We start from the raw sequence: 53,965 nt of genomic DNA, 5'->3' as shown, positions 1-53,965 counted from the left end.
GTCGATGCGCGCCGGTCTCAACAGCGCGCTCGTCAAATATTATTTCGGGAACAAGAACGGCTTGATGCTGGCCCTGCTCGACCGGGATATGGGCAATATCGTCCATGGCCTCGGGGCTTTGGTGGCCAAGGACATGCCGCCGGAAGAAAAGCTGCGGTTGCATATTGGCGCCGTGATCGATACCTATTACGCCTTTCCCTATCTCAACCGCCTGCTGATGCGCATGGTACGCGACAGCGCGCCGACCGAAGCCGCCCGGATCGCCGACCTCTACCTCCGCCCGATTTCCAAGGCCTATGACACGCTGATCAGCGAAGGCGTGAAAGCAGGCAAGTTCCGCAACATTGACCCGCAGTTTTTCTACTTCACGGTCACCGGTGCTGCGGATCGCTTCTATTCCTCCCGCCTAGTTTTGCGGCACTGTTATAATCAGGACGATTTCAACGAAAATATGCGCGACCGCTATCGCGACCATACAATCGATTTGATCATGCGGGGGCTATTGGCCTGACGCCCGGAGGCGCGCTCTAAAATCCGAGCGCGCTCCTGATTTCATCGCCGTCGGCATCAAGCATTGGCGGATGGGCGTAATTGGTCACCGGCGTTCCGGCATAATGCACCGGATGCTTCATGGTCCGATATTTCCCCAGCACAGGGCTTTCCACTTCTTCGAAAAACGCGACATCGGCCAGATGGGGATCCGTCAGCACGTCCGCCATCCGGTTATATTTCATCGCCGGTATGTCGTTTTCCGCCAACAGGTCGAGCCATTCGTCCGTGGTCCGTTCGGCCGTGACCTCTTCGATGAGCGCATAGAGTTCTCCGGTATGCTTGGTCCGTTCCTGATAGGTGGCAAATCGCGGGTCATCAAAGACGCCGGGCCGTCCACCCAGTTCGAAGAACTTCGCCCATTGCCGGTCGTTATAGGGAACGATGGCGATGAAACTGTCCTTCGTCGGATAGGGCCGCCGCCGCGGATTGACCGACCGTGTATAGCCCATCCGCCCGGTGCCCGGAATGAAGGTTTCGCCCCACAGATTTTCGACCATATGGAACCAGGTGAAGCATTCGAACATTGGAACCTGCACAAATTGGCCACCTTGTCCTCCCGCCCGGGCCAGCAACGCGGCCATGGTGGCATTGGCGGCGAACAGGCCGCTGACCTTGTCGGCAACCAAAGAAGGTGCATAGGTCGGCCGTCCGCCGTCCCGCTGTTCACTTAAGGCCGCAAAGCCGGACGCTGCCTGGATGAGATCATCATAGGCTTGCCGCTCCCCATAGGCTCCCCCTGCGCCAAAACCGGCGCAGTGCACATAAACGATATTGGGATTGATCGCTTTGACCGCATCATAGCCAAATCCAAGGCGCTCCATGCCGGCCATGCGGACATTGTGGATGAAGACGTCGGCTTCCTCCAGCAAGGCTTCGAGCACGGCCTTGTCTTCGGGCTTTTTAATGTTGAGGTTGATGGCCTTTTTGTTGCGGTTCAACGCGGCAAATATCGGCCCATGCTGCTTGGTAGGCGAATCGCCGGCGTGCCGCATCAGATCGCCCGGGGTGTTCCCTTCGCTATTTTCGATCTTGATGACCTCGGCCCCCAAGTCGGCAAGCTGCACGGTCGCGTAGGGGCCGAGCACGACGGTCGCCATATCCACGACTTTAATGCCTTTCAGGGGTCCTGTGGGCTCTTTGTCCCATTTTAGTTTCGGCCAGGCTGCCATCACGCTCTCCTTTATTCTTGCATCACCTGCTAGCATATTTAAGCGTACAGTTAAGAACTTTGTGAGAGGAATATCGGGTGGGTTTTGATGCACAAGCTCCCGTCATAATCGGGGTAGGTGAAGCAAGCCGCAGGACGGTTGCGGGCGAATGGCCGCGTCCGGTTGAACTGGCAGGCCAAGCCATAAAGGTTGCGCTCGCCGACACGGGTCAGGCAGATGCCGTCGCCGCGGCCATAGACGTGATCGCTGCTATCCGGACATTCGAAGACAGCGGTGTTTCGATGGGCACAGGTTCGCCCGATAATGTCCCCGAAGCCTTTGGCGCGGCAGGTGGCATTTCCGCCGCGCGGCTGATTTATGCCGATGTCGGCGGACAAAGTCCGCAGGCGATGGTCCACGAATTGGCGGGCGAGATCCGGCGTGGGGAGACCGGGTTGGCGGTCATTGTCGCGGCAGAGGCAATGGGCACCGCCAAGCGGGCGCGCAAGGCGGGCGTCGAACTGGATTGGCGTCTGGCGTCAGACACCCCTTTTGATAACAGGCTTTCAACTTTTCCGATATTGAGCCGGGCCGAAATCCGCCACGGCATCATATCAATGCCCCTGGCCTATTCGCTTCTCGAAAATGCGCGACGCTTGGGTCTCGGGCTGTCTCGTGAGGATTATCTGGTCCATATGGCCGAACTGGGCGCTGCCATGTCGGTCGCGTCTTTAGCGCGTGAGCATGCGCAATTCGCGAAGCATTTTACCGTCAGCGATCTGGTCCGGGATAATGAAAGCGACTATCCGCTGACCGATATATACCGACGCTGGCGGGTTGCGCAGGATGCAGTCGATCTGGGCGGCGCAGTCATTCTGACAAGCGCGGGCAAGGCGCGTGAACTGGGTGTGGCGGACGACAAGATGATCTGGCTCGCCGGTTCCAGCGAAACCAAAGAGCCCCCTTATAGTGAACGCAAGGACCTCACCCATCCAAAGGCGCTCGATTATGCGTTGCACGCGGCCCTGGACCAGGCGGGCTTTGAGGCAGCGCAGCTTGGGCCAGTCGATATCTATAGCTGCTTTCCCGTCGCGGTGTTCGCCGCCGTCGATACCTTGGGCGATCCTGCGCGCGCTCTCGGCGATTACACCATTACCGGCGGGCTTAATTTCTTCGGGGGTCCGGGCAATGGCTATGCAATGTACAGCATCGCTGCCGTCGTCCAACGGCTGCGTCAGGATCGAACCAAGCCGGCCCTGCTGACCGCCAATGGTGGCGTGATGTCCAAGCAGGCTGTCGGCATTTACACGGCGAGCCCCCCGCCGCGTCCGTGGACTGGCGAAATCCCGTCGGCATATCAGCCGGAATCGGTTGCTCTTGATGAAGCACCCCAAGGCACAGGCCGCGTGCTGACCTATGCGCGTCCCGTCGCCAAGGGCGTGACGGGCGCAGCAACGCTCTTGCTGGAAATGGAGAGTGGTGCCCGCGCGCTTGCTGTCATGGACGATGCGCCCCTCATGGATCTGGGCGGCGCGAAGGTTACCGTCACTCCAAGCGAAAAAAGACATAGCGCTACTATATATTGCTAATGTTCGGTTCAGGTTGCTACAGTTACCACTCCTCCAAGGAGAAAGATCATGCACAGCAAGTTGATTCTCGCGCTCGCCTTGCCCATTGCGGCGCTCACCTCATGCGGGGATGTCGATAGCACCCCAAAGCCTCTCACGGAAAAACAGTCTGAATTGCTGACTAAGGAACTGGCTGGCCGAGTAGCGGGCACTGCGGTCAACTGCATCAGCGATTTCAACAGCACCAATGTCGTGCGGGTCAGTGATGACATCCTGCTCTATCGTGTGTCCGGCAACCTGGTGTACAAAAACACATTGCGCAGCAGCTGCCCTGGTCTTGCGCGGGATAGCGATATCATGGTGACCGAGCAATTTGGCGGCCAGAAATGCCGGGGCGACCTTGTGAAGCTCGTCGACCGTACAAGCGGTATTCCAGGACCGGTGTGCAGCCTTGGTGAATTTGTGCCCTATCGGAAAGACAAGAGCGGCAACTGAACCTGCTGGTTAGGGCGCTCCCGCGATGAAATCGGCCAGTGCCTTGGCGAATTTTTCCGGTTGGTCCAGCATGATGAAATGATAGCTGCCCCTTATCTGGGTAGCCTTGAAATTGGGCGTTCCGGAATATTGCGGCAGGAAAGCGGCGGTGGATTGTTCGACGGTCATCGCGCTATCATCCTGCGCATAGAGCAAGGTGACCGGTGCGCTAATCTTGGACAGTTCAGGCCGCATATCGGTCGTCATGACATCCAGCAAAGCTTGCGCGATGACGCGGGGGTCCGAATTTCGGCTCCACCGGTCTACCGTCATGCGGCCACGCGGATTGTTGGTGAGTCCGCCTGCCTGGCTTTGCGGCCCCGGATCGCGGCCGGTATCGACCGGCTTGGGTTGGCCATAGGCTGACCGGATAGAGGCGGCCAGCCGTTCGGCCTGGGGACGGACGAGATCGACCGTGGCGGCGGGATGGAACAGGGTGCCGATGAACGGCAAGGCATCGACCACCATGACTTTCCGGACCAGATCGGGATAGCGGGCCGCAATCATCAATCCGGATAGGCCACCCAAAGAATGGCCCACGATCAGGGGCTTCTTCCCGCCCCCGGCCATAATCCTGTCCGCAATATAATCGCCTAGCTCGCGCACAAAGGGTTCCAGAACGGGGCCTTCACCATTGGCTTCGGCCGCATCGCCAAATCCGCGGATCTGAATCACATGCAGCCGAACGCACGACCGTTGGGCCGCACGCGTTGCGTCCCACACTTCGCGTGATGTTGCGAGGCCGGGGATCAGGATGACGTCATCAACATCACCTTGCGCTGGTCCCTCGATCTCGACGCTGAAATGGCGTCCGTCATAGGTTGACCGTTCGACTGCTGTGCTCGCGCTTGCGGCGCACTGCGGGGTCTGGGCCTTTGCTACGTTGGGCAGCAGCAGCGTCGCTGCGGCGATTATCAGGGGTAAGGTCAGCTTCAAGGTCAGTCTCCGGCGGTAATTTCAGTCGCGCACAAAAATGGCTTCGATGGTCAGATCGAACAGATCGGCTATGCGAAAGGCCAGGGGCAGGGACGGGTCATATTTTCCTGTTTCGATCGCATTGACCGACTGGCGCGACACGCCCAGCGCATCGGCCAGATCCTGCTGGCTCCAGTCGCGCTCGGCACGCAAGACTTTCAAACGGTTTTTCATGCTTTCCAACGCGCGATCGGGCCGGCCAGCCCCAGCATGGCAAACCAGATGACGCCCATCCATTGGGGTCCTGTTGCCACGACGTCATAGACCTGCAGAAATTGCCAAACGGTCACGATGACCAGGGTGAAGGCGGTTGCGAACAGGGTCTGCTTGGCAAACAGGAAACGTTGATATTCATCGTCCGTTTCCACCAACAACCGGAATATCGCCCAGAAGACGCCGATCACCGGAAAGGCGGTGATCAACGCAAGCCCGATACGCGTGGCCTGTCCATGGGCAGCGCCGCTGCGCGCAAAGGTCAGGCTGGCGGTCAGGATGACCACATAGGATGTCATGAAAAGAAGGATGCGGATGCTATACCGACGCATATAGGGCGCCATGCTGTTCCAATTTGCCATGTCAATGAACCTTTAATTTAAGACAAGGTCACTTTACATTCACTGAGAGGAATGTCAAGTTTCCTTTGCATATTGAATGAAGACGCACGTTAACCGGGGCATTCTGCGCCATTTCTGCGGGGTTGCGGCATTGGCCGCGGGCTGGCAAAGGGACACTTCTTAAACACACCAGAAAGTTAGTTTTTCCCATGTCCGAGATGATCCGCGTCACCCTTCCCGATGGCTCCGCCCGAGAAGTGCCCAGCGGAACTACCCCTGCGGAGATTGCCGCCGCAATTGGTCCGGGCCTTGCCAAGGCTGCTCTCGCCGCCCGTGTGGATGGCGAGGTGCGCGACATCATGCGGCCATTGGACAGCGATACGAATCTGGCGCTGATTACCGCGAAGGATGAGGCGGATGCCCTTGAACTGGCGCGGCATGACTTTGCGCATATCCTGGCCGAAGCGGTGCAGGCGCTGTTTCCCGGTACCCAGATTACGTTCGGGCCGGCGACCGATGACGGTTTCTATTATGATGTGATGGCACCCGCCAGCCGCGGGCCGTTCACGCTGGATGATCTGCCGGTTATTGAGGAAAAGATGCGCGAGATTATCCGCGCCGACAAGCCATTGCGCCGCGAGGTTATGTCGCGCGACGCGCTGATCGCGACATGGGCGGCAGCGGGCGAAAGCTTCAAGGCCGAATGGGCGCGTGAATTGCCCGATGGCGAAGAGCTGACGGTTTACTGGTCGGGCGATGACTGGATGGACATGTGCCGCGGGCCGCATCTGGCGTCGACCGGAAAGCTTGATCCGCAAGCATTCAAGCTGACGCGCGTAGCCGGTGCCTATTGGCGTGGCGACCAGAATAATGCCCAGCTGAGCCGCATCTACGGCACAGGCTGGCTGAACAAGAAGCAGCTTGATGCGCATCTGGTGCGCCTCGAAGAAGCGGCGAAGCGCGATCATCGCCGTTTGGGTCAGGATATGGACCTGTTCCATCTGCAGCAAGAGGCACATGGTTCGGTCTTCTGGCACCCGCATGGCTTTACCATCTGGCGGCAGCTTGAATCCTATATGCGCCGCGCCATTGATGCGACCGGCTATCAGGAAGTCAAAACGCCGCAGGTGATGGATGCGCGGCAGTGGGAACAGTCGGGCCATTGGGGCAAATATCGCGAAAATATGTTCGTGATCCCCGATGAAGTTCCGAATGTGGATGATGAAGGTCCGGTGATTTCGGGCGACGCCGACTGGATGGCGCTGAAGCCGATGAACTGTCCGGCGCATGTGCTGATCTTCCGGCAGGGTATCAAATCCTATCGCGACCTTCCGCTGCGGCTTTATGAGCATGGCTGCTGCCACCGCAACGAACCGCATGGCGCGTTGCACGGCCTGATGCGGGTGCGGCAGTTTACGCAGGACGATGCGCATATCTTCTGCCGCGAAGACCAGATTGTAGCCGAGGTGCAGGATTTCTGCGCATTGGCGGACCGGATCTATAAGGATTTCGGCTTTACCTATTCGATCAAGCTCGCGCTTCGCCCTGAAAAGCGGTTCGGGTCCGATGCCGATTGGGACAAGGCGGAAAATGAACTGCGCGACGCCGTTGTGCGCGCAGGGCTGGCGACCGAAGAATATGGTTGGGAAGAACTGCCCGGCGAAGGCGCCTTTTATGCGCCCAAGCTGGAATGGCATCTGACCGACGCCATCGGACGCACATGGCAGGTGGGGACAATCCAGTCGGACCGCGTTCTGCCCGAACGTCTGGATGCGAGCTATGTCGGTGAAGATGGCGCCCGCCACCGGCCCGTCATGCTGCACCGTGCGATCTTCGGCTCTTACGAACGGTTTATCGGCATCTTGATCGAACATTATGCCGGCCGCTTCCCGGTCTGGTTGGCACCCGTGCAGGCGGTGGTCGCGACCATCGTTTCGGACGCCGACGGCTATGCCGAACAGGTCGAGGCCAAGTTGAAGGTGGCTGGAATCCGGGTTGAGTCTGATCTTCGCAACGAAAAGATCAACTACAAGGTGCGTGAGCATAGCCTTGCGAAAGTCCCGCATCTGCTGGTTGTCGGCATGCGCGAGGCAGAGGAAGGCAAGGTTGCCATCCGTTCGCTTGGTTCGGAAGGGCAGCGGATCATGACGCTCGACGAAGCCATTGCGCTGCTGGTTGCCGAAGCAACACCGCCGGATTTGCGCGCTTGATCAGTTGGCGGCTCAGGACAATTTCCGATTAACAGTCTGCGCCTTTTAGGATGCTGAACCCTGCGAGCGCCTTGGCCGGGGTCGAACCTTTGATGCTGGCGTCCGCCGCGGTTATGACATTTGGCGCCGCCTATGTCCGGGGGCTCACCGGTTTTGGCATGGCGATCATTCTTGTCCCGATGCTGGGTCTGATCGTAACGCCCGGCGAGGCCGTGGTGCTGGGCATATTGCTGCAGGTGCTGATCGGACCCGTCGGAATCCGGATCATATATGCCGATGCGCACCGCCAAAGCGCGCTGACAATCGCGGCCTTTGCCGTGCTGGCTACACCAGTGGGGATATGGCTTCTGCAACAGGCCACGCCCGATGTGGCGCGGCTGCTGATCGTGTTGATCGCGATTGCCGCCTTTGTTCTTGTGCTTCTGCCCCCGCGCGGAGAGGTCCGGCCCGGTTTCAAGGAAACCGCGCTGACCGGTGTTGCTTCCGGCATATTGACCGGCTTTGCCGCCATGCCGGGGCCACCCGTTGTGCCCTATTATCTGCGCCAGCCCATCCCGCCTGCCGAAGCCCGCGCGTCGATGATGCTCGTCTTTTTCGCAACGGCGATTGCCGGCACGCTGTCTGCCTTTGCACTGGGGTTGGCAAGCTGGCGGCTTTTCTGGCTGTCGCTCGTTCTGTTCCTGCCCATGCTTGCAGGTAACTGGTTGGGGGCGAAATCTTTCGGCAGGGTCCCTGCGCACCTCTGGCGCATGTTCGTCGCGCTGATTTTGGGTTTGGCGGCGATTTCGGCGGTATTAAGGCTGTTCTGACGGCTTCGGTCCCGTTTTTTAACGGGTCGTTAAACTCCGTTGCCGCGCTGTTAACCATAAGCATTATGCTGGCATTTGTGTTCTTAATTTATCACATTTTACATGAGAGCGCTTTTCCTATCCCTGTTGCTGGTCGCAACGCCCGCCGCGGCGTTGAACGAAGGGTTGCAATGCGTGCCCTATGCGCGGGCATTGTCGGGTGTGACCATCTACGGCGATGCCCACACCTGGTGGGGTCAGGCCGAGGGTAAATATGATCGGGGAAATGACCCCGAAGTAGGCGCCGTGCTGGCGTTTCCGCCCCATGGCAATATGCGCTTGGGCCATGTCGCCGCAGTCCGGCGCATCGTGGATGACCGCACGATCATTATCAGCCATGCCAACTGGTCAACCATAGGCGGCGTACGCGGTCATATCGAAGAAGACGTCCGCGCCGTAGACGTGTCCGAAGCCAACGACTGGAGCCGCGTCCGCGTCTGGTACACCCCAAATGAAGCGCTCGGCAGTACGGAGTGGCCAGTGCACGGCTTCATCTATCCCAAACAGCGCCGCAGCGAAGCCGAAGCACGCAAGGCCGTTGCGATACTGTTGAAAGACCGCGTCATTCCCGCCTTGCCTGCCGCGACACCCGTGCGCATGGCCGAGGCCGAAAAGCCGGCATTCAAATCGGCTGCGGTCAAAACGGGCTTTGGGCTTTCGGGCGATCTGCTGAAAGACATTGATCGCAAGGCAGCCAAAGAAACGAAGGCGACATCTGCCCCGGCAAAGTCGGTACGCCTTGCGTCGGTTGAAAAGCTGATCGCAAAATTGCCGAAAAGCTAAAGACTAACGCCCGAACTTCTTCTGTACTTTACCATAGCGCATCTTGCGTGTGCCCGGCCTTCCTTCGGTCGCTCGTCCCTTGGGGGCTGCCACTTGCATATCGGTGGGTAGGCCCAATTCGGTCGCCTCCAGCGAACGAATCTCGTCGCGCAGCCGTCCGGCTTCCTCGAATTCCAGATCTGCGGCCGCCGCGCGCATCTTCTTTTCCAGTTCCTCGATATAGGCGCGCAGATTGTGGCCGACCAGATTGTTGGCCCCTTCGGCATCGATCTCCACCAACACCGAATCGCGGCTGGCGGTGTCGGCGACGATGTCGTGGATATTCCGCTTGATGGTGGCAGGGGTAATCCCGTGCAGCACATTATACTCGCGCTGCTTTTCCCGGCGCCGGTCGGTTTCCCGAATGGCGCGTTCCATGCTGCCTGTCATGCGGTCCGCATAGAGAATGACCCGCCCGTCGACGTTACGCGCCGCGCGGCCGATGGTCTGGATCAGGCTGGTCTCGCTGCGTAAGAAGCCTTCCTTATCGGCATCCAATATCGCGACCAATCCGCATTCGGGAATGTCGAGGCCCTCGCGCAACAGGTTGATGCCGACAAGCACGTCATAGACACCGCGCCGCAAATCGCGGATCAGTTCGATACGTTCCAATGTTTCCACATCGGAGTGCATGTAGCGCACCTTCAACCCTGCTTCGTGCATGAACTCGGTCAGGTCTTCCGACATCCGCTTGGTCAGGGTGGTGACCAGCGTCCGGTATCCGGCCTCTGCCGTCTTGCGGCATTCGTTGATGCAATCCTGCACCTGGTCTTCGACCGGCTTGATCTCGACCGGCGGGTCAATGAGGCCGGTGGGCCGGATCACCTGCTCGGCAAAGACGCCGCCCGATTGCTCCATCTCCCAACCGCCGGGGGTTGCCGATACGCAGACGGTTTGCGGGCGCATTACGTCCCATTCGTTGAAACGTAGCGGGCGGTTGTCGATGCAACTGGGCAGTCGGAATCCATATTCGGCCAAAGTCAGTTTGCGCCGGTGGTCACCCTTCGCCATCGCGCCGATTTGCGGTACAGTCTGGTGGCTTTCATCGACAAATAACAGGGCATTGTCGGGAAGATATTCGAACAGCGTCGGCGGGGGTTCGCCGGGTAGGCGGCCAGTCAAAAAGCGCGAATAATTTTCGATGCCAGCACAGGACCCGGTGGCGGCAATCATTTCCAGATCAAATTGTGTCCGCTGCTCCAACCGTTGTGCCTCCAGCAATTTGCCTTCGGACACCAGTTCTTTCAGCCGTTCGGACAGTTCGAATTTGATCGCCTCGCTCGCCTGTTTCATCGTCGGGCCGGGGGTGACATAATGGCTGTTGGCATAGACGCGCACGCTGTTCAGTTTGACGCCGGTCGTGCCTGTCAGGGGATCGAATTCGGCAATTTCCTCGATCTCGTCGCCGAAGAAACTGATGCGCCAGGCCATATCTTCATAATGGCTGGGGAAGATTTCCAGATTGTCGCCCCGCACCCGAAAATTGCCACGGGTAAAGGCGGTGTCGTTCCGTTTATACTGCAGCGCGACCAGTTTGCGGATCAACTCACGTTGATCGACATTCTCGCCCTTTTTCAGGTCGAAGATCATCGCCGAATAGGTCTCGACCGAACCGATGCCGTAAATGCAGGACACCGATGCCACGATCAGCACGTCATCGCGTTCAAGGAGTGACCGTGTTGCCGAGTGCCGCATCCGGTCAATGGCCTCGTTTACCGAAGACTCCTTCTCGATATAAGTATCGCTGCGCGGGACATAGGCCTCGGGCTGGTAATAGTCATAATAGCTGACAAAATATTCGACGGCATTATCGGGGAAAAAGCTTTTGAATTCGCCATAAAGCTGCGCCGCCAAAATCTTGTTGGGCGCGAGGATCAGCGCCGGACGCTGCAATTCTTCAATAACCTTGGCCATCGTGAAGGTTTTGCCGGAGCCTGTAACGCCCAGCAGAACCTGATTTTTCTCACCCGCCTTGGCCGTATCCACCAATTCGCGGATGGCCGTTGGCTGGTCGCCAGCAGGTTCATATTCCGATACGATGCGGAAGGGTTTGCCGCCTTCCATCTTGGGCGGGCGTTCGGGCTTGTGCGGTGTGAAGTTGCCGACGGTATCCGGTTCTTCAAGCCCGCGGCGGATAATGAGTTCGGCCATGTTCGCTATATGTGCTTTTTGAAGGGGAGGGGCAAGGGGGCGATATGTCTTCTCGTCCGATAATCGGCCTTATCCTTGTTGCCTTTTCGCGCGTGTAGGGACAGAAGAAGGCTTCAAACAAAAACGGGAGGTCAAACCCATGCTAAAGGTTCTCATATTGGGCGTTGCCGCGCTTGCTATTTCGGCATGCTCGGACAAGGGCGCCGATGCCGACGGTGACGGCAAAATTTCCGATACCGAAGCAAAGGCGGAAATGTCCGATGGCGGCGCGATGGCGATGAAGCCCGGCCAGTGGGAAGTGAAAATCAGCTTCAACAAGATTGATGCACCCGGCCTTCCGGCAGAGGTGCAGGGCAAGATGAAGGAGCAGATGGCAAAGGGCATGACCCAGAATAGCTGCCTGACACAAGAACAGGTGGACAAGCCCGGCGGTGATTTCTTCGGCGCACCTGCCGAAGCCAATTGCACGTTCCAGGAACTGAAGCGTTCCGGCGATACGATGAAGGTCGCGATGACCTGCAAACCGGCCGGAAACATGACCATCAAGAGCACGATGGACGGCAAATTCGCGGCCGAAACCTATGTCATGAATATCGATCAAAGCACCGAAGGCACGCCGATGGGCACGGTCAAGATGACCGGCAAGATCGAAGGCAAACGGATAGGGGATTGCCCGGTATGACAAAGCTCAGGGTCGCAGCTGGAGTTTTGGTAGCGTGCATGACACTCATATCCTGCTCGGACAACGGAGCCGACAAGGACGGCAATGGTGTCGTGGATAGTGAGGAGCGCGCAGCCGAAATGGATTATGATGCCTTTGTCCCGATGAAGGCCGGACTTTGGGAAACAAAATTCGTGTTTTCCGATATCAACGTGCCGTCCTTGGGCAAGGCGCAGAAACAACAGATTATGGATGAAATCGCGAAAGGCGCATCGAACCGCAGCTGTCTTTCCGAGGCCGAGGCCAAGAAGCCGGGTGCGGATTTCTTCGGCGGTGATGGCGCGGAAAAATGCCTGTATAAGGCTTTCGATGTGTCGGGGCAGAATGTGCGCATGAAGCTCAGTTGCGGCATGGACGGCATGGGCAGCATCGATATGCAGCTTGCAGGCGTGATGGGCGATACCGCCTTCAACTATGAAAGCGAAGTCGATGTCCGCCTTCCGATGATCGGCAAGGTCAAGATGAAGGGCAATGCGATCGGCAAGCATATCGGGGATTGTCCGGCGCCATGATGGGGCTGGGCCGGATCCTGATGGGGCTTTTGCTTCTGGGATTTGCCCAAATCGGTCCTGTCTATGCGAAAAAGGCGTCGGACCGGCCGATACAAGCTGCCGAGGTTAAGGTCGTTTTCACCGCCTCGACGATAGCGACCGAATATGCCCGTGGAAATGCGGGGGTGGCAGGCCGCAAGGTCACCATTGACGACCCGGTGCGCGTCGCCTCCATTTCGAAGCTGGTTGTGGCTTTGGGGGCCATGCGGCTTGTCGAACAGGGCAAGCTGGACCTCGACCGCGACATCAATGCCTATCTGGGCTGGAGTGTCCGGAACCCCGCCTTTCCAGATGCACCGATTACCATGCGGCACCTTTTGTCGCATCGGTCGGGGTTGCGGGATAATGTTGACTATATCGTCCCGCTGGACGGCGATCTGTCGCAAGTGCTGACGGCGAACAAAGCCTGGGAGCTGCGCTACCCGCCCGGCGATTATTTCGCCTATGCCAATATCAATTCGCCGTTGATCGCCGCGGTGCTGGAAGGCGCAACGGGCGAACGGTTTGACCGTCTGATGGCCCGGCTGGTGCTGGAACCGCTGAAACTCGACGCCTGCTATAATTGGGGTGCTGGATGCAGTGTAGGCCGCCGCGCGAAGGCGGTGACTCTGCTCAGGCCCAATGGCGATCTGGCGCGTGACGCACCGATGAAGGGCAAGGATCCCTGTGCTGTTTATCCGGCGACCAATGGCAGTTGCGATGTCGATGCTTTGTATAAGCTAGGCCGCAACGGATCGGCGTTTAGTCCGCAGGGGGGTTTGCGCATTTCGGCCCGCGATCTGGCAAAGATCGGCCAGCTTCTGTTGAAAGACGGCGCGCCGCTGCTTTCGCCAAAATCTTTTTCGGATATGTTGGGCCCTGTCTGGACCTTTGACGGCAGCAATGGCGATGACGATAAGGGTTATTTCAAGGCCTATGGTCTGGGCATACATTGGCTGGACGACGGTAAAGGCGGGAATTGGATCGGCCATGTGGGTGAGGCCTATAGCCTGCGTGCCGGTTTCTGGGTGAACCGGGCGACCGGCAAGGGCTTTGTGCGGTATGTTACGATGGTGGATGAATTCGCACCGGTTGGCCATTGCTTCGACCAATGCCCGTGATAGAGTTGCCGAAAGCGGAGGGGAAGAGAGATGCTGGGATATATTACATTAGGGTCGAATGATCTGGCGGCGGCGCAGGCTTTTTATAGCAATCTGGTGCCCGTAATCGGCGGGAAAGAGCTGATGCGCTTTAGCGACAGCTTCATCGTTTACGGGGTCAGCCTCGACAAAGCAGGCATCGCCATCACCAACGCCTATAATGGCGAACCGGCGACCCCGGGCAACGGGAATATGGCGGCGATTGTCGTGCGCGATCGGGCGCAGGTGGATGCGCTCTACAACAAGGCAATAGAATTGGGCGGCACATGCGAAGGACCCCCGGGACTGCGCGGGGATGAAGGACCGATGGCGTTCTACGCCGCTTACTTCCGCGATCCTGACGGTAACAAATTATGTGCATATAGAATGGGGCCAGCATGATGAAAAACACGATGATATTGGCGTTGCTTGGCGGCGCGCTTTTGACCGCGCCGGTAACCGCGCGTCCGGACTATTCGGCTTCGGTGAAGGCCGATTACGACAAGTCGCTCGCCGCGCTGTGGGACCATTTTCACCGCAACCCCGAATTGTCGTTCCGTGAATATAAAACCGGCGCGCGCATGGCGCAGGAATTGCGCGCGGTACCCGGTATGGTGGTGACCGAGAAGGTCGGCGAGACTGGCGTCGTGGGTGTGCTGAAAAACGGCGAAGGCCCCGTGGTGCTGGTGCGTGCCGATATGGACGGTCTGCCCGTTCAGGAACGCTCCGGCCTCGCCAATGCATCGACTGTCCGGCAAGTTGGCGTTGATGGTCTGGAAATGCCCGTCATGCACGCATGTGGCCATGATGTGCACATAACCTCGCTCGTCGGTACAGCGCGGCAATTGGCGTCGCTGAGGAATCGCTGGAAAGGGACGGTGGTGTTCATCGTGCAACCGGCGGAAGAACGTGTCGGCGGCGCGGCGGCGATGATCAAGGATGGTCTCTACACCCGATTCCCGAAACCGGACTATGCACTGGCTTTCCATGTCGCTGCCGAACTGGAAACCGGAAAGATCGCCGCGTCGGAAGGCATCCAATATTCCTCCGCCGACAGCGTGGACATTCGTGTGCCCGGTATCGCGACCCACGGCGCGGCGCCGCATCTCGGAAGGGATCCGGTCTATATCGCGTCGCAGATCGTGGTCGGTCTGCAATCTATCATCAGCCGGGAAAAAGGTCCGCTTGATGCAGGCGTCATCACGGTCGGTGCCTTCCATTCGGGAACGAAGCATAACATCATTTCGGAGTTCGCCGATCTACAGGTCACCGTCCGCGCGAACAGCCGGGATGTCCGTGACAAGTTGATCGCGTCGATCGAGCGCGTGGCTGTGGGTATCGGCCGTGCCCATGGGTTGCCCGAAGACAAGCTACCGATCGTCAAGGTAACGGAATCGACGCCAGTCACCGTGAACGACGCCGCACTCGCCCGCCGGCTGAATGGCGCGATTGCCAATGCGCTGGGCGCAGAGGTCGTCGTTCCCTTCCGCCAGACCAATATGGGCGCTGAAGATTTTGCCTTCTTTGTCGATCCGCAGTTCAACATCCCCGGCTATTATTTCGCCGTGGGCGGGACTGCGCCGGAATGGATCGAGGCTGCGAAAAATGGCGGCAAGCCGGTTGCGGGACATCATTCGCCGCTGTTCAAAATCGATCCGGAGCCGTCTGTGCGTCTCGGTATCGAGGCGATGACGGCGGCGGTGCTGGATTTGCTTGGCCCGACAAAGAGCTGATGCCCCACGCGGTGGCGGTAGCTTAGATGGCCCGCAAATCACGCGACTGGCAAGATGAAGAGGAGGAGTCCGCTCCGCCTGTTGTTCACTGCTGGCTGTGCGGGCGGGAGATGGGTAGCGTCACCGAATGGCACCACCCGATACCCAAAAGCAGGGGTGGGAAAGCGCGCGAGGCGGTTCATCCGATCTGCCACCGGACGATCCATGCCAATTTCACGAACAGCGATCTTGAGAAACGCTATTCAACGGTCGATGCGCTCTTGGCGCATGACGAAATCGGGCGGTTTGTGGCGTGGATTGCCAACAAACCGCCCGACTTTAATGCCCCGACGAAAGACCGTCGTTAGCTATGTGCTGCAGCCTCCTCGCCCTTGGTCTTCCAAAGCGAGTAGAATATGCCACCGAGGATCAGGCCGAAGGTCACCGCAAGGCTTAATACCGGCGGGAACTTGTCGCCGCCCAGGATGAAATCGGACACGAATATCTTCGAACCGATGAACACCAGAACCAGCGCGAGGGCATATTTCAGATAGTGGAAACGGTGCACCATCGCCGCGAGCGCGAAATAGAGCGCGCGCAGACCCAATACCGCCATGATGTTCGACGTGTAGACGATGAAGGTATCGGTCGTGATCGCAAAGATTGCCGGTACGGAGTCGACCGCAAATACGAGGTCGACGACGTTGATCACCACCAGGGCAAGGAACAAGGGTGTCGCAGCGGTGATCAGCTTGCCTGTCTTCGTATCCGGAATTCGGACGAAGAATTTCTGCTCGTGCAATTCAGGTGTCACCCGCATGATCCGCGAGATGAACTTCACCGCCGGGTTGTTGGCAACATCCATCGGCTTCTCGCTGGCGAAAAGCATCTTTACGCCGGTTGCGATCAGGAACACGGCGAAGAAATACAGCACCCAGTAGAATTGCTCCACCAGAGCCGCACCCAAGGCGATCATGATACCGCGCAGAACGATAACGCCGATGATGCCCCACAAAAGGGCGCGATATTGATATTTGGGCGGTATCGCGAAGGTCGTGAATATCAGGCCGATGACAAAGATATTATCGATCGACAGAGCCTTTTCGATGAAGAAGCCCGTATAATATTTCATCGTCAGATCGGCACCGATTTCAGGGCCGAAGGCCGCGGTTTTCTGGAAATAGACCCAGACACCAAAGGCCAGTGCGATAGAGATGTAGAAGGCCGAAAGCTTCAGGCTTTCACCGATGCCCATCTCCTTATCTTCCTTGTGCAGGATGCCCAGGTCGAAGGCGGTCAGCGCGACCACCAGACCCAGAAAGGCCATCCAGAACCAGACCGGCGTTCCAAGCCAGTCCATCATGAGAAATTCCATTTTATATTCCCTGTTAGAAACTCAAAACGGCACCATGCGGGCGAACCACATGGTGCCGGGAGAGGGTTATTGTCGTTTAGATTTTCTGCAGGTGCAGACGCGACTTGCCTCCACGGCCGATGGCGCTTTTCTGCAGCCGGTCCTTGACCGCCAGCTTCAGCCGCTTGAGCTTCTGGATGCGGAATACATCCGGCCAGCGTCGTTTCAGCTCGGCACGCAATTCACGGTCGAGTTTCTGGTGAAACTGCATCAGTCGAAATGAAGAAAAAGTCATATGATCATCCTCTTTGAACTTAATGGGGTTCAATCGGATGCTCCGGCGACCGGAAAGGCAGGGTTTCGGGGGTTTGGAGGGAGGACCGCCAAGCCAGTGCACCGGAAACATCCGATGCGGCCGACATCACGTTTCTCCGAAAAGAAGCCAACGCCAGAGGGGCCCGGTCCGCCCAATCTTTATGGAGTGATTCGCTCTGATTTGCAAGTGCGTTTCGGTTTAAACGCACTCAACTTATCGATTTAATCTCTCAGTAGGTCGTTAATTGCGGTCTTGGCGCGGGTCTGCGCGTCCACGCGCTTGACGATCACGGCGCAGGACAGGCTGGGGCCAGGGCTGCCATCCGGCAACGCTTTACCGGGCAACGATCCCGGAACGACAACCGAATAGGCAGGAACGCGGCCTACGAATATTTCGCCGGTCGTACGGTCGATGATCTTGCTGGTGGAGCTGATGAAGACCCCCATCGACAGAACGGCTCCTTCTTCGACGATCACGCCTTCGACGACTTCTGAGCGTGCGCCGATGAAGCAATTATCTTCGATGATGACTGGCCCTGCTTGCAACGGCTCCAGCACCCCGCCGATCCCGACGCCGCCCGACAGATGGACATTCTTGCCAATCTGGGCGCAGCTGCCGACCGTTGCCCATGTGTCGACCATGGTGCCGTCGTCGACACGTGCGCCAATATTCACAAAGCTGGGCATCAAAACGACGTTTTTGCCGATATGGCATCCGTGCCGCGCAACCGCGCCGGGAACTACGCGAAAGCCCGCTTCGCGAAAACGGTTCTCGCCCCAACCGGCGAATTTGGACGGGACCTTGTCGTAGGCAGGGGCGCCCGAAGCACCGCCATCCACCACGACATTGTCGTTCAACCGAAAAGAAAGCAGAACGGCCTTTTTCAGCCACTGGTTGACCTGCCACTGACCGTCGACCTTTTCCGCAACGCGAAACCGGCCATCGTCCAGTCCGGCGAGCGCGCTGTTCACCGTGTCACGGATGTCACCTTGTGTAGCCGAACTAATCCCGTCGCGTGCGTCCCATGCGCTGTCGATGATGGTGGAAAGTTGGTCTGTCATGTTGCTCTTTCAAGACTGTGAATTGCGGAAAGCCATTCGGTCACATCGGTGATTTCATGGTCAATATGGTCGTCATGGCCGCTGCTATCAGCTTCGCCGTCATGTTTCACCCAAATTGTGGTCATACCCATGGCCTTGGCGGGTACCAGATTATGGGCTGAATCCTCGACGAACAATGCCCGCTGAGCATGGATGCCAAGCTCGGCGCAAAGCGCGGTATAGCTGACGGGATCGGGCTTGGGCCGATGGGCCATGCGATGGATATCAAAAACATCCTCGAACAGACCGGACAGGCCGCGTATTTCCAACACACGTTCGGCATAGGGTGCGTCGGCGTTGGTGAAAATCAATTTCCGGCCAGGCAGTGCCTCTATGCGGGCACGCAATTCCGGCGCCGGGAGCAGCAACGACAAATCCACGTCATGAACGAAATCAAGATAGCCATGGGGTTCGACCCCATGCTCGTGCATCAACCCGCCCAGCGTCGTGCCATATTGCTTCCAATAACGGTAGCGGATGTCGTGCGCTTCATCGGGCCCAATCTGAAAATGATTCTGGACGAAAAGAGCGATCCGGTCCCGCACCTGCGCCATGATATTGGCTTCCGGCGGATATAAGGTCAGATCGAGATCGAATATCCATGTGTCGATATGTGCATAGGCCGGGTTCATAAAGGGTCGCCTAGCCATCTATTGCGATTAGCTCAATCGAAGATGGTCATGTTAATTTTTGCGAAAGCGGTTCGTACTTAATATAGCGACTGAAATGGGGAAGGTTCGAACTGTTATGCGTGCAACCAATCATCGTCGGACCGTAGCCATTGGCAGTTCGGTCGTTTTTGCGTTGGCTTTGTCAGCCTGTGGTGGTGGAGGAGGTGGTGGAATCAGCTCTACGCCTGCACCACCGGTCGCTCCGCCGGTTGTCGCACCGCCCCCGCCACCTCCGCCACCACCTCCCCCGCCACCGCCTCCCCCTCCGACGACGAATTTTGCGACGTCGGAATTCAACCGTTCGGATGGCCCTGGCTTTCACAATGCCATCACCGCCTATCAGGCAGGTGCAACCGGGCAGGGGATTACCGTTGGCGTCATCGATTCTGGGATCGATCCCAGTAGTCATGAATTTACGGGCAGGATCCATCCGCAATCGGGCGATGTGACCGGGGCGGGCCGGCCCTTGGGCGATGATGACGGGCATGGGACCGAAGTTACGCGCGTCATAGCTGCGGCGAAAGATGACCGCGACACGCATGGCATTGCCTTTAACGCCACCATCTTGGCGCTGCGCGCGGATCAGTCGGGCAGCTGCACCACACCCGCTCCCGGCGAAGACGAAGCAAGCTGCTCCTTTTTTGATTCCTCCATTGCTGCAGGGGTCAATCGGGCAGTCGACAATGGTGCACGGGTGATCAATATCTCGCTCGGCGGTGCAGGGGGGGCCAATTCGACTTTGCGCGCCGCCATAAACCGCGCCACGTCTGTGGGTATTGTCGTGATTGTGTCTGCGGGAAATGAGGGCAATGATGCCTCTCCCGCCTTCGATCCCAATAATCCCAGCCCCTTTGCCCAAGCTCTGGTGGCCAATGGTAATGGCCTTGTGATCATTGCGACATCTGTAGACGACCAAGGCGTCATTTCGGATTTCAGTAATAAGGCCGGAGTATCCCAAAGCACCGTCCTGTCCGCGTTGGGCGAAGGTGTTTGCTGCGAATATCAGAATGACACAATCTACAGGTTCCAGCAAAATGGACAGACCTTCGTCCGGGTGTTCAACGGCACCTCCTTTTCAGCCCCTCAAATCGCGGGAGCTGCTGCCTTGCTGGCGCAGGCATTTCCCAATCTGACGGGTCAACAGATCGTCAATCTGCTTTTGACCAGCGCGCGGGATGCGGGTGCGGCGGGAACCGATGCGATATACGGACGCGGCATATTGGATATTGCACGCGCCTTCGCACCGGCCGGCACGACTTCGCTTGCGGGAACGACCACGGTGGTTCCCCTGGCCGGAAATGGGGGAACGACCTCCGGCCCCATGGGCGATGTTGCCCTGTCCAACCGCCTCGTCGATGCGGTGATTCTCGACAGCTACGGGCGTGCCTATGACATCAATCTGGCGCACGGGTTGAATGCCAGCACGCCGCGCCTGCGCCTGACGCCTGCCCTGATTGATCAGGGGCGCTCGGTCAGCATGGGGGTCGGCACAACGCAGATCGCCTTATCGATCCGCGGCGGAGCCTCGGGTGCGGTGGACGTTTTGCCCTTGGTTCTGTCGGATGGACAGCAACGCCAGGCGCGTGTGCTTGCCGGACGCGTCAGTGCCGAAATCGCCCGCGATACGCGGTTCAGCCTCGGTATCCGGCAAGCCGCTGCCGGACAGGTGGCCGCACTACAGAATATGCAGAGCGGGGCATTCCTGACCGCCAGTGAAGCGCGGCTGGAAAGTGGATTCGAACGGCTGGCAGGCAGTTCTTTTGCGCTTCGCCGTGAAATCGCAGGCTTTGGCCTGACGGGCAGCGTTGAAATGGGCGACGTTCGATTATTTGAACGCAGCGGCCTTGAATTCAGCCGGAGCGGGACGCATCGCTATCCCTATTCGACGCTGGGCTTTTCGCTCGATCGCCAGCTTGCGGGGGCGAAACTCGCCTTGGGCGCAAGCTGGATGCAGGAGGATGAAACGGTATTGGGTGCCCGCTTTGCCCAATTTATCGGCCAAAATGGCGCGCGCTCGCTCTTCCTCGATGGCAATGGTGAGGTTGCGTTGGGGTCAAAGTGGCTTTTGGCCGCAAGTTGGCGGCAGGGCTGGACCTATGCCGAGGGCGGCGGGAGCATCTCCGGCAGCAGTCTGTTGAAAAGCAATGCCTTCTCGCTGGATATTGCGCGGCCCAATGCCCTGACCAGCGGCGACCGGATCGCATTGCGTGTGGCGCAACCGCTGCGCGTGACCGGCGGCGGTCTCGCGCTGAATGTGCCTGTGTCCTATGACTATGCGACGTTGACGCCAACCTTTGGCATCCGCCGTTTCAGCCTTGCCCCCAAAGGCCGCGAAATCGCAAGCGAACTGGCCTGGACTGTTCCCCTGACCGGGGGCTATTTTTCGTCCAATATTTTCTGGCGGCAGGAACCGGGCCACTTCGAAAATATGCCCAACGATGTTGGCGTTGCCTTCCGGCTCCAATATGATTTTTGAGCGCCTGGCCTAAACGGTAAAGCTCTCGCCGCAGCCACAGCTGCCGGTGGCATTGGGATTGTTGAAGACGAAGCCGGCTGAAAATTCGTCTTCGACCCAATCCATGGTGGAGCCGACCAGATAGAGGACGGAACCGCCATCAATGTACAGCACCCCGCCGGGCGTCTCGATCTTCTCGTCAAAGGGCACCGCTTCGGTGACATAATCGACCGAATAGGCAAGGCCGGAACAGCCGCGGCGCGGTGTCGACAGCTTTACGCCAATCGCGTCCGCAGGTGCCTTGGCCATCAGCTCGGCAATGCGTGCTTCGGACGCCGGCGTCAGCATAACGGCCGCGGGGCGGGCTCGTGTTTTCACATCGCTCATAACATTCCAAGCTCCAGACGGGCTTCGTCGGTCATATTGGCTGGGCTCCAGGCTGGCTCCCATACCAGATTTACTTCCGCGTCGCCGATACCCGGCACCGCGCCCACCCGTAATTCGACTTCGCCCGGCATGGATTCGGCCACAGGGCAATGTGGCGTCGTCAGCGTCATCGAAATCAGGGCATGGCCGTCGTTGATCTCCACATTATAGATCAGGCCAAGGTCATAGATATTGACCGGAATTTCGGGATCGAAAATTTCCTTCAACGCGGCAATGACCGCTTCATACAGGTCGCCATCCGGCTCGCCTGCGGCCGGCGCGGCGGGTTTCTGCGCCAGAAAGCCTTCCAGATAGTCTTTCTTGCGCTCGAATGTTTCCGATGCCGTTTCAACCCGCGCTTTGGCTGGCTTTTCCACGCTCTCGACTTCTTCAATGCGGATGCCATCGTCGCTCATCCGAAAATCCTCTTCACTCTTTCAAGGCCGCGCACCAAAGCCGCGACATCGCTTTCATCATTATAAATACCGAAACTTGCCCGCGCGGTCGCCGGGACACCCAGATGGTCCATCAACGGCTGCGCGCAATGGTGGCCGGCACGGATGGCCACGCCTTCTTCATCCAATATGGTGCCGATGTCATGGGGATGCACCCCTGCCATTGAAAAAGACACAATTCCGGCCGACTTTTCCGGCCCGAACAGCGTGATCGAATTGATGCTCCGCAACGCGTCGCGGGTCTGCGCGGCAAGGGCGCTTTCGTGCGCGAAAATATCCTCAGGGCCGATGGCGTCGACGAAATCTATGGCCGTGTGCAGGCCAAGGACCTCGATAATCATCGGCGTCCCAGCCTCGAACCGGGAAGGGGCGGGGGCATAGCTTGTCTTTTCAAAAGTGACGCGGTCGATCATTGCGCCGCCACCTTGCCAGGGGGGCATGGACTCCAGCGTTTCCGCCTTTGCCCAGAGGATGCCGACACCTGTGGGGCCATAAAGCTTGTGGCCCGAAAACACATAAAAGTCGCAGCCGAGTTCGGCCATGTTGAGCCGCATACGCGGGGCCGCCTGGCAGCCGTCCAGCATCAGCTTTGCGCCCACGGTATGTGCCGCCTTTACCGCCCGTTTCACGCCCAGCACTGAACCTAGCACATTGGACACATGGGCCAGCGCGACCAGCTTGTGCTGTTCGGTCAGATTCTCTTCCAGCCAATCAAGGTCGATCAGGCCGTCGGCCGTCAACGGGCACACATCAATGTGCGCGCCGACCTTTTCGGCGACCATCTGCCAAGGCACAATATTGCTGTGATGCTCCAGCTGGCTGAGCATGATGCGGTCGCCCGCCTTCAGATGCGCGCCGCCCCAACTGTGCGCGACCAGATTGATACCCTCGGTCGCACCGCGCACGAAGACAATTTCGTTGGCCGAGGCCGCGCCCATGAAGCGCGCGACCCGTTCCCGGGCAGCTTCAAACGCAACCGTCATATGTGCAGAACGGGCATAGACGCCCCGATGCACCGTCGCGTAATCGGTACCGCCCGCGCGCACCATCGCGTCGAGCACGACCTGCGGCTTTTGCGCGGTCGCGGCGGTGTCGAGATAATGCCAGTTGTTGGCAAGACCCGGAAATTGATCCCGCATAGCGGTGCTGATGGACACAGGCGCGTTCACACCAGATCCCCCAGCTTTTGTAGCGCCAGAGAGGTCAGCATCTCTTCATCCGCCGCGCCTTCGAACACCCCGGCTACGAACGCCTGCAGCATCAGTTTTTTGGCATCTGCCGGCGTCAGCCCGCGGGCCTGAAGATAGAATAATCCCATCGGGTCCAACTCGCCAATGGCACAGCCATGCGCGCATTTGACGTCGTCGGCGTAGATTTCGAGTTCGGGTTTCGCATTGGCTGTTGCGCTGCGGTCGAGCAGCATTGCCTTGACCGATTGTTCGCTGTCGGTGGCCTGTGCATCGCGGGCGACGCCAACCTTGCCGAGATAGGTTCCGGTTGCTGTCCCGGCGAGGACCGAGCGTACAATCTGGGAGGAAGTTGCCCCGGGTTCGGTATGGGTAACGGTGGTTACAATCTCGAGATTTTGTGTTCCCCCGCCGATCTGCACCGCGCCGAGTTTGAAATCCGCACCTTCGTGAAGGGTAACGTTCAGTTCCACCCGGCCATAGTCACCGCCGATGCTCAGCACATGGATGGCTGCGGTTGCGCCCTTGCCGATTGCGATGTCGAGCTGGTTTATCGTGCCACTGTCTTGCACGATGGTGCGCGCGAAATCGCTGTCCGCTGGCACGAGGATGGCTTCCGCCGCTGGCAAAGGCCATGCGGCTTCGACGGCGGCGATGTCGCTATAGCGCCATGCTTCGTCCCGGCGGGTTGGGAGCGCAGCAGTCATCGGCGCGCAGCCTCTTGGTGCCTTTGTGCCTTTGTGCGAACAAAATTAGACTCGCACGAAGACACTAAGGCACGAAGAAGAAAAAGCGGAATGCCTGCGGCGCTCATGCAGCCAGTTCCTTATACCCGTCGCGCTCCAGTTCCAGCGCGAGCTCCGCACCGCCGGTCCGCGTGATACGGCCATCGGCAAGAACATGGACAAAGTCGGGCTTCACATAGTCGAGCAACCGCTGATAATGGGTGATGAGCAACACAGCCTTGTCCGGCTTGCGCATGATGCGGTTGATGCCGTCGCCCACCACGCGCAGCGCGTCGATGTCGAGGCCGCTGTCGGTCTCATCGAGGATCGCGAGCGCGGGATCGATGATGCCCATTTGCACCATCTCGTTGCGTTTCTTCTCGCCGCCGGAGAATCCGACATTCACCGGACGCTTGAGCATATCCATATCCATGCCCAGTGCGCCCGCTTGCTCGCGCGCGACCTTCAGGAATTCGCTGCCGGTCAGTGGAGCCTCGCCGCGATGCTTGCGCTGCGCATTCAGCGCCTCGCGCAGGAACTGGACGTTGGAAACGCCGGGGATTTCGACCGGATATTGGAAACCCAGAAACAGGCCAGCGGCGGCACGCTCATGCGGCTCCATGCCGAGCAGGTCTTCGCCGTTGAACGTCACCGATCCTTCGGTCACTTCATAGCCGGGCCGCCCTGACAGCACATAACCAAGCGTCGATTTGCCCGCGCCATTGGGGCCCATAATCGCATGGATTTCGCCCGCGTTCAGACTGAGCGTAAGCCCCTTCAGGATCGGCTTGTCGGCAACGGTTGCGTGGAGGTTAGTTATTTGGAGCATTAGTTTTTCCACTTGCTTCAGCGCTTGCGTTGTCTTGATCCATCATGTCGGCCATGTTTTCGGACAGGCTTTCCGCGCTGACTAAAGCCGATTCAATCATTGCACTTCGCTGTTCCGAACTTCGGTTGGGATACTGTTCCAAGATTTTCTCGGCGTCTGATTGAGCACTTTTACGGACCGGCAGGCACGTTTCACGTGACTTAGCACCGATAGCGCGCATGGCGTTGCCATCGGACTTCATACCTTCGCCGATGCCCACGTTGACCGCTGCTACAAGGCAATCCAGATATGGCTTGATTGCTGAGCCAATTTCACTTGGGAATGATACAGATAATTCCTGGACCGCCACCACTTTTGCGTCGCCCTGTGCAGGCGCCGAAGCTGAAGTTGACAAAGCTAGAACTAAAGACAGCAACATCACCCCACCGACCCCTCAAGCGAAATCCCCAACAACTTCTGCGCCTCGACCGCAAATTCCATCGGCAATTGCTGCAGAACTTCTTTGGCGAAGCCGTTGACGATCAGGGCGACTGCTTCTTCCTGCCCCAGCCCACGCTGCATCGCGTAGAATAGCTGGTCGTCGGAAATCTTGCTGGTCGTTGCCTCATGCTCGATCTGCGCGCTGGGGTTGCGGACCTCGATATAGGGAACGGTGTGCGCCCCGCACAGGGAGCCCAACAGCAAGGAATCACACTGGGTAAAGTTGCGCACGCCTTCCGCATTGGGCGCGACGCGCACCAGTCCGCGATAGGTGTTGTTGCTGTGCCCGGCGCTGATGCCCTTGGACACGATGGTGGAGCGTGAGCCCTTGCCATTGTGGATCATCTTGGTGCCCGTGTCGGCCTGCTGGTAATTGTTGGTCACCGCGACCGAGTAAAATTCGCCGACGCTGTTTTCGCCATTAAGCACGCATGAAGGATATTTCCACGTCACCGCGCTGCCGGTCTCGACCTGGGTCCAGGAGACCTTCGACCGCGCGCCCTGACACAAGGCACGCTTGGTCACGAAGTTATAGATGCCGCCCTTGCCCTCGGCATCGCCGGGGTACCAGTTCTGCACCGTCGAATATTTGATCTCTGCATCGTCGAGCGCGACCAGTTCGACCACAGCGGCGTGGAGTTGGTTTTCGTCGCGCATCGGCGCGGTGCAGCCTTCGAGATAGGACACATAGCTGCCCTTGTCGGCCACGATCAGCGTGCGTTCAAACTGGCCGGTATTTTCGGCGTTGATGCGGAAATAGGTGGAAAGCTCCATCGGGCATCGCACACCTTCAGGGATGTAGACGAAGGTGCCGTCGGAAAAGACCGCGCAGTTGAGCGTCGCGAAATAATTGTCGCGCATCGGCACAACCTTGCCGAGCCATTTCTTCACCAGTTCCGGATATTCCTTGATGGCCTCGGAAATGGACCGGAAGATCACGCCAGCGCGTTCCAGTTCGGCGCGGAAGGTGGTTGCGACGGACACGCTATCAAACACCGCATCGACCGCAACGCGGCGCGCAGGCAGTCCGCCATCCCCGCTTTCGCCCGGATCGCTTTCGACACCGGCGAGCAGTTTCTGTTCGGCAATCGGGATGCCCAGCTTTTCGTAAACGCGCAGGATTTCGGGATCGACCTCGTCCAGACTACCGAGCTTTGGCTTGGCCTTTGGCGCGGCGTAATAATAAGCGTCCTGATAATCGATGGGCGGGACGTTCAGCTTGGCCCAGTCGGGCGGCGTCATCGTCTTCCACATGGCAAAGGCCTTCAGCCGCCATTCGAGCATCCATTCCGGCTCGTTCTTCTTGGCCGAAATGAAGCGGACGGTATCCTCGTTCAGGCCCTTGGGCGCGAAATCGGTTTCGATGTCGGACGACCAGCCATGTTCATAGTCCGCAACCTTGTCGGCGGCATCCCACGCAGCTTGATCCTTGATGGCGGTATCGTCGTTCATGCGGCCCGCCCCACGGCAAGGCTGCTGAGCGAGACATCGGACAGGGCGCTGCGGACCGCATTGTTCACAATCGCCCAATGCGGCTTGATATTGCAGTCCGGTTCAATCGCGCAGTTGCAGGTGGACGCATTTATACAGTTGGTCATGGCAATCGGCCCTTCCACCGCCTCGATAATATCGGCCAGCGTGATCGCCGCAGCGGGACGTGCAAGCTGGATACCGCCGCCTGCACCCCGGACAGAGCGGAGAAGTCCGCCTTTGGTCAAAATGCTCACCAGTTTTTGTACGGTGGGAAGCGCGATTCCGGTTTCGCTCGCCAGTTCCGTTGCGGACGTACGCAAGCTGCCGCAATGGCGCGACGCCGCACTCATAACGACCACTGCATAATCTGCCATATTGGACAAGCGCATGTGCGAAACCTTAATCAGACAAATTTATTCCGATTTCAGGCAAATGGTCCTTTTGCAGGCAAAAATCAACCCGGAAAGGTCTCGATATCGCGGTAATTGTCTTTCGACAGCCAGATACGGAGGATTTTTGTATCATCGCCATCCAGCGTCCCCGGGGTTCGTCCCGCAAATTGCCGGATTTCCCGAATCATGTGCGGCTGGTCGTAGAAAAGCGACTCGATCTGGGCGCGTAGCGTGTTGGTGCAGTTGGGGTCGATCAGCATACTTGCCGCTCGAAGCGCCCTATATTTGCGCATCAACGGTTTGGGGGCCGAACCGAAATATCGCGTAATGAGCCGTGCGGCGGTGCTGCGCGACATATCCAGCATCGGATAAAGCTTCTCGACATTGGGTTCCAGGTCACTGGAGAGCCAATTTATGACCGTGTGCACCATATGCATATGCGATGGTGGAACCGGCCGTACTAGGGACAGAAGAAGGGCGGTTGCCTTTTCGACCATTTCGGCCACGCGCATCGTTCCCTGCCGGTGCCCTGTGCTAAACTCTTCGGCCAGTTGGTCGACCTTCGGACCGAACAGTTCGGACGCCGGAACGGCCCGGTCCGCATATAGATTTGCAGCCTTTCCGGTCAGCGCCACGAATCCCAAGGGGGAAAGCGCAAAGCCCAGATCGTAAAGGGGGCCTTCAAAGTCGAATTCCGCAGCGGCAAGACCCGGGCCAAAGACAGTTGCGTCGGCAACCTCGACGATATCGCCATTTTGAAATTTCAATGTACCCCGCCCGCTGAGCAGGAATATCAGATGGCCAAGTGCTGCCGGTTGCCGGTCGCGTATCGCAGGTTCATCGCAGCGGAAAAAATAGATCTGTGTGACATAGGGTGCCAGTTCGGCCGCTGGTGCGAAATGCGTGACTTCGATTTTGTCGGGGGAAGTAAAAGATGAGTGCTGGTCGTTCACCGGCGTGTCGGTACGCTCAAGTCCGTCACTGCGACCCTCATGCATGAAAGCGACCTCGATTTATCGTTTAGCTTGTTTGGCCCCTGTGGCACTGACCCGAAGCTAGGCGAGAGAGGCTAAAGCTGCAAGCTCATCTCTTGCTGAGTACATAGGCATCGAGTGCGGCGGCTTGTGCGCTGTCGAACCGCAGCCCCAACTTGCTGCGCCGCCAGAGTATATCGTCTGCCGATCGCGCCCATTCCTGGTCGATCAGATAATCGACCTCTGCCGCGTAAAGACCATGGCCGAAGTCCGTCCCGAGATCGGCGATGGCCTTGGCCTCGCCAATCCACTTCTGTGCGCTTGTGCCATAGGACCGCACCAGTCGCCGGATCAGCGGCATGGGTAGGAAGGGATAAAGCGTGGCGAACCGGCTGCACAACGCCTCTGCCCCGTCCATAGGGAAATCCCCACCGGGCAGCGGTTTTTCGAGGGTCCAACTAGGCCCCGCCAGCATCGGTAAATACTCGGCCAGTTTGCCAACGGCGCTCTCGGCTAGGTGGCGATAGGTGGTGATTTTTCCACCGAAGATGGAGAGCAACGGCGCTGTTCCCTGCGCATCGGTGTCCAGATCGAAATGATAGCCCCGCGATGCCGTCTCGGGTTTGCCGGAGCCGTCGTCGACGAGCGGCCGGACGCCGGCGTAGCTGTAGATCACATCATCAGGCGTTATCTTCTGTTTGAAATAGACGCCCGCGGATTCACAGATGTAGCGGATTTCTTCCTCGGTCGCGGTAATATTGTCGAGCGGCCCTTGATGGTCCGCATCGGTGGTGCCGATCAGGGTAAAATCATCCTCATAGGGGATGGCAAAGAAAATGCGGCCGTCGGGATTCTGGCAGAAATAGGCTTGTGGCGTGTCGAACATCTTGGCCACGACGATATGCGATCCTCTTACCAGACGTATGCGCTCATCGGGCTTGCGCTGATGTCCGGTTGTGCGCGCCAACAGGTCCAGCACCGCGGGGCCGGCTGCATTGGCCACGGCACGTGCCGTAACGGCAGGCTGGCCAGCAATTTCGATATGCCAGAGCCCGTCACGGCGTTCGAGATGTGTGACTTCGGCGCGGGTGCGTATGTCCGCACCATGTTCTGCTGCATCCAAGGCGTTCAGGACAACCAGCCGTGCGTCATCCACCCAGCAATCCGAATATTCGAAGGCTTTGTCATATTCGGGCTTCAAAGGCGCTCCTGCCGGGGAATCATGCAGGTGAAGCGTGCGGGTGGCGGGCAATTTCTTGCGCCCGCCGATATGGTCGTACAAAAACAGGCCCAGCCGAACGAGCCACGCGGGGCGGATGCCCTTTTGGTGTGGCAGCACAAAACGCAGCGGCCAGATGATATGGGGCGCAATCGCCCAAAGCCGTTCTCGCTCGATGAGAGATTCGCGCACCAGCGCGAATTCATAATGTTCCAGATAGCGCAGCCCGCCATGAATCAGCTTTGTCGATGCCGAAGATGTCCCGCGCGCCAGATCGCCTCGTTCCAGCAACAGGACCTTCGCCCCGCGTCCGGCAGCATCACGGGCTATTCCCACTCCATTGACGCCGCCACCGACGATGACGAGGTCGTAAATCTGTTCAGTCATAAAAATGCCCATGCGAAAGCGGCAGATGCGACGAAGGCCATGAACGTAGCCAGCATCACCGGCAATAGTGCTTTCCAGCCCTGGCTTAAAAGCAGATCGAGACGCGACCGCATGGCAGTTGCTGTAACCGCGAAAAGCAGCATCGCCTTTGATGCAACCAAACCATATTCAGCCACCCAAGCCGGGGCATCTATGACCGAGTTGAGCGCGACAGCGGCAAAAAAGGCCAGAATGAACCATGGGAGCTTAAGCTTGGCGATTAGACCCTTCGGTTTTCCGCCGCTGCTTCCGATTGCCAAGCCGATGAGGGCAACCGCAGGAGCCAGAAGCGCGACGCGCGAAAGCTTGACGATGGTGGCGACTTCGCCCGCATTTTGGGAATAGCTGTATCCGCCACCCAACGCTTGTGCCACGTCATGTACCGCCGCTCCCATCAGAAAGCCTGCCTGCTTGTCGCTGAAATCCAAAGCCGCGGCGATTAACGGGTAAAATGACATCGCAATCGCGCTCGCCAAAGCAACGCCGACGAGGGTCAGGGTGAACTGGTTCTGGTTCAAGCGTTCCCGCCCGATCACGGCATAAATGGCGAGCGCCGCCGAGGCCCCGCAGATGGCCGTGGCTCCGCCCGCAAGCCAGCCTGCATAACGGCTTTGCCCACCCCAATGCGCGCCGAGCAGGCCTGCGCCGATCACGATCGTCATGATGCCGATCAGGCCCAGAAATGCGACAATGCCCAGACTGCCAATCTGCATGGCGGTGACCTGCGTCCCCAGCAACACGATGCCCCAACGCAGGCAGGATGTGCCGCAGAAATCAAGGCCGGGATGGACCTTACGTTCGGCCGAGACGAAGTTCAGGGCAAGACCGATCAACAATCCCGCCAGAATAACCGGCATGGCATAATGTTCGGAAAACCATGTGGCCGCCGCGGATGCGATGGCCACAACCGCAATTCCGGGAAAGAGCGCACGGACCGCAAGACGGGTGCGCGCCGCCGGATTCTCCTCGGCGAGATAGGTCTCGCCATAGAGGTCGGCGATATAATTCGCGTTTATGTCTTGCGGTGTCATATGGCCTTCTATAGGCAAGTCTGTGAAAGATGCCAGCATTAAGCAGGCCGGAGAGAGGACGCAATGGCAACAGATACCGGCAAGTGGATTCGCTACGGCCTGATCGCGCTGCTGTTTTTCGGAACAGCGCTGAACTATCTTGATCGGCAGGTTCTCGCATTATTGAAACCGACGCTTCAGGTCGAATTTGGCTGGAGCGATCGTGAATTCGGGCATTTCGGCTCTGCGTTCCAGATTGCCACGGCTGTGGCATTGCTTGGAATAGGCTGGTTTATCGACCGCTTTGGCGTGCGTTGGGGCTATGGTTTGGCAGTTGCCGTCTGGAGCCTCGCCGGCATGGCCCATGCCTATGCCAGCACGGTCGGGCAATTTGTCGCCGCCCGCGTCACCTTGGCGGTGGCAGAGTCGGTGAATACGCCGGCCGCCATGAAATCGGCCGCAACCTATCTGCCGATCCGCGAGCGGTCGGTCGGCATCGGCGTAATCAATAGTGCCGCCAATATCGGCGCGATCCTTGCGCCGCTGACGGTGCCGTGGATTGCCATCACCTATGGCTGGCAAGAGGCGTTCATTATCACGGGCGCTCTCGGCTTTGTGTGGCTGATCTTTTGGTGGCTCGGTACGAGCAAGTTGACGCCTCTTGGCGACGCGGCCATCGCGGCGACCCAGCCAAAGGAAAAGGGACCGCCCTGGCGCGAACTGTTGAAGGAACGCCGGACCTGGGCCGTTGCCGGTGCAAAGCTTCTGACCGATCTTGTCTGGTGGTTTATCCTGTTCTGGGCACCCGATTTCTTTGCACGGCAGTTCGGGCTGGGGCAGGCGGAAATAGGCGGGCCGACGGCGGTGGTTTATGCGTTGGCGGCTGTCGGTGCGCTGACCAGCGGCATCCTGTTTCCCATTCTGCTAGGCCGTGGCATGACGCCCAACGGCGCGCGTAAATCCTCGATGTTTTTCTACGCCCTTCTGATCTTGCCTATTCCGCTGGCTTTGCAGGCGCCCAATGAATGGATGGCGGCGCTGATCATCGGTCTTGCGCTGTTCGCGCATCAGGGCTTTTCGACCAATATCTTTGGCATGACCGCCGATATCATCCCGGCGCGGCAAGTCGGCAGCGTGATCGCAATTGGTGCGCTGGTGGGCAATCTCAGCGGCGCGGCGATGCTGGAATTCGCGGGCTGGTCATTGGATTCAGGTTATGGCTACACGCCGATGTTCGCCATGTGCGCCAGCGCCTATCTCTTGGCGCTGCTCTGGATCCACATCATGCAGCCCAAGCTTGAGGTCGTAAACAGCGCAGAATGAAAAGGGGCGTCGTGCGGGCGATAGGCCCGGTTCGACGCATCCGCTTATCAGGCTTTGGCTAGTCCCTGGCTGGTAACCAGTTCCTGAAGCTCGCCGGCTTCGTACATTTCCATCATGATGTCTGAACCGCCCAGAAACTCGCCTTTGACGTAAAGCTGCGGAATGGTTGGCCAATCGCTATATTCCTTGATGCCCGACCGGATTTCCATGTCCTGCAGCACATCAACGCTTTCATAGGTGACACCCAGATGGTCGAGTATGGCGACCGCTTTGCTGGAGAAACCGCATTGCGGGAAAAGCGGCGTGCCTTTCATGAAAAGCACCACATCATTCGTCTTGACGATTCCGTCGATCCGTTCGTTCACGCTCATACTCTTCACTCCAAATTCAAGGTGTTGCGGTGGTCAGTTGCAGGGCGTGCAATACACCGCCCATTTTTCCGCCCAAGGCATCATAAACTGCTTTGTGCTGCTTCACGCGCGGCAATCCGCGAAAGCTCTCGCTGACGACGCGTGCGGCATAGTGATTCCCGTCACCGGCGAGATCGGTGATCTCGACCAACGCATCGGGAAGGGCGGCCTTGATCATGCCTTCGATTTCGTCCGCCGCCATCGCCATCAGGCTTGCTCGATAAACTGGCGGCGTGCTTCGACCATCTTGGCGTCCAGAGCGGCGCGGATCATGGCATCGTCGACCTCGACACCGGCGGAGGTCAGATCGCCCAGCAATTTGCGAATGACATCTTCATCGCCTGCTTCTTCGAAATCGGCTTGCACAACCGAAGTCGCATAGGATGTGGTTTCTTCAGGCGTCAGGCCCATCTTTTCCGCGGCCCATTGACCGATCAGCTTGTTGCGGCGTGCCGTAATCTTGAACTGCAGATCGGCGTCATGCGCGAATTTGTTCTCGAAGGCATTTTCGCGACTATCAAAGGTGGTCATGGTGCGGTTCCTGTAATTGGATGTGACAAAGATAATGGTTCAGGCGCTGATCGACAAGGCGACTCATGCTAAATGTGCACGACAAGCTTGCCGACGGCAGCCCGATCCCCGAGCCGTGCAATCGCTTGTCCGGCATTTTCCAAGGTGAATGTTTCGGAAATGCGCGGCTTGATCTTGCCCTCGGCATACAAGCTGAACAGTTCAGCGACATTGGCGTGGTTCTTGGCAGGGGTACGCGCGGCAAAGGCGCCCCAGAAGACTCCGCAAATATCGCAGCTTTTCAGCAAGGTCAGATTGAGTGGCAATTTCGCGATGCCCGCGGGGAAACCGACGACCAGAAATTTGCCTTCCCAGGCAATCGAACGGACGGCAGGTTCGCTATAATCGCCGCCGACCGTGTCATAGATGATGTTGAAACCATCCTTACCCGCGGCGGCCTTGAACATCTCTGCCACGGCTTTTGACTGGTCCTTGTCGAACGGCTGATGCGGGTAAACGACGACGTCATCGGCACCGGCTTCGCGCGCGATCTGCGCCTTGGCTTCGCTCGACACACCGGCTACCACGCGGCCGCCGAAGGCCTTGGCCAGTTCAATTGCCGAAATGCCGATGCCGCCTGCGCCGCCGAGAACGAGGACATTGTCGCCCTCCTTCATATGGCCGCGATCTTTCAGGGCGTGGATCGATGTGGCGTAGGTCATCAAAAGCGATGCGCCATCGTCGAACGACATGGCATCAGGCATTTTGAAGCAATTGAAGGCCGAAACTGCGACCTTTTCGGTCAGCCCGCCATTCCCGCACAGTCCGATAACGCGGTCGCCAACGGCAAAGCCGGTTACGCCGTCACCGACGGCTTCGACTATGCCTGCAATCTCGCCACCCGGGGCAAAGGGACGGGCGGGCTTGAACTGGTAAAGGTCGACAATCATCAGCGTGTCGGGAAAGTTGATCGAACAAGCCTTAACCGAAACAACAACCGTGCCGGGTGCGGCTGCTGGTTCCGGCAGCTCGCCCATGACGAGTGTTTCGGGACCACCGCAGGCCGTTGACAGTAAAGCTTTCATTTCAAGTTCCTCTCACCTGTGCGCGAACGCGCCATTATTTTTTAGACGGCCGATGGTACCAGCCAGGGCCGGTCTTGGGCCAGACGGCTTTCATAGCTGCCGATTGCGTCGCTGCTTTCCAGCGTCAAGCCGATCTCGTCGACACCGTTCAGCAGGCAGTACTTGCGAAAAGGGTCGATCTCGAATTCGAACCGGTCCTGAAACGGCGTCGTTACGGTCTGCGTTTCCAGATCGATATGGATCGGATCGGTCTTTGCAACTTCCAGCAACCGGTCAATCGCGGTCTGGGGCAACACAATCGCCAGCAATCCGTTTTTGAACGCATTGCCCGAGAAAATGTCGGAAAAGCTGGGTGCAATAACCGCCGAGATACCGAGGTCGGCCATGGCCCATGCAGCATGTTCGCGGCTCGACCCGCATCCGAAATTGTCGCCAGCGATCAATATCGGGGAACCGGTGAATTCCGGATCGTCGAAAACATTGCCCTCGACCGCGCGCAAGCTTTGAAAGGCGCCTTTGCCAAGGCCGGTGCGGCTGATCGTTTTCAGCCACTCAGCGGGAATGATGATGTCGGTGTCGACATTTTTGAGGCCAAGGGGATAGGCGCGGCCTTCGACGGTTGAAATGGGCTGCATCGCGTTCAGTCCGTGTCGATCTTGGGCTGGTTTTCGCTCTGTGGATCAATTTCGGGTTCGGGCGACAGCGGTTCCAGCTTGCCCTTCTTCTGCGTCAGGCTGCGCCGACCGGCATAGAGCAATGCCGCCATAAGTGCAGCGGAGCCCACAGCCGCGCCGACTTTGGCGCCTGTCGACCATTTTTCGTCTTCGGATTTTGTCTTTTTCTCGGTCATTGCTGATTTCCTTATCCCCCAGCCTTAGCTTTGGCCGTCCGGACAAGTAAAGGGGCTTTGGCCTATTTGTTGAACCTGCGGGCTAGACGGCGCCACAAAGGAGGCCGTTGCTTTTGCGGAAGCGACTGGCCCGTGGCGTCGAGCAAAAATTTGGCAAGGAGGAGCGCCTGATTGCGCGTCATCAGAAAATGGTGGCTATCGATCTTTTTCTGGTCAAGCGCTTGCTGGGATACAGTGCTCTGAAGGCGCAAGTCGATCGACGCGCCCAAGTCCTGATGCGTCCAACCGACAACAACGCCCATATGGTGTGCAGGCTCTGCTAAGCCCGCCTGCTTTTTGACTGCACGTTTCGCCATCCTACCCTCCAACAAGGATTTTACATCCTGCGGCAGCTAATGCGAGTCAAGATTTCCAAGTGCTTTTGCCCCGTAATTTCTGTCAGCGGTTAAGCTCGCGCACATCGGTCAATCGCCCGGTGACAGCGGCCGCAGCCGCCATGGCGGGGGATACCAGATGAGTCCGCGCGCCGGGCCCTTGCCGGCCGACAAAGTTCCGGTTGCTGGTCGACGCGCACCGTTCGCCCGGCGGCACCTTGTCCGGGTTCATGCCAAGGCATGCCGAACATCCCGGTTCGCGCCATTCAAAACCGGCGTCGGTAAATATCCGGTCGAGCCCCTCTTCTTCGGCTTGCCGCTTCACAAGGCCGGAACCCGGAACCACGATCGCCCATTTGACTGCATCGGCCTTTTTGCGATTTTTCAGCACGGCGGCGGCGGCACGCAGGTCCTCGATCCGGCTGTTGGTGCAACTGCCGATGAAGATATTCTGAACCTCGATTTCGGTAAGCTTGGTTCCCGCCGACAGGCCCATATAATCCAGCGATTTTTGCGCCGCGACCTGTTTGGACGGGTCGGCAAAGCTGGCGGGGTCGGGAATGGATCCCGTTATAGGCAAGACATCCTCGGGCGAGGTGCCCCATGTGACGCTGGGCGCGATATCGGCTGCGTCGATGATGACCACCTTGTCATATGCAGCGCCTGCATCGGTGGCGAGGCTGCGCCAATAGGCGACTGCTGCATCCCATTGCGCGCCTTTGGGGGCCATGGGACGGCCCTTCAGATAGGCAAATGTCACATCGTCAGGCGCAACCAGACCAGCGCGCGCGCCATGTTCGATCGCCATGTTCGATATGGTCAGCCGCCCTTCAATGCTGAGTGCGCGGATTACCGATCCGGTATATTCGATAACATAACCCGTTCCGCCCGAAGCCCCGAGCACGCCGGTGATGTGCAGCACGACATCCTTTGCCGAAACACCGGGGCCAAGTTCACCATCGACACGGACTTCCATGGATTTGGACTGTTTGAGCTGGAGCGTCTGTGTCGCCAGAACATGCTCGACCTCGGACGTGCCGATACCAAACGCCAATGCGCCAAGCCCGCCATGACTGGCGGTATGGCTGTCGCCGCAGACAATCGTTGTTCCCGGCAAAGAAAATCCCTGCTCGGGCCCCACCACATGGACAATGCCCTGTTCCAGATCGGCATCGGCAATATAGCGGATACCGAAGGCAGGGGCATTGCGTTCAAGTGCGTCCAACTGAGCCGCGCTTTCGGGGTCGGCGATGGGAATGCGGTTGCCCGCACCATCGCGCCGCGCGGTCGTGGGAAGATTATGGTCGGGGACTGCCAAAGTCAGGTCGGGGCGACGCACGGTGCGTCCGGCGACGCGCAGTCCTTCAAAAGCCTGCGGACTGGTGACTTCATGGACCAGATGGCGATCAATGAAGATCAGGCAAGTGCCGTCATCCCGTTGTTCGACGACATGGGCGTTCCAGATTTTTTCGTAAAGGGTTTGGGGCGCTGACATAATGAATGTTGCCATAGAAGCGATTGCAGCGAAATCAAGTGAGGCGACTGCTTGTGCACTTCATTCTCCTATAAAAAGTCGCTAGAGAGGCCGAATGAGCATTCCGGTCATTCTGTTGATTATTCTTGCCACCGTCCTTGCGATGGAATGGGTCGCGTGGGCGAGCCATAAATATATCATGCATGGCTGGGGCTGGGGTTGGCACCGTGACCATCACGAGCCGCACGATAATGTCCTTGAGAAAAACGATCTTTACGGGATTGTCGGCGCGGTGATGAGCATTTCGATGTTCGCCATCGGCAGCCCGCTTGTTCTGGGCGCCAATGCCTGGGAGCCGGGGACATGGGTTGGCCTGGGCATCATGTTCTATGGAATCATCTATACCGTGGTCCATGATGGTTTGGTGCATCAGCGTTACTTCAAATATGTGCCGCGCAGCGGCTATGCCAAGCGGCTCGTGCAGGCCCACAAGCTGCACCATGCGACAATTGGCAAGGAAGGCGGCGTCAGCTTCGGCTTTGTCTTTGCGCGGGATCCGGCCAAGCTGAAGGCGGAATTGAAGGTCCAGCGCGAGGCAGGCATCGCCGTGGTCCGCGACGCCGCTCTCTAAAATTCAGGCTTCGGGCCTCCGCCAGATCCACGTTAGGGAAACCACCGCGACGCCCAGCGGGATCAACGACCATGGTAGCGGCAGGGTCGCAAGGCTGATCGCGATACTGATGGCAAAAGCGGTTGCGGCGGACCATTTCGCCCGCCGCGACACAACGCCCTTTTCCCGCCAAGCGACCAGATGGTGGCCAAAATGGGGGTGGTTCATCAGACGCGCCTCAAGCGCCGGGCTGCTGCGCGCGAAGCAAAAGGCGGCCAAAATCATGAACGGCACCGTGGGCAACAAGGGTAAAACCGTGCCCAAGGTTCCCAGTGCTACCGATGTGAAGCCGGCTGCGAGATAAAGCCGCCTTTTAATCAATATTGGTGCACCGCCTTGGTGACATAATAGCTGTCGAGGCCCTCGGGTCCGCCTTCGCTACCAAATCCGGATTCTTTTACCCCGCCAAAGGGCGCGTCCGGCATCGAGATGACAAAGCTGTTCAGGCCGACCATGCCTGTGTCGAGCGCGTCGGCGACCAGATTGGCCTGCCGGGCATTTTCGGTAAAGGCATAGGCCGCCAAACCGAAGGGCAGGCGATTGGCCTGCGCAATGGCCTCGTCAAAATCCTTGAAGGGCCGGATCAACGCAACGGGGCCAAAGGGCTCGTCCGTCATGATGTCGGCTGTCATCGGAACATCGGCCAGCACGGTGGGCTGATAGAAATAGCCACCTTCGCCACGTTCGCCGCCAGCGAGCAATTTTGCCCCTTTGTCGGTGGCATCGCGCACCAGCTTTTCAATGGTGGGCGGACGGCGATCATTGGCGAGCGGACCCATGATGGTGCTCGCATCGAGGCCGTTGCCCATCTGCACCTTCTTCGTTGCTTCGGCAAAGCCGGCGACGAACCGGTCATAAATGCCTTCCTGCACATAAAAGCGCGTTGGCGAAATGCAGACCTGTCCGGCATTCCGGAACTTCTGCGTGGACGACAGCTTGATGGCTTTTTCCAGATCGCAATCGTCGAATACCAGGACAGGGGCGTGTCCGCCCAGCTCCATTGTGGTACGCTTCACGCCGTCAGCCGCCAGCTTCAACAGATGTTTGCCGACAGGTACCGACCCTGTGAAGCTGACCTTGCGGATAACCGGTGAGGCAATGAGGTGGCGGCTAACCATATCGGGAACGCCATAGACCAACTGGGCGACATGGCCCGGAACGCCGCCGTCAATGACGCACTGCATGATCGCGCTGGTGCAATGGGGTGTTTCTTCTGGCGGCTTGGCAATGATCGAGCATCCGGCGGCCAGCGCGGCGGCCATCTTCTTGCACATCAGATTGACCGGGAAGTTCCAAGGGGAAAAGGCGGCTACCGGCCCGACGGGTTGTTTCAGGACGAGCGAGCGCTGCCCTGTGGGGCGCACCAGAACCCGGCCATAGCTGCGCTTGGCTTCTTCGGCGAAATAATCGAATTGCGATGCGCAGGACAGGACTTCGGTCCGTGCTTCGGCCAATGGCTTGCCCTGCTCGGTGGTCAGCAGCACTGCAATATCTTCGGCACGTTCACGGATAAGTCCCGCAACCTTGTGTAAAATTGCCGCGCGCTCATTAACGTCGACGGCGCGCCAATGGGCGAATCCCTTGGCCGTTGCGTCTAGTGCCTCGTCCAGATCGGCGGCGGTTGCCAGCGGCAATTCCGCAATCACGGCTCCAGTGGCCGGATTGACGACATTGTGGATGTCGCGACCTTCGCCGCGCCGCCAGCTACCGTTGATGTAGATACCGAGTTCGCTTGTGCTGTTCATTTGGAAATCCCGCAATTTTTTCTATGCGGGGCATGTAGGCCTCAGGGCGCGCTATGGGAACCCCGCGCGAGGGAAATTTTCATCAGCCAGAAAGTCGGCAGCCCGGCAAACAGCAAGGCGATCCCCCATCCCAAGGCCTCCCACCCTGCGCCGTAAATGGTCCACAGCGAATAAAGCATGGCGAACAGGATGATCGCGGTGAACCCCTTGGTCGCGGGGATCTGGCCGCGCATCATCAGGCGTGCGGCAGCAGCAGCGCAGCCGAAATACATGACCAATACGATGGCCGTTGTGAGGACGATCAGAAATTCGAACATTGCAGACAGCGACCGGCTGCTGTTCATCAGGATGACGACAGTCAAAAGGCAGGTTGTGAAAAGATGGGCGTTGCGTGGTGTGCCATTGGGGGCTGCTTTCCCCATAAAGGCGGGGAACATGCCATCGCGCGCCATCGCGGCGGGCAATTCCCCTTGGCACATGACCCACCCGTTGAGCGCGCCGAGTGCGCTGATTGCACCGAAGGCGGCAATCGCCGTCCCTGCATTCGCGCCGCCAAAGGTTTCGACAAACAGCGCAAAGGGCGCTGGCGAGGCTGCGGTCAATGCGGCCGGTAGCATCAGGACGACGGCTGAGCAGACCAATATGTAGACCAGCCCTGCACCGCCGGTGCCGAGCAGTGTCGCCCGTCCGATGGTGCGCTCCGCATTTTCCACCTTATCCGCCGGAACGGTCGCTGTCTCCAACCCCAGCATCGCCCAAAGTGTCAGGATCGTGGCCGCCGAAATAGCCGACAAGGACAGGTCCTGAGTCGCAAATGGGCGCACGACGGCGATGCCCTGTTGCGTCAGGACATAGGCGGCAAGGCCGATCACCGCGATCAGCGGTATGATCTTGATGATGGTCCACACAAGCTGGACCTGTCCGGCCAGCTTCGTGCCGCTGATATTGATCAACGTGAATGTCCAGACGATCGCCACCGTGGTCGCCGCCGAAATACCGGGTTCGCCCAACACAGGGAAAAGCTGGCTGAGATAACTGACCGCGCCGGTGGCGATGGCGGCGTTGCCAACCCACATGGAGATCCAATAGGCCCAGGCAATGGCAAAGCCTGCGCCGTCACCGAAGGCGGCACGGGAATAGGCATAGGGTCCGCCGGCTTTGGGCAGGATCCGGCTCAGCTTTCCAAAGACCGCCGCGACGCAAAGTGCGCCCGCCACCGTGATTAGCCAGCCAAAAGCAGAATTCCAGCCGAGCGGCGCGAGGCTGGCGGGCAATAGAAATACGCCCGAGCCAATCATGCTCCCCATTACGAGGGCGAGCGCCATCCAGAACCCCATGGGCCGGCTGGCCGCCATTGTGTCTTTATCCATACCCTATCCCCCGATGCGGCTTACCTGCCACGCCGGGGGATGAATGCCAATATGGTTATCAATGGGCGAGCAGAACGGGCACGCCGATTTCGGCCAAGAGGAACCGCGTTACGCCGCCGAAGATTGCCTCCCGCCAGCGGCCATGGCCGTAGGCACCCATTACGAGATAATCGGGACGCCAGTCTTTCGCTTCGGCCAACAGGCGCTCTTCGATACTGACATCGCCTTTGGCCGCGACGGCAATTTCCGCATTGACGCCGTGTCGTGACAGATAGGCTGCAACGTCTGTGACCGGGAACTCGTCGGGCGCCGCTTCAACCTCGGCAATCCTGACTGCGCTCGCCTCGGCAAGCAGGGGCCGCGCTGCACGCACGGCGTTCGCTGCTTCAAAGCCGCCATCATAGGCGACCATGGCCCGGTCAAAAGATAGGCTCTTGCACGACAGGGGCACGGCCAAAACGGGCGTGCGCGACGCAGTGACGACATCACTGACCAGCGCGCGACCCTGACCACCCACACGGGCTGCGGTATCGTCGAGCGACATGACCAGAATGTCCCCCAAACGGGCGGCGTTGACGAGGGCATCGACAATGGTGCCGTCGAAAATCTGCCAGTCCCATGGCAGGCCTTCGACTTTCAGATGCGCGTCAACGCCGGCCTGCATCTTTGCCCGCTCTTTCTCTGCTGCATCAAAGGCTTCGGAAATGAAATGCGCGCCACCGAACATGTCGAACGCGACATAGTCCTGCGGAGGGCGGGGCAAAATCAGGGAGAGATGTCCATTGAACCGTCGTGCGAGATCCAGCGCAACCTGCAACCGGCCTTCGAAGCCGGAATCGCTGCCTGCATGTACCATGATCGATTTCATCGCCATTTCCTTCCATTTGTGCCGACAAAGGGGGGTGAGTCGGCTTCACAAAGACATGCTACTCCCTTTTCCGGCCGGTTCGTTGATCGACGTCAAATTTCGCGCAGGCAGATGCGCTAAAGGACTTTTCATGTCGGTTATTCTATGTCAGCCCTTCCGCATGGAAACGGGGGAATCTGGTGCGGGCAGTTGCGTACTTCGGTCGGCCGAAGTTGGCGACGCAGCGGCGCTTGCGGCAATTTACGCCGCGCATGTCGAAAGTGGCAGTGCCAGCTTTGATACCGTGCCCCGCACGGTGGCAGAAACCGAAGAGAAAATAAGGGACATCAGGGAAAAAGGATGGCCGTTCCTTGTCGCAACGCGGGGGTCTGAAATTGTCGGATATGCCTATGCGTCGCAATTTCGCGACCGCCCCGCCTATGGATTTGCCTGCGAGGATTCGATTTATGTCCGGTCGGATCATGTGGGGCAGGGGATCGGATCGCAATTGCTCGCTGCGTTGATTACGCAATCCACCGCCTTCGGATTTCGCCAGATGATTGCCGTGATCGGGGGCGGGGAGCCGGCCTCTGTGGCGTTGCATGGCAAAATGGGCTTTGAACATGCGGGCCGGATGCGCAGCGTCGGACGAAAGTTCGGACGCTGGCTGGATAGTGTGTATATGCAGATTGCACTGGGCGAAGGAGACAGCTCGGCGCCGAAGCGCGAGCCCGATGAACGGAAGGCGCCGTCGAAATAGAATAGCCGCGAAATTGGAAACGCGGGAGAGAGAGGAGACATAATGGCCGATTTTGAACTTGTTGCAGATGGTTTGCGCTTTCCCGAAGGACCGGTCATCCTGCCCGATGGCAGCATCATCCTCGTCGAAATCGCGTCCGGCCAAATCACCCGCATTGCACCAGACGGCAGCAAGTCTGTGGTCGCCAAAACGGGCGGCGGGCCCAACGGGCTGGCGATGGGACCGAACGGCAAGCTATATTGCTGCAACAATGGCGGCTTTGAATATCTCGATTCAAACGGTTTTCTGGCACCGCGTGGCATCGCGAAAGATTATTCGGGCGGACGGATCGAGCGGATCGATCTCGATACAGGCGCGGTAGAAGTCCTCTACAAGTCGGGCGATTTCGGTTGCACGCTGCGCGGGCCAAATGACATTGTGTTCGACGAACATGGCGGCTTCTGGTTCACCGACCATGGCAAGGTCGATTATGCCAAACGGTGCCATGACATTGTCGGCATCTTTTATGCAAAGGCCGACGGCAGCCATCTGGAAGAGGTCATATTTCCGTCGAACAACCCCAATGGCGTGGGACTCTCGCCCGACGGGAAGACGCTCTATGCGGCAGAAACCTACACATGCCGTCTGATGAAGTTCAACATTACCGCCCCCGGCAAGGTTGCGGCGGATGCAGGACCGGGAGGACCTGGCATTCCGGTCTATCGCCCGGCGGGTTATAAATTTTTCGACAGCCTCGGCATGGAAGCCAATGGCAACATCTGCGTCGCCACCATCGGCGAATGCGGGATCAGCGTGATTTCGCCAGAGGGCGAACTGGTCGAATTTGTGGCTACCGATGACATCTTCACCACTAATATCGCATTCGGCGGTGAAGATATGCGCGATGCCTATATCTGCCTTTCGGGCAGCGGGCGGCTGGTCAAAACACGATGGGCACGACCGGGTTTGAAGCTCAACTATTGAAAAGGAACAGGTCGCATGCCGAGGCACAAGGAAGCCCATTTGATCGACCGTATCGGTTGGCTCCGTGCATCGGTGCTGGGCGCCAATGACGGCATTGTCTCCACCGCCAGCCTGATCGTCGGCGTCGCTGCGGCGCAGGCAAGTCCCGCCAATGTGCTGTTAACCGGCATCGCGGGGTTGGTCGCAGGAGCAATGTCGATGGCGGCTGGTGAATATGTGTCCGTAAGCTCGCAGGCCGATACCGAAAGCGCCGACCGCGTGCGGGAGAAGCTGGAACTGGAAACCATTCCGGAGAAGGAACGGGAGGAACTGGTCGGCATTTACGAAGCGCGCGGCCTTGATCGTGCTTTGGCCGAACAAGTCGCTGATAAGCTGACCGCACATGATGCGCTGGCCACGCATTTGCGCGATGAATTGGGAATGGCCGCCCACACGTCTGCCCGTCCGGTGCAAGCTGCGCTGGCGTCGGCTGCGTCCTTTGCGGTGGGTGCATCGCTCCCCCTCGCCATGGTGCCACTATCCTCCGCATCTACGCTCACATGGTCGGTGTCCATCGCGGCCTTGCTGTTTCTGGCACTGTTGGGAGCGATCGGTGCAAAAGCAGGCGGGGCGCCTATTGGCAAAGCGGTTTTACGCGTGACCTTCTGGGGTGCTTTTGCCATGGCGGCGACTGCGGCTATCGGGTCGCTCTTTGGCACCAGCGTCGCGTAAGAGGGTCTATGGCATTTAATACGGTTATTTTCGACTTCGGCGGGGTCATCACCTCGTCCCCTTTTGAGGCGTTCAACCGGATGGAAGCCGAACGTGGCTTGCCCCGCGATTTTGTGCGCAAGGTCAATTCGACCGATCCCGATAACAATGCCTGGGCGAAATTCGAGCGTGCCGAAATTGACGCCGAGATGTTTGATGCGCTGTTCCGGCAGGAGGCAGAAACCTTGGGCCATAGCCTTGACGGAGCGTCAGTAATTGCCTGCCTCGCAGGTGACATCCGTCCCGCGATGGTGGCCGCACTCGACCAGTTGAAGCGCGAGGGGCTGGCGCTGGGGTGCATCACCAATAATGTGCGGGCCGGACACGGCGCGGGCATGGCTGCAGACGGGGACAAGGCGCGGGCGGTGGAATCGATCATGGCCCGGTTCGACCATGTTATCGAAAGCTCAAAGGCTGGTGTTCGCAAGCCCGATCCGCGCATTTACGAAATGATGTGCGCGGCGTTGGCTGTGGAACCTTCGGCCTGCATTTATCTCGATGACCTGGGCATCAACTGCAAACCCGCCGCCCAATTGGGCATGGCGGCGATCAAGGTCACCAGCGGCGAACAGGCGTTGGACGAACTTGGTGCGCTATTGGCGTTGACCTTTGGACCGGTTGGCGGCTAGGCGATATAGCGTTCCGTCTCTCCCACATTACTGGAGCATTTCATGGCGAAAAAACTTTTCCCCGACGCGGCTTCGGCGCTCGATGGCCTTTTGAAAAACGACATCTTGATTGCCAGCGGCGGCTTCGGTCTCTGCGGATTGCCCGAAAGGCTGCTTGATGCGGTGCGCGACAGCGGGGTGACCGGCCTGACCTTTGTGTCGAACAATGCCGGTATCGACAATGAAGGCATCGGTAAGCTTCTGCGCACAAAGCAGGTGAAGAAGATGATCTCGTCTTATGTGGGCGAGAATAAAGAGTTTGAGCGGCAATATCTGGCCGGTGAGCTTGAGGTTGAATTCTGCCCGCAAGGGACGCTTGCCGAACGGATGCGTGCAGGCGGCGCAGGCATTCCCGGATTTTACACTAAGACGGGCGTAGGGACCCTTGTGGCCGAAGGCAAAGAGGTCAAAGAATTTGGCGGGGAGGAATATATCCTTGAACGCGGAATTTTTGCGGACCTGGCGTTGGTGAAAGCATGGAAAGCCGACGAGAGCGGCAACCTTGTTTTTCGCAAGACGGCGCGCAATTTTAATCTGCCCGCCGCAACCTGCGGCAAGGTGTGCGTGGTCGAGGTTGAAGAAGTAGTGCCGGTCGGCACTCTTGATCCGGACTGCATCCACCTGCCGGGCGTCTATGTGCAGCGCATGATCATCGGCGCGCCCTATGACAAGAAGATCGAGTTCCGGACTGTCCGCGAACGGGAACCTGCTTAATGCAGGACGGTCAAAAATTGCTCGCCATCGCGGGGTGGTTGAGTGCGGGTGCTGCGCTGCTCCACATCGGTTGTATAATCGGCGGAGGCGATTGGTATCGTTTCTTTGGGGCAGGCGAAGAGATGGCGAAAGCAGCCGAAGCTGGTTTATGGCAGCCTGCTATCGTCACCGCCGCGATTGCGCTGATATTGTTTATTTGGGCAGCCTATGGTTTTTCCGGGGCAGGCCGAATTGGTCGCATGCCTCTGCTTCGGACGGCTCTGGTCGCAATCGCCTCAATCTATCTGCTGCGGGGATTGTTCATCATTCCGATATTGATCTGGCCGCAATTGCGGTCGCCTTTCAATATCTGGTCGTCGTTGATCGTGCTTGGATATGGACTGGTTTACGCGGTCGGAACGTGGCGGGTGTGGCCCAGTATTTCGACAAATGCGCGTAAGTCAAAGGAGCTGGTTACATGAGCAGATATTTGACTATTTCTTTGGCCATATTGGCGCTTGCCGGATGCGCAACGCAAGCGGAACAGGTTGCCGCACCCGTCCTGACCAAGGAAGCTGTAGCAACGCAGATTGGTGAAAAGCCCACACCCACATCACCCCCCACGGGACAGCAATGGCTCTATGGTTCGGCCGAAGGAACGATTGCGTCGGCCCAGACATATCAAGCTATGGCGCAATTTGTCCGGGCCAAGGCATTGAACCGCGCGATCAAAACGCAGGCTGTACTGGCCGACGGCTCAACGCCCGATGCGCCGCGCTTTGATAGCTGCGGCACCAAGCCCCTGGCGGCGGTATTCGATGCGGACGAAACGCTGATCTGGAATGTGGGCGCGATGCGCTTCATGGCTGAACAGGGCAAGGATTTCGATCCGGCCATCTGGAATGCATGGGAAAAAAGTGGTGCCGGAAAGGCGCTGGCGATGCCCGGTGCGATAGAAGCGCTGAAGACCATGCGCGATGCGGGCGTGACGATTATCGCAAACACCAACCGGACATCCGCCAATGCCAAGGGCACGGAGGATACGCTGCGTGCCGCAGGACTTGGCGAGTTCAAGCATGGCGAAACGCTTTTCCTGATGGGCGATGATGTGACCGGTTCCAGCAAGGATGCGCGCCGGTCGACCATCGCGGCCCGTTACTGCGTCGTGGCGCTGGCCGGTGACCAGCTGGGTGATTTTGCCAATGCGTTTAACGCCAAGGGCATTTCAGTTGCAGACCGTAAAAAGCTTGCAACGCATCCAGCCATTGCGCCGCTTTGGGGCAATGGCTGGTTCCTGTTTTCCAACCCCGTATATGGTCCGTCGATCCGCGGTGGCTATGACGAGATATTCTCGGCTGAAACCAAATGGGAGCCTGCCCCATGAGCGGAAAGCCCGTTCCTATCGATCTTGTGCCCTATCAGGAATTGATCGGCGATAGCCGGGAGTTCCTGCGCGTCTGGGCGAAGGAGGGTGGTCCCGTCACCTGCTTTATCAACCCGGTGCCAGTCGGCGGCGATCCGGCGGGATTTGGAATCGCGCTGGTGGATTGCATCCGGCACGGGGCGAAGACTTGGGCGCGTGCCACCGGCATTTCCGAGACGGAGGCATTGGCCCGCATCTGGGAGGGCGTCGATGCCGAACGTGCGCGACCCACCGACATCATCACCGAAATTCCCACCACCGAAAAAGATGGACTGATACATTGAGCTGGACCCGCGACGAAATGGCCGCCCGCGCTGCACAGGAATTGCGCGATGGATATTATGTGAATCTCGGCATCGGTATTCCGACGCTGGTGGCGAACCATGTCCCTGCGGATATGGAAGTGACGCTGCAATCGGAAAACGGCATGCTGGGCATTGGTCCCTTTCCTTATGCAGGGGAAGAGGATGCAGACCTGATCAACGCCGGTAAGCAGACAATCAGCGAATTGCCGCAAACCGCCTATTTCGATAGTGCGGCCAGCTTTGCGATGATCCGCGGCGGACATATCGACCTGACCGTTTTGGGAGCGATGGAAGTTGCCGAAAATGGCGACATCGCCAACTGGATGATTCCCGGAAAGATGATCAAGGGCATGGGCGGCGCCATGGATCTGGTCGCAGGGGTCAAGAAGATCATCGTTGTGATGGAACATAATGCCAAGGACGGAAGCCCGAAATTCATCCCGAGTTGCACCCTTCCCCTGACCGGCAAGAATGTCGTCGACATGATCATTACCGATCTTGCGGTTTTTCAACGGCCGGACCACGCCTCACCCTTCCGCCTGATCGAGACGGCACCGGGCGTGACAGTCGAAGAGGTCGCGTCCAAGACCACAGCACATTATGAGGTTGCGGTTTAACCGAAACGATGCGGCGGATTACCAAAGCGCTGATTGCTGTGGGTATTGGAGGGGCGGCTGTCTGGTACGGTCTGTCCGGAACCGCCGTCGACAGTCCGGCGGCAATGATCCGCGCGATTACGAGCAAGAAGGCCTCGAATCTTCCCGATACGCCGGAAGAATGGAAAGGCCGGATTGACTATGTCGATCTGGACGGACGTCTTGCCGCAATGGCATCGCGGCCGGAGATGGCGGGTCTCGCCGTGGCCATTGTTGAAAATGGCGAGCTCCGCTTTGTGGGGACTTACGGCGTGCTGGACCGCACCGACGGAAGCCCGGTTACGCCTGCCAGCATCTTTCGGTGGGCCTCCGTCTCCAAAACAGTGACCGGGGCGCTTGCGGCAAATTTGGCGAGTGAAGCCGCTATCGATTTGGAACAACCTGTGTCGTCGTGGAAAAGCTCGCTCCGGCTTCCGGGCGGGGCGGAAACACGACTGACATTTGCGCAATTGCTGGCCCAGCAAACCGGGCTCACCAAAAATGCCTATGATGAAAAGCTGGAGGAGGGCGAAAATCCGGCCGACTTGCGGGCGCGGCTGTTCGCTGCGCCCCTGCAATGCCTGCCCGGGACGTGCCATACTTACCAGAATATCGCCTTTGACGATGCCAGTGAGATATTGGCGCAGGCTGCCAAGCGGCCTTTCGCGGATGCGGTCAGCGAACGGCTGTTCCTGCCCTTGGGCATGACCAGTGCGACCTATGGTATGGCGGGACTGACCGGGGCCAAGCAATGGGCTCGTCCGCATAACGGCGCGCAGGTTCGCACCTTGCGCGATGCCTATTGGCGGGTGCCCGCCGCTGCTGGGGTGAATAGCAACATTGTCGACTTTGCCCGCTGGATGCAGGCGATGATGGGGCAGCAGGCGAAGGTGTTGCCTGAATCGACCTTGCGCATCACGCATATGCCCCGTGTCGCCACACAAAATCTTTATGGTGGGGCATTGCGGCAGGCGAACAGCGATGCGAGCTATGGCCTCGGCTGGCGGAATTTCACCTATGACGGCCATCGCCTTGCAGGGCATTCGGGCGCTGTCGACGGCTATCGCGCGACCATGATCTTCGAACCGGCCACGCGCACGGGCGCCGTGGTGATGTGGAACAGCAATTGGGGGCGACCGTTTCGCATTCCGTTTGCCGTCATGGACAGCTATTATGGGAAAGCGGATAGCCAGTGGCTGGACTTCAGCGATTTGCCACCGTTGGCGTCGACCCCCGACGCGGAACAGTGAAAGGGCATTTTTGTGACATACACACTCATCACCGCGAACCGGAACTATTCGAGCTGGAGCCTTCGGCCATGGTTATTGATGACCTATCTTGGCATCCCCTTTGTCGACACGCTGGAACCCTTTGCTGCGGTTAGCAACTATGACGCGTTCCGCGCCTTTTCGCCGACCGGCCAGGTGCCGGTGCTGAAGCATGATGGACGCACCATCCATGATTCATTGGGGATAGCCCTTTACCTTGCCGACCGGCACGAGGGGATTTGGCCGATGGAAGAAGCAGCCCGGGCCTGGGCGATGTGCGCGACCTGTGAGATGCATGGCGGATTTAGTGCCCTGCGCAACGACTGCACCATGAATGTTGGTGTGCGTGTCCGAACCAAGCCAATGTCCGACGCGCTGCGCCGCGACGTGGCGCGCATCGCCGAACTATGGACCGAAGGGTTGGACAATTTTGGCGGCCCCTTCCTTGCGGGCGAAAAATTCACAGCGGTCGACGCCTTCTTTGCCCCGGTTGCTTTTCGTGTGCGGACCTATGGCCTTGATGTCGGCAAGGCCGGGCAGCAGTGGGTCGATCATATGCTGGGCCTCGATCCGATGCTGGCATGGGAAAAGGATGCCTTGACCGAAAGCTGGCGTGAAGAAGGGCATGAAGAAGAGCTTCGGGCCTGTGGCGAGGTTACAGCCGACTTCCGCAAGACGTAAATGAAAAGGGCCGCCACATGGGCGACCCTCTATCTGCTATTGGGGGAGGAATTAGACCTTGTCGCCTAATGCACCCTTCACCTTGCCCTTCAGGCCTTGAGCTTCGCCTTTGCGCTCTTGCGCCATGCCTTCAGCTTCAAGCTGCGGGTTGTTGGTGGCACGGCCAGCAGCCTGCTTGATGTTGCCGGCGATCTCGTTGCCGAGGCCTTTGGCTTTGTCTTTCAATTCGCCCATGATCTGTTCCTTTCTGCGCGATCCGGCTCTGCGGAACTGCAGGCCGATACGCAGAGTCAATCGCTACGCGGGTAATTGGTTCCATCCTTCATCCCCGGGAAGATGCTTTCGACCGAAGCGCATGGGCGAATGCCTCGCCCGAATCAGCGGCAAATCGCAGGAAAAGTGAAGGCTCTATCAGCTCCAATTCCATCAATCGGAAACGGCCTTCCCCATCGCGCAGCATGTCCACCCGCGCATAGGCCAGCGCCTCGGTTTGCGTGATCTTCGATGCCGCTGTCAGCGCTGCTTCGGCTAGGTCCTTCGACAGGGCCGGCGCTTCGGTTGCTTCTTCATAACCGCCAAATTGGTCCTGCACGCGAAAATCGTCTTTGGCGGGATGTTTGATGATGGCGTGGCTGAAACGACCCGCGAAATAGAAAAGCGAATATTCCCCTTCATCAGCGATGTTGGCCAGATAGGGTTGGATCATCATACGCTGCCCCCGCACCGATGGCGGGATCGGATCGCCCCGTTCAAGGCGGAATGTTCCGTCGGCGCCGCCCGATATGGGGGGCTTGATGACCAATGCCGTCGCGCCGAACGCGACACGCGCTTCCCCCAGTGCTGCGTCATCCAGTGCTTCAGCCATGCGGGTCGGCACCGTTGCAATGCCGGCGGCCTCCAGTTCGGCCAGATAGGCTTTGTCGCTATTCCAACGCAGGATTCGAACAGGGTTACTGACATGGATGCCGTCGCGCTCCAACCGGTCGAGCAGATCGAACCAGCAGGGGCAATCGCGCTGATATCCCCAGGCAAGCAAGGGGGTCACTAGATCATATTCCGTCAAATCTTTTGCTTGTGTCCAATCGACAAAGACCGTGTCTTCACCAAGCAGGCGAATATAATCGGCCTTTATATGCGACCAGTCTTCTTCATATTTGGGAACAGGGCAAAATATTGCTAGCGAGGCCGGTCTCATTCGCCGGCCATTTTCAGGATTTCCTTCCACTCCTCCGGTCGCACCGGCGCAACGGACAGGCGGGACTGGCGGATCAGCTCCATCGCGGCCAGTTTCGGGTTGGCCTTGATAGCTTTTAGGGTGACGCTGTTGGCAATCTTGCGCACCGGCTTCACCTTCACGGCCACAAAGCGGGCCTTTTCATCAGTGGGATCGATGAAATGCTCCTGGCTGATCGTGATGATCCCGACAATTTCGAGGCCGATATTGCTGTGGTAGAAAAAGGCCTCATCGCCCACTTTCATTGTCCGCAGGTGGATGGCTGCCGTATGGTTGCGTACCCCGTCCCACGTGCCTTCGCCTTCGGACACCAGATCGTCATAGCTATATACGTCGGGTTCCGACTTCATCAGCCAATATTGTTTTTTCATGCGAAAGCTCCTGTTTGATCAAAGTCAATTTCGCTGGCCACGCTTTAGGTCAAGGGCTATTTGCATGGATATGAGTATGATGCCTATTATTTCACTGCGCCACGACGACGCTGATGCCCTTGGCCAGCAGCTTGGCGATTCCTTCAAGACCTATGGATTTGCAACTGTTGTTGACCATGGCCTGGACCCCGCGCTGGTTGCCAAGGCCTGGGCCCTGACCAAAGAGCTGTTCGAGCTGCCCGAATCGGAAAAGATGGGCGGCTATGACAAGGCGCTCGCAGGGCAACGGGGATATACGCCGTTCAAGACAGAAATCGCCAAGGGTGCCGAATTCCATGACCTGAAAGAATTCTGGCATGTCGGCCGGACGATGGACCCGTCCAGCCCGCTCGCTACATCGATGTTGCCCAATGTCTGGCCACCTGTTCCCGAATTCAAAGAGACCTTTGAAACCCTCTATGCCGAAATGGACAAGGTCGGCGCGCGAATCCTGTCCTCGATTGCCCGTTATCTCGAATTGCCTGCGGACTGGTTCGATCCGGCCATTGCGGACGGCAATTCGATTTTGCGCCTTTTGCATTACCCGCCCATCGCCGGCGACGCGGAAGGTTGCATACGCGCCGGCGCGCATGAGGATATCAATCTGATTACTTTGTTGCTTGGTGCAGAGGAAGCCGGCCTGCAGATCCTGCGCCCGGATGGTAGCTGGATGGACGTGTCCCCGCCGGAGGGTGGCCTCGCCGTCAATGTCGGCGATATGTTGCAGCGATTGACCAACCATGTGTTGCCGTCGACCACCCACCGTGTGGTCAACCCGTCGGGCGAACGATCGCGTTTCAGCCGCTATTCGATGCCCTATTTCCTGCACGCCCGTTCGGACTTCCCGATCGCGACGCTGCCGCAGTGCATCAGTGCGGACAATCCGAATCGTTATCCCGATCCGATTCTTGCAGACGATTATCTGAAAGAGCGGCTGATCGAAATCGGCCTGCTCAAGGCATAGCGGGTTCGGGCGGCTTGCGTTTGACGAGCAGGTTGACGACTTCCATGAATGTCGCCCGCGCTCCGAACCAGAGCATGGCGGTATAAACGATCCCGCCCGCAGCCGCGAGCGCGGCCAGATGAAGCAGGGCGGGCACATCCGGCCACAGCGCGGTCAGGACCATATGGTCCAGCGTCCAGACAAGTCCCGCCATTGCGGCCGCTGCGGCAAGGCCCGGCAGAACTGCACTGGCCAGACCGGCGATACCAAAACCGATATGCGGCCGCGCCTGGTAGATGGTGAATAGAAGAAGGATCGGAAACGCGACCAGCCATCCCCAGGCGAGGCCATCGGCGCCATATTGGACGGCGAAGAGATAGACGCTTGGCATGAGCAGTGCACCGAAGAGCGAATTGCGGACAACGATATTCGGCAGACCCAGCGCATTTAAGGCGGGCGCAAATAATATGTGCAGCGTCATCACCGGCATGGCCAGCGCGAGAATCGCGACAAGCGGCGCGGCCTCGGTCCATTTGGGTCCCATCACCACATCGACAAGCGGCTGCGCGGTGACCGCCATGCCGAGATAGAGCGGGCAGGATATAAGCATGATCAACCGCACGGCTTTCAAAAAGCCGGCGGAGAGCGCCTCCCGGTCATTTTGCAGCCTGGCATAGGCGGGGAAGGCGACTTCATTCAGCGGCGGCACAAATTTTGCGGCAAAGATCTGCGTCAGAAACAAAGCCTCGGCATAAAGGCCCAGCTGATGGTTATCGAAGGCGCGTCCGGCGATGAAGATGTCGCACTGGCTTTGCACGATCCAGAAGCCATGGGCGACCAGCATCATGGTGCCGAAGCTGAAAATCGATCCTGCTCCTTTGAAGTTGAAGCTTGGGCGCACCCAGAATCGGGTCGCAATCATCAACGCAATTGCCCGCGTCCAGAAAATAGCGATGGGTGCGAAGACAAGAGTCCAAACGCCGTAGCCATTAAAGGCCATCCCCAAAGCAATCACCGCGCCAACAAATGCGGATGTCAGATTCACGATCGCCGGCTTTTTGAAATCCAGATTCCGGGTGAGCATCGCTTCGGGAAGAATCAGGAAAGGCGTCGATAGATATATAAGTGACTGCCACCGGAGCATCTCGCCCACGACCGATTCTTCATAATAGGCTGCCGCGAGGGGGGCGACGGCGAAGAATTGGATGGCGGCAAGGCCCGCATTGAGAAGAATCAGCATGCCAAAAGCCTGTCGAATCCGAATCGGCTCGACCTTTTCCGACTGAATCAGTGCCGAAACGAAGCCGTAGCCATTCAAAAAGTTGAGAAAAACGAGCACGACCGATGTCATGGCAAATAAACCATAGTCGCTCGGCTCAAGGATTCGGATGACGGAAAGAGTCGCGCCCCAGCTGATCAGCTGCGACAGGATTTGCGTCCCTGATCTCCAGAAAACCGCGGATTTAACCCGCTTTCCAAAGTCTTCGGACGCTACATCTTGGTTCAGGGCACTAATATCCATGCTCTTCCTGTTAAGGGCAAAAGCTTACCAAAGCCTCGAATTTCCGGGCCAGTGCAAAATTTTTGAAATAAAATTGCAAAAGGCTGTTGACGGAAT

At 58.4% G+C, this 53,965-nt stretch carries 63 protein-coding genes (1 of these 63 cut by a window edge); 27 read left to right on the top strand and 36 right to left on the bottom strand.

Features of this window, described 5'->3' with window-relative positions:
* On the top strand, positions 1-511 hold the 3' portion of the coding sequence (locus EUU25_RS11530; protein WP_158901114.1) for a TetR family transcriptional regulator. Its footprint begins 128 nt before the window's first position; only the last 511 of its 639 coding nucleotides appear in the window; its start codon lies off the left edge, out of view; the stop codon is at positions 509-511.
* 16 nt (positions 512-527) lie between these two features.
* Here EUU25_RS11530 and EUU25_RS11525 read toward each other — a convergent pair whose 3' ends face one another.
* Positions 528-1,721 carry a CaiB/BaiF CoA transferase family protein gene (locus tag EUU25_RS11525; RefSeq protein WP_158901112.1) on the bottom strand — a complete coding sequence of 398 codons (1,194 nt, stop codon included), beginning with the start codon at positions 1,719-1,721 and terminating at the stop codon, positions 528-530.
* 77 nt (positions 1,722-1,798) lie between these two features.
* Here EUU25_RS11525 and EUU25_RS11520 point away from each other — a divergent pair, with 77 nt between their 5' ends.
* Together EUU25_RS11520 and EUU25_RS11515 are read left to right on the top strand one after the other, a co-directional pair.
* On the top strand, positions 1,799-3,289 hold the full coding sequence (locus EUU25_RS11520; protein WP_158901110.1) for a hypothetical protein: 1,491 nt from the start codon (positions 1,799-1,801) through the stop codon (positions 3,287-3,289).
* A 48-nt stretch (positions 3,290-3,337) separates the two neighbouring features.
* Entirely contained in the window at positions 3,338-3,763 is a 426-nt protein-coding gene (locus tag EUU25_RS11515; RefSeq protein WP_158901108.1) for a DUF6491 family protein, read from the top strand.
* Positions 3,764-3,772: 9 nt separating this feature from the next.
* On the opposite strand, the gene EUU25_RS11510 is transcribed toward EUU25_RS11515, so the two are convergent.
* The 3 genes from EUU25_RS11510 to EUU25_RS11500 are packed head-to-tail and all read right to left on the bottom strand — an operon-like array spanning position 3,773 to position 5,322.
* A complete protein-coding gene (locus EUU25_RS11510) occupies positions 3,773-4,738 on the bottom strand; it encodes an alpha/beta fold hydrolase (RefSeq protein WP_246162695.1) in 966 nt (321 codons plus the stop codon).
* Between the two features lie 21 nt (positions 4,739-4,759).
* On the bottom strand, positions 4,760-4,951 hold the full coding sequence (locus tag EUU25_RS11505) for a helix-turn-helix transcriptional regulator (protein WP_158901106.1): 192 nt from the start codon (positions 4,949-4,951) through the stop codon (positions 4,760-4,762).
* Positions 4,948-5,322 carry a hypothetical protein gene (locus EUU25_RS11500; RefSeq protein WP_158901105.1) on the bottom strand — a complete coding sequence of 125 codons (375 nt, stop codon included), beginning with the start codon at positions 5,320-5,322 and terminating at the stop codon, positions 4,948-4,950. Before EUU25_RS11500 ends, EUU25_RS11505 begins: the two co-directional genes overlap by 4 nt.
* 218 nt (positions 5,323-5,540) lie before the next feature.
* Between EUU25_RS11500 and thrS the strand changes: the two genes are divergently transcribed.
* The 3 genes from thrS (at position 5,541) to EUU25_RS11485 (ending at position 9,172) form a co-directional block, all read left to right on the top strand.
* A complete protein-coding gene (gene thrS, locus EUU25_RS11495; RefSeq protein WP_187351271.1) occupies positions 5,541-7,541 on the top strand; it encodes a threonine--tRNA ligase in 2,001 nt (666 codons plus the stop codon).
* A gap of 50 nt (positions 7,542-7,591) precedes the next feature.
* Positions 7,592-8,350, top strand: coding sequence for a sulfite exporter TauE/SafE family protein (locus EUU25_RS11490; protein WP_158901103.1), 759 nt, complete (start codon positions 7,592-7,594; stop codon positions 8,348-8,350).
* Positions 8,351-8,452: 102 nt separating this feature from the next.
* Positions 8,453-9,172: a CHAP domain-containing protein gene (locus tag EUU25_RS11485; protein WP_158901101.1), complete on the top strand. Its 720-nt coding sequence runs from the start codon at positions 8,453-8,455 to the stop codon at positions 9,170-9,172.
* A 3-nt stretch (positions 9,173-9,175) separates the two neighbouring features.
* On the opposite strand, the gene uvrB is transcribed toward EUU25_RS11485, so the two are convergent.
* A complete protein-coding gene (gene uvrB, locus EUU25_RS11480) occupies positions 9,176-11,362 on the bottom strand; it encodes an excinuclease ABC subunit UvrB (RefSeq protein WP_158901099.1) in 2,187 nt (728 codons plus the stop codon).
* Positions 11,363-11,501: 139 nt separating this feature from the next.
* Between uvrB and EUU25_RS11475 the strand changes: the two genes are divergently transcribed.
* From EUU25_RS11475 to EUU25_RS11450, 6 genes are read left to right on the top strand one after another with little or no spacing between them, the layout of a single operon-like run.
* Positions 11,502-12,044, top strand: a complete 543-nt coding sequence (locus EUU25_RS11475) for a DUF3617 domain-containing protein (protein WP_158901097.1) — start codon at positions 11,502-11,504, stop codon at positions 12,042-12,044.
* Positions 12,045-12,082: 38 nt separating this feature from the next.
* A complete protein-coding gene (locus EUU25_RS11470; protein ID WP_158901095.1) occupies positions 12,083-12,595 on the top strand; it encodes a DUF3617 domain-containing protein in 513 nt (170 codons plus the stop codon).
* Positions 12,592-13,734 carry a serine hydrolase domain-containing protein gene (locus EUU25_RS11465; RefSeq protein ID WP_222848788.1) on the top strand — a complete coding sequence of 381 codons (1,143 nt, stop codon included), beginning with the start codon at positions 12,592-12,594 and terminating at the stop codon, positions 13,732-13,734. Before EUU25_RS11470 ends, EUU25_RS11465 begins: the two co-directional genes overlap by 4 nt.
* A 30-nt stretch (positions 13,735-13,764) precedes the next feature.
* Positions 13,765-14,154 carry a VOC family protein gene (locus EUU25_RS11460; protein ID WP_158901093.1) on the top strand — a complete coding sequence of 130 codons (390 nt, stop codon included), beginning with the start codon at positions 13,765-13,767 and terminating at the stop codon, positions 14,152-14,154.
* The gene (locus tag EUU25_RS11455; protein ID WP_246162694.1) at positions 14,151-15,485 is read left to right on the top strand and encodes an amidohydrolase; all 1,335 of its coding nucleotides are present in this window, start codon (positions 14,151-14,153) and stop codon (positions 15,483-15,485) included. The genes EUU25_RS11460 and EUU25_RS11455 overlap by 4 nt, the downstream gene beginning before the upstream one ends.
* Before the next feature lie 26 nt (positions 15,486-15,511).
* On the top strand, positions 15,512-15,832 hold the full coding sequence (locus EUU25_RS11450) for an HNH endonuclease (RefSeq protein ID WP_246162693.1): 321 nt from the start codon (positions 15,512-15,514) through the stop codon (positions 15,830-15,832).
* Here the strand turns inward: EUU25_RS11450 and EUU25_RS11445 are convergent.
* The 4 genes from EUU25_RS11445 to EUU25_RS11430 form a co-directional block, all read right to left on the bottom strand.
* Entirely contained in the window at positions 15,829-16,839 is a 1,011-nt protein-coding gene (locus EUU25_RS11445) for a TerC family protein (protein ID WP_158901091.1), read from the bottom strand. The genes EUU25_RS11450 and EUU25_RS11445 overlap by 4 nt on opposite strands.
* A gap of 76 nt (positions 16,840-16,915) precedes the next feature.
* Positions 16,916-17,113 (bottom strand): HP1242/YdcH family protein, encoded by a 198-nt coding sequence (locus EUU25_RS11440; RefSeq protein WP_158901089.1) that lies wholly within the window; start codon positions 17,111-17,113, stop codon positions 16,916-16,918.
* Positions 17,114-17,355: 242 nt separating this feature from the next.
* Positions 17,356-18,195, bottom strand: coding sequence for a 2,3,4,5-tetrahydropyridine-2,6-dicarboxylate N-succinyltransferase (gene dapD, locus EUU25_RS11435; RefSeq protein WP_158901087.1), 840 nt, complete (start codon positions 18,193-18,195; stop codon positions 17,356-17,358).
* On the bottom strand, positions 18,192-18,866 hold the full coding sequence (locus tag EUU25_RS11430; RefSeq protein ID WP_158901085.1) for a pyrimidine 5'-nucleotidase: 675 nt from the start codon (positions 18,864-18,866) through the stop codon (positions 18,192-18,194). The genes dapD and EUU25_RS11430 overlap by 4 nt, the downstream gene beginning before the upstream one ends.
* A 115-nt stretch (positions 18,867-18,981) precedes the next feature.
* Here EUU25_RS11430 and EUU25_RS11425 point away from each other — a divergent pair, with 115 nt between their 5' ends.
* Positions 18,982-21,381, top strand: a complete 2,400-nt coding sequence (locus tag EUU25_RS11425; protein WP_158901083.1) for a S8 family peptidase — start codon at positions 18,982-18,984, stop codon at positions 21,379-21,381.
* 9 nt (positions 21,382-21,390) lie between these two features.
* Here EUU25_RS11425 and EUU25_RS11420 read toward each other — a convergent pair whose 3' ends face one another.
* From EUU25_RS11420 to EUU25_RS11370, 11 genes are all read right to left on the bottom strand, one after another.
* Positions 21,391-21,747, bottom strand: coding sequence for a HesB/IscA family protein (locus EUU25_RS11420; RefSeq protein WP_158901081.1), 357 nt, complete (start codon positions 21,745-21,747; stop codon positions 21,391-21,393).
* Positions 21,744-22,202: a DUF59 domain-containing protein gene (locus tag EUU25_RS11415; protein ID WP_158901079.1), complete on the bottom strand. Its 459-nt coding sequence runs from the start codon at positions 22,200-22,202 to the stop codon at positions 21,744-21,746. Before EUU25_RS11415 ends, EUU25_RS11420 begins: the two co-directional genes overlap by 4 nt.
* On the bottom strand, positions 22,199-23,380 hold the full coding sequence (locus EUU25_RS11410) for an aminotransferase class V-fold PLP-dependent enzyme (protein WP_158903359.1): 1,182 nt from the start codon (positions 23,378-23,380) through the stop codon (positions 22,199-22,201). Before EUU25_RS11410 ends, EUU25_RS11415 begins: the two co-directional genes overlap by 4 nt.
* A 26-nt stretch (positions 23,381-23,406) precedes the next feature.
* On the bottom strand, positions 23,407-24,135 hold the full coding sequence (locus EUU25_RS11405; protein ID WP_158901077.1) for a SufD family Fe-S cluster assembly protein: 729 nt from the start codon (positions 24,133-24,135) through the stop codon (positions 23,407-23,409).
* Between the two features lie 103 nt (positions 24,136-24,238).
* Positions 24,239-24,982, bottom strand: a complete 744-nt coding sequence (sufC, locus tag EUU25_RS11400; protein WP_158901075.1) for a Fe-S cluster assembly ATPase SufC — start codon at positions 24,980-24,982, stop codon at positions 24,239-24,241.
* Positions 24,966-25,400, bottom strand: coding sequence for a hypothetical protein (locus EUU25_RS11395; RefSeq protein ID WP_158901073.1), 435 nt, complete (start codon positions 25,398-25,400; stop codon positions 24,966-24,968). Before EUU25_RS11395 ends, sufC begins: the two co-directional genes overlap by 17 nt.
* A complete protein-coding gene (sufB, locus tag EUU25_RS11390) occupies positions 25,400-26,914 on the bottom strand; it encodes a Fe-S cluster assembly protein SufB (RefSeq protein WP_158901072.1) in 1,515 nt (504 codons plus the stop codon). Before sufB ends, EUU25_RS11395 begins: the two co-directional genes overlap by 1 nt.
* The gene (locus EUU25_RS11385) at positions 26,911-27,324 is read right to left on the bottom strand and encodes an SUF system Fe-S cluster assembly regulator (protein ID WP_158901070.1); all 414 of its coding nucleotides are present in this window, start codon (positions 27,322-27,324) and stop codon (positions 26,911-26,913) included. Before EUU25_RS11385 ends, sufB begins: the two co-directional genes overlap by 4 nt.
* Before the next feature lie 65 nt (positions 27,325-27,389).
* Positions 27,390-28,325 (bottom strand): helix-turn-helix domain-containing protein, encoded by a 936-nt coding sequence (locus EUU25_RS11380; protein WP_158901068.1) that lies wholly within the window; start codon positions 28,323-28,325, stop codon positions 27,390-27,392.
* 85 nt (positions 28,326-28,410) lie between these two features.
* Complete coding sequence (locus tag EUU25_RS11375; RefSeq protein ID WP_158901066.1) at positions 28,411-29,907, bottom strand: glycerol-3-phosphate dehydrogenase; 1,497 nt, start codon at positions 29,905-29,907, stop codon at positions 28,411-28,413.
* Positions 29,904-30,977, bottom strand: a complete 1,074-nt coding sequence (locus EUU25_RS11370; protein WP_158901064.1) for a YeiH family protein — start codon at positions 30,975-30,977, stop codon at positions 29,904-29,906. Before EUU25_RS11370 ends, EUU25_RS11375 begins: the two co-directional genes overlap by 4 nt.
* A gap of 63 nt (positions 30,978-31,040) precedes the next feature.
* Here EUU25_RS11370 and EUU25_RS11365 point away from each other — a divergent pair, with 63 nt between their 5' ends.
* Positions 31,041-32,279, top strand: coding sequence for an MFS transporter (locus EUU25_RS11365; RefSeq protein ID WP_158901062.1), 1,239 nt, complete (start codon positions 31,041-31,043; stop codon positions 32,277-32,279).
* Positions 32,280-32,326: 47 nt separating this feature from the next.
* On the opposite strand, the gene grxD is transcribed toward EUU25_RS11365, so the two are convergent.
* The 8 genes from grxD to leuC form a co-directional block, all read right to left on the bottom strand.
* Positions 32,327-32,650: a Grx4 family monothiol glutaredoxin gene (gene grxD, locus EUU25_RS11360; protein ID WP_158901060.1), complete on the bottom strand. Its 324-nt coding sequence runs from the start codon at positions 32,648-32,650 to the stop codon at positions 32,327-32,329.
* 16 nt (positions 32,651-32,666) lie between these two features.
* The gene (locus EUU25_RS11355) at positions 32,667-32,897 is read right to left on the bottom strand and encodes a BolA family protein (RefSeq protein WP_158901058.1); all 231 of its coding nucleotides are present in this window, start codon (positions 32,895-32,897) and stop codon (positions 32,667-32,669) included.
* Complete coding sequence (locus EUU25_RS11350) at positions 32,897-33,220, bottom strand: DUF1476 domain-containing protein (RefSeq protein WP_158901056.1); 324 nt, start codon at positions 33,218-33,220, stop codon at positions 32,897-32,899. The genes EUU25_RS11355 and EUU25_RS11350 overlap by 1 nt, the downstream gene beginning before the upstream one ends.
* Before the next feature lie 68 nt (positions 33,221-33,288).
* On the bottom strand, positions 33,289-34,284 hold the full coding sequence (locus tag EUU25_RS11345) for an NADPH:quinone oxidoreductase family protein (RefSeq protein ID WP_158901054.1): 996 nt from the start codon (positions 34,282-34,284) through the stop codon (positions 33,289-33,291).
* 41 nt (positions 34,285-34,325) lie between these two features.
* A complete protein-coding gene (leuD, locus tag EUU25_RS11340; protein ID WP_158901052.1) occupies positions 34,326-34,919 on the bottom strand; it encodes a 3-isopropylmalate dehydratase small subunit in 594 nt (197 codons plus the stop codon).
* A 5-nt stretch (positions 34,920-34,924) separates the two neighbouring features.
* Complete coding sequence (locus EUU25_RS11335) at positions 34,925-35,134, bottom strand: hypothetical protein (RefSeq protein WP_158901050.1); 210 nt, start codon at positions 35,132-35,134, stop codon at positions 34,925-34,927.
* Between the two features lie 62 nt (positions 35,135-35,196).
* Positions 35,197-35,490, bottom strand: coding sequence for a hypothetical protein (locus tag EUU25_RS11330; RefSeq protein ID WP_158901048.1), 294 nt, complete (start codon positions 35,488-35,490; stop codon positions 35,197-35,199).
* 82 nt (positions 35,491-35,572) lie between these two features.
* Complete coding sequence (gene leuC / locus EUU25_RS11325) at positions 35,573-37,003, bottom strand: 3-isopropylmalate dehydratase large subunit (RefSeq protein ID WP_158901046.1); 1,431 nt, start codon at positions 37,001-37,003, stop codon at positions 35,573-35,575.
* Positions 37,004-37,097: 94 nt separating this feature from the next.
* On the opposite strand from leuC, the gene EUU25_RS11320 reads away from it, so the two are divergent.
* Positions 37,098-37,613, top strand: a complete 516-nt coding sequence (locus tag EUU25_RS11320; RefSeq protein ID WP_158901044.1) for a sterol desaturase family protein — start codon at positions 37,098-37,100, stop codon at positions 37,611-37,613.
* 3 nt (positions 37,614-37,616) lie between these two features.
* Here EUU25_RS11320 and EUU25_RS11315 read toward each other — a convergent pair whose 3' ends face one another.
* Genes EUU25_RS11315 through EUU25_RS11300 form a run of 4 tightly spaced genes read right to left on the bottom strand, consistent with a single transcriptional unit; the run spans position 37,617 to position 41,635 of the window.
* On the bottom strand, positions 37,617-37,970 hold the full coding sequence (locus EUU25_RS11315; RefSeq protein WP_158903358.1) for a YbaN family protein: 354 nt from the start codon (positions 37,968-37,970) through the stop codon (positions 37,617-37,619).
* The gene (locus EUU25_RS11310; RefSeq protein ID WP_158901042.1) at positions 37,970-39,397 is read right to left on the bottom strand and encodes an NAD-dependent succinate-semialdehyde dehydrogenase; all 1,428 of its coding nucleotides are present in this window, start codon (positions 39,395-39,397) and stop codon (positions 37,970-37,972) included. The genes EUU25_RS11315 and EUU25_RS11310 overlap by 1 nt, the downstream gene beginning before the upstream one ends.
* A gap of 41 nt (positions 39,398-39,438) precedes the next feature.
* Entirely contained in the window at positions 39,439-40,767 is a 1,329-nt protein-coding gene (locus EUU25_RS11305) for an amino acid permease (RefSeq protein WP_187351270.1), read from the bottom strand.
* Positions 40,768-40,825: 58 nt separating this feature from the next.
* Positions 40,826-41,635, bottom strand: coding sequence for a universal stress protein (locus EUU25_RS11300; RefSeq protein ID WP_158901040.1), 810 nt, complete (start codon positions 41,633-41,635; stop codon positions 40,826-40,828).
* 160 nt (positions 41,636-41,795) lie between these two features.
* Between EUU25_RS11300 and EUU25_RS11295 the strand changes: the two genes are divergently transcribed.
* Genes EUU25_RS11295 through EUU25_RS11245 form a run of 11 tightly spaced genes read left to right on the top strand, consistent with a single transcriptional unit; the run spans position 41,796 to position 49,760 of the window.
* On the top strand, positions 41,796-42,374 hold the full coding sequence (locus tag EUU25_RS11295) for a GNAT family N-acetyltransferase (protein ID WP_158903356.1): 579 nt from the start codon (positions 41,796-41,798) through the stop codon (positions 42,372-42,374).
* 42 nt (positions 42,375-42,416) lie between these two features.
* Positions 42,417-43,337: an SMP-30/gluconolactonase/LRE family protein gene (locus EUU25_RS11290; RefSeq protein ID WP_158901038.1), complete on the top strand. Its 921-nt coding sequence runs from the start codon at positions 42,417-42,419 to the stop codon at positions 43,335-43,337.
* Between the two features lie 15 nt (positions 43,338-43,352).
* Positions 43,353-44,048: a VIT1/CCC1 transporter family protein gene (locus EUU25_RS11285; protein ID WP_158901036.1), complete on the top strand. Its 696-nt coding sequence runs from the start codon at positions 43,353-43,355 to the stop codon at positions 44,046-44,048.
* 8 nt (positions 44,049-44,056) lie between these two features.
* Complete coding sequence (locus EUU25_RS11280; protein ID WP_158901034.1) at positions 44,057-44,716, top strand: HAD-IA family hydrolase; 660 nt, start codon at positions 44,057-44,059, stop codon at positions 44,714-44,716.
* Positions 44,717-44,758: 42 nt separating this feature from the next.
* Entirely contained in the window at positions 44,759-45,469 is a 711-nt protein-coding gene (locus tag EUU25_RS11275) for a CoA transferase subunit A (RefSeq protein ID WP_158901032.1), read from the top strand.
* Positions 45,469-45,930, top strand: a complete 462-nt coding sequence (locus EUU25_RS11270) for a hypothetical protein (RefSeq protein ID WP_158901030.1) — start codon at positions 45,469-45,471, stop codon at positions 45,928-45,930. Before EUU25_RS11275 ends, EUU25_RS11270 begins: the two co-directional genes overlap by 1 nt.
* Positions 45,927-46,832: a 5'-nucleotidase, lipoprotein e(P4) family gene (locus tag EUU25_RS11265; RefSeq protein ID WP_158901029.1), complete on the top strand. Its 906-nt coding sequence runs from the start codon at positions 45,927-45,929 to the stop codon at positions 46,830-46,832. The genes EUU25_RS11270 and EUU25_RS11265 overlap by 4 nt, the downstream gene beginning before the upstream one ends.
* On the top strand, positions 46,829-47,155 hold the full coding sequence (locus tag EUU25_RS11260; RefSeq protein WP_158901027.1) for a DUF5076 domain-containing protein: 327 nt from the start codon (positions 46,829-46,831) through the stop codon (positions 47,153-47,155). Before EUU25_RS11265 ends, EUU25_RS11260 begins: the two co-directional genes overlap by 4 nt.
* Positions 47,152-47,793 carry a CoA transferase subunit B gene (locus EUU25_RS11255; protein ID WP_158901025.1) on the top strand — a complete coding sequence of 214 codons (642 nt, stop codon included), beginning with the start codon at positions 47,152-47,154 and terminating at the stop codon, positions 47,791-47,793. The genes EUU25_RS11260 and EUU25_RS11255 overlap by 4 nt, the downstream gene beginning before the upstream one ends.
* Positions 47,794-47,801: 8 nt before the next feature.
* Positions 47,802-49,061, top strand: a complete 1,260-nt coding sequence (locus EUU25_RS11250) for a serine hydrolase domain-containing protein (RefSeq protein WP_246162692.1) — start codon at positions 47,802-47,804, stop codon at positions 49,059-49,061.
* 12 nt (positions 49,062-49,073) lie between these two features.
* Positions 49,074-49,760 (top strand): glutathione S-transferase family protein, encoded by a 687-nt coding sequence (locus EUU25_RS11245; RefSeq protein WP_158901023.1) that lies wholly within the window; start codon positions 49,074-49,076, stop codon positions 49,758-49,760.
* Between the two features lie 51 nt (positions 49,761-49,811).
* On the opposite strand, the gene EUU25_RS11240 is transcribed toward EUU25_RS11245, so the two are convergent.
* From EUU25_RS11240 to EUU25_RS11230, 3 genes are all read right to left on the bottom strand, one after another.
* Entirely contained in the window at positions 49,812-49,994 is a 183-nt protein-coding gene (locus EUU25_RS11240) for a CsbD family protein (RefSeq protein ID WP_158901021.1), read from the bottom strand.
* Between the two features lie 88 nt (positions 49,995-50,082).
* On the bottom strand, positions 50,083-50,955 hold the full coding sequence (locus EUU25_RS11235; protein ID WP_158901019.1) for an ATP-grasp domain-containing protein: 873 nt from the start codon (positions 50,953-50,955) through the stop codon (positions 50,083-50,085).
* Positions 50,952-51,365: an EVE domain-containing protein gene (locus tag EUU25_RS11230; protein ID WP_158901017.1), complete on the bottom strand. Its 414-nt coding sequence runs from the start codon at positions 51,363-51,365 to the stop codon at positions 50,952-50,954. Before EUU25_RS11230 ends, EUU25_RS11235 begins: the two co-directional genes overlap by 4 nt.
* Before the next feature lie 64 nt (positions 51,366-51,429).
* On the opposite strand from EUU25_RS11230, the gene EUU25_RS11225 reads away from it, so the two are divergent.
* Complete coding sequence (locus tag EUU25_RS11225) at positions 51,430-52,368, top strand: isopenicillin N synthase family dioxygenase (RefSeq protein WP_158901015.1); 939 nt, start codon at positions 51,430-51,432, stop codon at positions 52,366-52,368.
* Here EUU25_RS11225 and EUU25_RS11220 read toward each other — a convergent pair.
* A complete protein-coding gene (locus tag EUU25_RS11220; protein WP_158901013.1) occupies positions 52,358-53,869 on the bottom strand; it encodes a lipopolysaccharide biosynthesis protein in 1,512 nt (503 codons plus the stop codon). The two genes, EUU25_RS11225 and EUU25_RS11220, sit on opposite strands and share 11 nt — an antisense overlap.
* Between the last annotated feature and the right edge of the window lie 96 nt (positions 53,870-53,965).

The organism is Sphingorhabdus lacus, from assembly GCF_009768975.1.
Classification (GTDB): domain Bacteria; phylum Pseudomonadota; class Alphaproteobacteria; order Sphingomonadales; family Sphingomonadaceae; genus Sphingorhabdus_B; species Sphingorhabdus_B lacus.
The sequence above is the reverse complement of the archived record's forward strand: the minus strand, read 5'-3'. Positions and strand labels throughout refer to the sequence as shown.

Bases quoted from the DNA above. Each gene is read 5' to 3' on its own strand.
- EUU25_RS11525 (WP_158901112.1), bottom strand. From the start codon at position 1,721: ATGGCAGCCTGGCCGAAACTAAAATGGGACAAAGAGCCCACAGGACCC.
- EUU25_RS11515 (WP_158901108.1), top strand. From the start codon at position 3,338: ATGCACAGCAAGTTGATTCTCGCGCTCGCCTTGCCCATTGCGGCGCTC.
- EUU25_RS11505 (WP_158901106.1), bottom strand. From the start codon at position 4,951: ATGAAAAACCGTTTGAAAGTCTTGCGTGCCGAGCGCGACTGGAGCCAG.
- EUU25_RS11500 (WP_158901105.1), bottom strand. From the start codon at position 5,322: ATGCGTCGGTATAGCATCCGCATCCTTCTTTTCATGACATCCTATGTG.
- thrS (WP_187351271.1), top strand. From the start codon at position 5,541: ATGTCCGAGATGATCCGCGTCACCCTTCCCGATGGCTCCGCCCGAGAA.
- EUU25_RS11490 (WP_158901103.1), top strand. From the start codon at position 7,592: ATGCTGAACCCTGCGAGCGCCTTGGCCGGGGTCGAACCTTTGATGCTG.
- EUU25_RS11485 (WP_158901101.1), top strand. From the start codon at position 8,453: ATGAGAGCGCTTTTCCTATCCCTGTTGCTGGTCGCAACGCCCGCCGCG.
- uvrB (WP_158901099.1), bottom strand. From the start codon at position 11,362: ATGGCCGAACTCATTATCCGCCGCGGGCTTGAAGAACCGGATACCGTC.
- EUU25_RS11475 (WP_158901097.1), top strand. From the start codon at position 11,502: ATGCTAAAGGTTCTCATATTGGGCGTTGCCGCGCTTGCTATTTCGGCA.
- EUU25_RS11470 (WP_158901095.1), top strand. From the start codon at position 12,083: ATGACACTCATATCCTGCTCGGACAACGGAGCCGACAAGGACGGCAAT.
- EUU25_RS11465 (WP_222848788.1), top strand. From the start codon at position 12,592: ATGATGGGGCTGGGCCGGATCCTGATGGGGCTTTTGCTTCTGGGATTT.
- EUU25_RS11460 (WP_158901093.1), top strand. From the start codon at position 13,765: ATGCTGGGATATATTACATTAGGGTCGAATGATCTGGCGGCGGCGCAG.
- EUU25_RS11455 (WP_246162694.1), top strand. From the start codon at position 14,151: ATGATGAAAAACACGATGATATTGGCGTTGCTTGGCGGCGCGCTTTTG.
- EUU25_RS11450 (WP_246162693.1), top strand. From the start codon at position 15,512: ATGGCCCGCAAATCACGCGACTGGCAAGATGAAGAGGAGGAGTCCGCT.
- EUU25_RS11445 (WP_158901091.1), bottom strand. From the start codon at position 16,839: ATGGAATTTCTCATGATGGACTGGCTTGGAACGCCGGTCTGGTTCTGG.
- EUU25_RS11440 (WP_158901089.1), bottom strand. From the start codon at position 17,113: ATGACTTTTTCTTCATTTCGACTGATGCAGTTTCACCAGAAACTCGAC.
- dapD (WP_158901087.1), bottom strand. From the start codon at position 18,195: ATGACAGACCAACTTTCCACCATCATCGACAGCGCATGGGACGCACGC.
- EUU25_RS11430 (WP_158901085.1), bottom strand. From the start codon at position 18,866: ATGAACCCGGCCTATGCACATATCGACACATGGATATTCGATCTCGAT.
- EUU25_RS11425 (WP_158901083.1), top strand. From the start codon at position 18,982: ATGCGTGCAACCAATCATCGTCGGACCGTAGCCATTGGCAGTTCGGTC.
- EUU25_RS11420 (WP_158901081.1), bottom strand. From the start codon at position 21,747: ATGAGCGATGTGAAAACACGAGCCCGCCCCGCGGCCGTTATGCTGACG.
- EUU25_RS11415 (WP_158901079.1), bottom strand. From the start codon at position 22,202: ATGAGCGACGATGGCATCCGCATTGAAGAAGTCGAGAGCGTGGAAAAG.
- EUU25_RS11410 (WP_158903359.1), bottom strand. From the start codon at position 23,380: ATGCGGGATCAATTTCCGGGTCTTGCCAACAACTGGCATTATCTCGAC.
- EUU25_RS11405 (WP_158901077.1), bottom strand. From the start codon at position 24,135: ATGACTGCTGCGCTCCCAACCCGCCGGGACGAAGCATGGCGCTATAGC.
- sufC (WP_158901075.1), bottom strand. From the start codon at position 24,982: ATGCTCCAAATAACTAACCTCCACGCAACCGTTGCCGACAAGCCGATC.
- EUU25_RS11395 (WP_158901073.1), bottom strand. From the start codon at position 25,400: ATGTTGCTGTCTTTAGTTCTAGCTTTGTCAACTTCAGCTTCGGCGCCT.
- sufB (WP_158901072.1), bottom strand. From the start codon at position 26,914: ATGAACGACGATACCGCCATCAAGGATCAAGCTGCGTGGGATGCCGCC.
- EUU25_RS11385 (WP_158901070.1), bottom strand. From the start codon at position 27,324: ATGCGCTTGTCCAATATGGCAGATTATGCAGTGGTCGTTATGAGTGCG.
- EUU25_RS11380 (WP_158901068.1), bottom strand. From the start codon at position 28,325: ATGCATGAGGGTCGCAGTGACGGACTTGAGCGTACCGACACGCCGGTG.
- EUU25_RS11375 (WP_158901066.1), bottom strand. From the start codon at position 29,907: ATGACTGAACAGATTTACGACCTCGTCATCGTCGGTGGCGGCGTCAAT.
- EUU25_RS11370 (WP_158901064.1), bottom strand. From the start codon at position 30,977: ATGACACCGCAAGACATAAACGCGAATTATATCGCCGACCTCTATGGC.
- EUU25_RS11365 (WP_158901062.1), top strand. From the start codon at position 31,041: ATGGCAACAGATACCGGCAAGTGGATTCGCTACGGCCTGATCGCGCTG.
- grxD (WP_158901060.1), bottom strand. From the start codon at position 32,650: ATGAGCGTGAACGAACGGATCGACGGAATCGTCAAGACGAATGATGTG.
- EUU25_RS11355 (WP_158901058.1), bottom strand. From the start codon at position 32,897: ATGGCGATGGCGGCGGACGAAATCGAAGGCATGATCAAGGCCGCCCTT.
- EUU25_RS11350 (WP_158901056.1), bottom strand. From the start codon at position 33,220: ATGACCACCTTTGATAGTCGCGAAAATGCCTTCGAGAACAAATTCGCG.
- EUU25_RS11345 (WP_158901054.1), bottom strand. From the start codon at position 34,284: ATGAAAGCTTTACTGTCAACGGCCTGCGGTGGTCCCGAAACACTCGTC.
- leuD (WP_158901052.1), bottom strand. From the start codon at position 34,919: ATGCAGCCCATTTCAACCGTCGAAGGCCGCGCCTATCCCCTTGGCCTC.
- EUU25_RS11335 (WP_158901050.1), bottom strand. From the start codon at position 35,134: ATGACCGAGAAAAAGACAAAATCCGAAGACGAAAAATGGTCGACAGGC.
- EUU25_RS11330 (WP_158901048.1), bottom strand. From the start codon at position 35,490: ATGGCGAAACGTGCAGTCAAAAAGCAGGCGGGCTTAGCAGAGCCTGCA.
- leuC (WP_158901046.1), bottom strand. From the start codon at position 37,003: ATGTCAGCGCCCCAAACCCTTTACGAAAAAATCTGGAACGCCCATGTC.
- EUU25_RS11320 (WP_158901044.1), top strand. From the start codon at position 37,098: ATGAGCATTCCGGTCATTCTGTTGATTATTCTTGCCACCGTCCTTGCG.
- EUU25_RS11310 (WP_158901042.1), bottom strand. From the start codon at position 39,397: ATGAACAGCACAAGCGAACTCGGTATCTACATCAACGGTAGCTGGCGG.
- EUU25_RS11305 (WP_187351270.1), bottom strand. From the start codon at position 40,767: ATGGATAAAGACACAATGGCGGCCAGCCGGCCCATGGGGTTCTGGATG.
- EUU25_RS11300 (WP_158901040.1), bottom strand. From the start codon at position 41,635: ATGAAATCGATCATGGTACATGCAGGCAGCGATTCCGGCTTCGAAGGC.
- EUU25_RS11295 (WP_158903356.1), top strand. From the start codon at position 41,796: ATGGAAACGGGGGAATCTGGTGCGGGCAGTTGCGTACTTCGGTCGGCC.
- EUU25_RS11290 (WP_158901038.1), top strand. From the start codon at position 42,417: ATGGCCGATTTTGAACTTGTTGCAGATGGTTTGCGCTTTCCCGAAGGA.
- EUU25_RS11285 (WP_158901036.1), top strand. From the start codon at position 43,353: ATGCCGAGGCACAAGGAAGCCCATTTGATCGACCGTATCGGTTGGCTC.
- EUU25_RS11280 (WP_158901034.1), top strand. From the start codon at position 44,057: ATGGCATTTAATACGGTTATTTTCGACTTCGGCGGGGTCATCACCTCG.
- EUU25_RS11275 (WP_158901032.1), top strand. From the start codon at position 44,759: ATGGCGAAAAAACTTTTCCCCGACGCGGCTTCGGCGCTCGATGGCCTT.
- EUU25_RS11270 (WP_158901030.1), top strand. From the start codon at position 45,469: ATGCAGGACGGTCAAAAATTGCTCGCCATCGCGGGGTGGTTGAGTGCG.
- EUU25_RS11265 (WP_158901029.1), top strand. From the start codon at position 45,927: ATGAGCAGATATTTGACTATTTCTTTGGCCATATTGGCGCTTGCCGGA.
- EUU25_RS11260 (WP_158901027.1), top strand. From the start codon at position 46,829: ATGAGCGGAAAGCCCGTTCCTATCGATCTTGTGCCCTATCAGGAATTG.
- EUU25_RS11250 (WP_246162692.1), top strand. From the start codon at position 47,802: ATGCGGCGGATTACCAAAGCGCTGATTGCTGTGGGTATTGGAGGGGCG.
- EUU25_RS11240 (WP_158901021.1), bottom strand. From the start codon at position 49,994: ATGGGCGAATTGAAAGACAAAGCCAAAGGCCTCGGCAACGAGATCGCC.
- EUU25_RS11235 (WP_158901019.1), bottom strand. From the start codon at position 50,955: ATGAGACCGGCCTCGCTAGCAATATTTTGCCCTGTTCCCAAATATGAA.
- EUU25_RS11230 (WP_158901017.1), bottom strand. From the start codon at position 51,365: ATGAAAAAACAATATTGGCTGATGAAGTCGGAACCCGACGTATATAGC.
- EUU25_RS11225 (WP_158901015.1), top strand. From the start codon at position 51,430: ATGGATATGAGTATGATGCCTATTATTTCACTGCGCCACGACGACGCT.
- EUU25_RS11220 (WP_158901013.1), bottom strand. From the start codon at position 53,869: ATGGATATTAGTGCCCTGAACCAAGATGTAGCGTCCGAAGACTTTGGA.